The organism is Tardiphaga sp. 841_E9_N1_2, assembly GCF_051811065.1.
Classification (GTDB): domain Bacteria; phylum Pseudomonadota; class Alphaproteobacteria; order Rhizobiales; family Xanthobacteraceae; genus Tardiphaga; species Tardiphaga robiniae.
In genome coordinates this window covers 4,320,036-4,376,514 of the sequence record NZ_JBPWQC010000001.1, presented here as the reverse complement: position 1 = coordinate 4,376,514, position 56,479 = coordinate 4,320,036, and the positions used below count along the sequence as shown (strand labels likewise).

At 62.2% G+C, this 56,479-nt stretch carries 55 protein-coding genes and 1 tRNA gene (2 of these 56 only partly in view); 24 read left to right on the top strand and 32 right to left on the bottom strand.

Annotated features, from left to right (window positions below; genetic code table 11):
• On the bottom strand, positions 1-770 hold the beginning of the coding sequence (locus AB8A50_RS21020) for a heparinase II/III family protein (protein WP_439080013.1). Its footprint begins 922 nt before the window's first position; only the first 770 of its 1,692 coding nucleotides appear in the window; its start codon is at positions 768-770; its stop codon lies off the left edge, out of view.
• A gap of 183 nt (positions 771-953) precedes the next feature.
• A complete protein-coding gene (locus AB8A50_RS21015; RefSeq protein ID WP_439078799.1) occupies positions 954-2,294 on the bottom strand; it encodes an RsmB/NOP family class I SAM-dependent RNA methyltransferase in 1,341 nt (446 codons plus the stop codon).
• A gap of 195 nt (positions 2,295-2,489) precedes the next feature.
• Here AB8A50_RS21015 and AB8A50_RS21010 point away from each other — a divergent pair, with 195 nt between their 5' ends.
• Both AB8A50_RS21010 and AB8A50_RS21005 read left to right on the top strand, forming a co-directional pair.
• On the top strand, positions 2,490-2,720 hold the full coding sequence (locus AB8A50_RS21010) for a DUF1674 domain-containing protein (protein ID WP_115033144.1): 231 nt from the start codon (positions 2,490-2,492) through the stop codon (positions 2,718-2,720).
• A 111-nt stretch (positions 2,721-2,831) separates the two neighbouring features.
• Positions 2,832-3,347, top strand: a complete 516-nt coding sequence (locus AB8A50_RS21005) for a thermonuclease family protein (RefSeq protein ID WP_439078798.1) — start codon at positions 2,832-2,834, stop codon at positions 3,345-3,347.
• A gap of 63 nt (positions 3,348-3,410) precedes the next feature.
• Here AB8A50_RS21005 and AB8A50_RS21000 read toward each other — a convergent pair whose 3' ends face one another.
• The 3 genes from AB8A50_RS21000 to acs all read right to left on the bottom strand — a co-directional run bounded on the left by AB8A50_RS21000 (position 3,411) and on the right by acs (position 7,309).
• A complete protein-coding gene (locus tag AB8A50_RS21000) occupies positions 3,411-3,926 on the bottom strand; it encodes a L,D-transpeptidase (protein ID WP_089263194.1) in 516 nt (171 codons plus the stop codon).
• A gap of 273 nt (positions 3,927-4,199) precedes the next feature.
• Entirely contained in the window at positions 4,200-5,321 is a 1,122-nt protein-coding gene (locus AB8A50_RS20995) for a Kelch repeat-containing protein (RefSeq protein WP_439078797.1), read from the bottom strand.
• Positions 5,322-5,359: 38 nt separating this feature from the next.
• Entirely contained in the window at positions 5,360-7,309 is a 1,950-nt protein-coding gene (gene acs / locus AB8A50_RS20990) for an acetate--CoA ligase (protein WP_439078796.1), read from the bottom strand.
• Positions 7,310-7,660: 351 nt separating this feature from the next.
• Between acs and AB8A50_RS20985 the strand changes: the two genes are divergently transcribed.
• Positions 7,661-8,767 carry a DNA topoisomerase IB gene (locus AB8A50_RS20985; RefSeq protein ID WP_089263196.1) on the top strand — a complete coding sequence of 369 codons (1,107 nt, stop codon included), beginning with the start codon at positions 7,661-7,663 and terminating at the stop codon, positions 8,765-8,767.
• Here the strand turns inward: AB8A50_RS20985 and AB8A50_RS20980 are convergent, their stop codons facing one another.
• Genes AB8A50_RS20980 through tsaD form a run of 4 tightly spaced genes read right to left on the bottom strand, consistent with a single transcriptional unit; the run spans position 8,768 to position 11,927 of the window.
• A complete protein-coding gene (locus AB8A50_RS20980; RefSeq protein ID WP_439078795.1) occupies positions 8,768-9,445 on the bottom strand; it encodes a class I SAM-dependent methyltransferase in 678 nt (225 codons plus the stop codon). It lies immediately after the preceding gene.
• Positions 9,442-9,855 (bottom strand): EVE domain-containing protein, encoded by a 414-nt coding sequence (locus AB8A50_RS20975; protein WP_068730189.1) that lies wholly within the window; start codon positions 9,853-9,855, stop codon positions 9,442-9,444. Before AB8A50_RS20975 ends, AB8A50_RS20980 begins: the two co-directional genes overlap by 4 nt.
• Before the next feature lie 7 nt (positions 9,856-9,862).
• Complete coding sequence (locus AB8A50_RS20970) at positions 9,863-10,843, bottom strand: NAD(P)H-dependent glycerol-3-phosphate dehydrogenase (RefSeq protein WP_439078794.1); 981 nt, start codon at positions 10,841-10,843, stop codon at positions 9,863-9,865.
• Positions 10,844-10,853: 10 nt separating this feature from the next.
• Entirely contained in the window at positions 10,854-11,927 is a 1,074-nt protein-coding gene (tsaD, locus tag AB8A50_RS20965; protein ID WP_439080012.1) for a tRNA (adenosine(37)-N6)-threonylcarbamoyltransferase complex transferase subunit TsaD, read from the bottom strand.
• 145 nt (positions 11,928-12,072) lie between these two features.
• Here tsaD and AB8A50_RS20960 point away from each other — a divergent pair, with 145 nt between their 5' ends.
• The 4 genes from AB8A50_RS20960 to AB8A50_RS20945 all read left to right on the top strand — a co-directional run bounded on the left by AB8A50_RS20960 (position 12,073) and on the right by AB8A50_RS20945 (position 15,989).
• Positions 12,073-12,819: a uroporphyrinogen-III synthase gene (locus AB8A50_RS20960; RefSeq protein ID WP_309941658.1), complete on the top strand. Its 747-nt coding sequence runs from the start codon at positions 12,073-12,075 to the stop codon at positions 12,817-12,819.
• A 56-nt stretch (positions 12,820-12,875) separates the two neighbouring features.
• On the top strand, positions 12,876-14,039 hold the full coding sequence (locus AB8A50_RS20955) for a COG4223 family protein (protein ID WP_439078793.1): 1,164 nt from the start codon (positions 12,876-12,878) through the stop codon (positions 14,037-14,039).
• Between the two features lie 7 nt (positions 14,040-14,046).
• Positions 14,047-15,759 (top strand): heme biosynthesis protein HemY, encoded by a 1,713-nt coding sequence (locus AB8A50_RS20950; RefSeq protein ID WP_439078792.1) that lies wholly within the window; start codon positions 14,047-14,049, stop codon positions 15,757-15,759.
• A 154-nt stretch (positions 15,760-15,913) separates the two neighbouring features.
• Positions 15,914-15,989 (top strand) — tRNA-Thr (locus AB8A50_RS20945).
• Between the two features lie 56 nt (positions 15,990-16,045).
• On the opposite strand, the gene AB8A50_RS20940 is transcribed toward AB8A50_RS20945, so the two are convergent.
• Genes AB8A50_RS20940 through AB8A50_RS20915 form a run of 6 tightly spaced genes read right to left on the bottom strand, consistent with a single transcriptional unit; the run spans position 16,046 to position 20,618 of the window.
• A complete protein-coding gene (locus tag AB8A50_RS20940) occupies positions 16,046-16,861 on the bottom strand; it encodes an ABC transporter ATP-binding protein (protein WP_439078791.1) in 816 nt (271 codons plus the stop codon).
• On the bottom strand, positions 16,858-17,658 hold the full coding sequence (rutD, locus tag AB8A50_RS20935; protein ID WP_439078790.1) for a pyrimidine utilization protein D: 801 nt from the start codon (positions 17,656-17,658) through the stop codon (positions 16,858-16,860). Before rutD ends, AB8A50_RS20940 begins: the two co-directional genes overlap by 4 nt.
• A gap of 31 nt (positions 17,659-17,689) precedes the next feature.
• A complete protein-coding gene (locus AB8A50_RS20930) occupies positions 17,690-18,481 on the bottom strand; it encodes an ABC transporter permease (RefSeq protein ID WP_089263216.1) in 792 nt (263 codons plus the stop codon).
• Between the two features lies 1 nt (position 18,482).
• Positions 18,483-18,869 (bottom strand): pyrimidine utilization protein C, encoded by a 387-nt coding sequence (rutC, locus tag AB8A50_RS20925; protein ID WP_093757765.1) that lies wholly within the window; start codon positions 18,867-18,869, stop codon positions 18,483-18,485.
• Positions 18,870-18,876: 7 nt separating this feature from the next.
• The gene (rutB, locus tag AB8A50_RS20920; RefSeq protein ID WP_089263220.1) at positions 18,877-19,605 is read right to left on the bottom strand and encodes a pyrimidine utilization protein B; all 729 of its coding nucleotides are present in this window, start codon (positions 19,603-19,605) and stop codon (positions 18,877-18,879) included.
• Positions 19,605-20,618: an ABC transporter substrate-binding protein gene (locus AB8A50_RS20915; RefSeq protein ID WP_439078789.1), complete on the bottom strand. Its 1,014-nt coding sequence runs from the start codon at positions 20,616-20,618 to the stop codon at positions 19,605-19,607. Before AB8A50_RS20915 ends, rutB begins: the two co-directional genes overlap by 1 nt.
• A gap of 142 nt (positions 20,619-20,760) precedes the next feature.
• Between AB8A50_RS20915 and AB8A50_RS20910 the strand changes: the two genes are divergently transcribed.
• The 10 genes from AB8A50_RS20910 to AB8A50_RS20865 all read left to right on the top strand — a co-directional run bounded on the left by AB8A50_RS20910 (position 20,761) and on the right by AB8A50_RS20865 (position 30,226).
• Positions 20,761-21,675, top strand: coding sequence for a LysR family transcriptional regulator (locus AB8A50_RS20910; protein ID WP_439078788.1), 915 nt, complete (start codon positions 20,761-20,763; stop codon positions 21,673-21,675).
• 76 nt (positions 21,676-21,751) lie between these two features.
• The gene (locus AB8A50_RS20905; RefSeq protein WP_439078787.1) at positions 21,752-23,044 is read left to right on the top strand and encodes a glutamate-5-semialdehyde dehydrogenase; all 1,293 of its coding nucleotides are present in this window, start codon (positions 21,752-21,754) and stop codon (positions 23,042-23,044) included.
• Positions 23,045-23,074: 30 nt separating this feature from the next.
• Entirely contained in the window at positions 23,075-23,704 is a 630-nt protein-coding gene (locus tag AB8A50_RS20900; protein ID WP_439078786.1) for a nicotinate-nucleotide adenylyltransferase, read from the top strand.
• Positions 23,705-24,028: 324 nt separating this feature from the next.
• Entirely contained in the window at positions 24,029-24,430 is a 402-nt protein-coding gene (rsfS, locus tag AB8A50_RS20895; protein ID WP_420882365.1) for a ribosome silencing factor, read from the top strand.
• A gap of 46 nt (positions 24,431-24,476) precedes the next feature.
• Positions 24,477-24,959, top strand: a complete 483-nt coding sequence (rlmH, locus tag AB8A50_RS20890) for a 23S rRNA (pseudouridine(1915)-N(3))-methyltransferase RlmH (protein ID WP_089263230.1) — start codon at positions 24,477-24,479, stop codon at positions 24,957-24,959.
• Positions 24,960-25,085: 126 nt separating this feature from the next.
• Positions 25,086-26,390: a murein hydrolase activator EnvC family protein gene (locus tag AB8A50_RS20885; RefSeq protein WP_439078785.1), complete on the top strand. Its 1,305-nt coding sequence runs from the start codon at positions 25,086-25,088 to the stop codon at positions 26,388-26,390.
• Positions 26,387-27,763: a S41 family peptidase gene (locus AB8A50_RS20880; protein ID WP_120287632.1), complete on the top strand. Its 1,377-nt coding sequence runs from the start codon at positions 26,387-26,389 to the stop codon at positions 27,761-27,763. The genes AB8A50_RS20885 and AB8A50_RS20880 overlap by 4 nt, the downstream gene beginning before the upstream one ends.
• Positions 27,764-27,909: 146 nt before the next feature.
• On the top strand, positions 27,910-29,115 hold the full coding sequence (locus AB8A50_RS20875) for a divergent polysaccharide deacetylase family protein (RefSeq protein WP_439078784.1): 1,206 nt from the start codon (positions 27,910-27,912) through the stop codon (positions 29,113-29,115).
• A 105-nt stretch (positions 29,116-29,220) separates the two neighbouring features.
• Positions 29,221-29,724, top strand: coding sequence for an RNA pyrophosphohydrolase (locus AB8A50_RS20870; RefSeq protein ID WP_068730156.1), 504 nt, complete (start codon positions 29,221-29,223; stop codon positions 29,722-29,724).
• Positions 29,725-29,731: 7 nt separating this feature from the next.
• On the top strand, positions 29,732-30,226 hold the full coding sequence (locus AB8A50_RS20865) for an RNA pyrophosphohydrolase (RefSeq protein ID WP_439078783.1): 495 nt from the start codon (positions 29,732-29,734) through the stop codon (positions 30,224-30,226).
• A gap of 43 nt (positions 30,227-30,269) precedes the next feature.
• Here the strand turns inward: AB8A50_RS20865 and AB8A50_RS20860 are convergent, their stop codons facing one another.
• From AB8A50_RS20860 to AB8A50_RS20840, 5 genes are all read right to left on the bottom strand, one after another.
• A complete protein-coding gene (locus AB8A50_RS20860) occupies positions 30,270-30,677 on the bottom strand; it encodes a F0F1 ATP synthase subunit epsilon (protein ID WP_093757757.1) in 408 nt (135 codons plus the stop codon).
• 159 nt (positions 30,678-30,836) lie between these two features.
• Positions 30,837-32,279 carry a F0F1 ATP synthase subunit beta gene (atpD, locus tag AB8A50_RS20855; protein WP_089263243.1) on the bottom strand — a complete coding sequence of 481 codons (1,443 nt, stop codon included), beginning with the start codon at positions 32,277-32,279 and terminating at the stop codon, positions 30,837-30,839.
• A gap of 76 nt (positions 32,280-32,355) precedes the next feature.
• Complete coding sequence (locus tag AB8A50_RS20850) at positions 32,356-33,231, bottom strand: F0F1 ATP synthase subunit gamma (protein WP_068730146.1); 876 nt, start codon at positions 33,229-33,231, stop codon at positions 32,356-32,358.
• A 121-nt stretch (positions 33,232-33,352) separates the two neighbouring features.
• On the bottom strand, positions 33,353-34,888 hold the full coding sequence (gene atpA, locus AB8A50_RS20845; protein ID WP_068730144.1) for a F0F1 ATP synthase subunit alpha: 1,536 nt from the start codon (positions 34,886-34,888) through the stop codon (positions 33,353-33,355).
• Positions 34,888-35,448: a F0F1 ATP synthase subunit delta gene (locus AB8A50_RS20840; RefSeq protein WP_089263247.1), complete on the bottom strand. Its 561-nt coding sequence runs from the start codon at positions 35,446-35,448 to the stop codon at positions 34,888-34,890. The genes atpA and AB8A50_RS20840 overlap by 1 nt, the downstream gene beginning before the upstream one ends.
• A 694-nt stretch (positions 35,449-36,142) precedes the next feature.
• Between AB8A50_RS20840 and AB8A50_RS20835 the strand changes: the two genes are divergently transcribed.
• Entirely contained in the window at positions 36,143-36,634 is a 492-nt protein-coding gene (locus AB8A50_RS20835; protein ID WP_175369293.1) for a septal ring lytic transglycosylase RlpA family protein, read from the top strand.
• A 190-nt stretch (positions 36,635-36,824) separates the two neighbouring features.
• Here AB8A50_RS20835 and AB8A50_RS20830 read toward each other — a convergent pair whose 3' ends face one another.
• Positions 36,825-39,023 carry a primosomal protein N' gene (locus AB8A50_RS20830; RefSeq protein WP_439078782.1) on the bottom strand — a complete coding sequence of 733 codons (2,199 nt, stop codon included), beginning with the start codon at positions 39,021-39,023 and terminating at the stop codon, positions 36,825-36,827.
• Between the two features lie 145 nt (positions 39,024-39,168).
• Here AB8A50_RS20830 and AB8A50_RS20825 point away from each other — a divergent pair, with 145 nt between their 5' ends.
• The 3 genes from AB8A50_RS20825 (at position 39,169) to AB8A50_RS20815 (ending at position 41,578) form a co-directional block, all read left to right on the top strand.
• Positions 39,169-39,801 (top strand): carboxymuconolactone decarboxylase family protein, encoded by a 633-nt coding sequence (locus AB8A50_RS20825; RefSeq protein WP_439078781.1) that lies wholly within the window; start codon positions 39,169-39,171, stop codon positions 39,799-39,801.
• A gap of 84 nt (positions 39,802-39,885) precedes the next feature.
• Positions 39,886-40,884: a tyrosine recombinase XerC gene (locus AB8A50_RS20820; RefSeq protein WP_439078780.1), complete on the top strand. Its 999-nt coding sequence runs from the start codon at positions 39,886-39,888 to the stop codon at positions 40,882-40,884.
• Between the two features lie 103 nt (positions 40,885-40,987).
• A complete protein-coding gene (locus tag AB8A50_RS20815; RefSeq protein WP_068730131.1) occupies positions 40,988-41,578 on the top strand; it encodes a DUF4337 domain-containing protein in 591 nt (196 codons plus the stop codon).
• Between the two features lie 4 nt (positions 41,579-41,582).
• Here AB8A50_RS20815 and AB8A50_RS20810 read toward each other — a convergent pair whose 3' ends face one another.
• The 8 genes from AB8A50_RS20810 to AB8A50_RS20775 all read right to left on the bottom strand — a co-directional run bounded on the left by AB8A50_RS20810 (position 41,583) and on the right by AB8A50_RS20775 (position 50,885).
• Positions 41,583-42,476 carry an alpha/beta fold hydrolase gene (locus tag AB8A50_RS20810; RefSeq protein WP_439080011.1) on the bottom strand — a complete coding sequence of 298 codons (894 nt, stop codon included), beginning with the start codon at positions 42,474-42,476 and terminating at the stop codon, positions 41,583-41,585.
• 27 nt (positions 42,477-42,503) lie between these two features.
• Positions 42,504-43,034 carry a hypothetical protein gene (locus AB8A50_RS20805; RefSeq protein WP_089263684.1) on the bottom strand — a complete coding sequence of 177 codons (531 nt, stop codon included), beginning with the start codon at positions 43,032-43,034 and terminating at the stop codon, positions 42,504-42,506.
• Positions 43,035-43,072: 38 nt separating this feature from the next.
• A complete protein-coding gene (gene lpdA, locus AB8A50_RS20800) occupies positions 43,073-44,476 on the bottom strand; it encodes a dihydrolipoyl dehydrogenase (protein ID WP_309941714.1) in 1,404 nt (467 codons plus the stop codon).
• A gap of 45 nt (positions 44,477-44,521) precedes the next feature.
• Positions 44,522-45,268 (bottom strand): SDR family oxidoreductase, encoded by a 747-nt coding sequence (locus AB8A50_RS20795; protein ID WP_439078779.1) that lies wholly within the window; start codon positions 45,266-45,268, stop codon positions 44,522-44,524.
• Positions 45,265-45,696 carry a VOC family protein gene (locus AB8A50_RS20790; RefSeq protein ID WP_309941718.1) on the bottom strand — a complete coding sequence of 144 codons (432 nt, stop codon included), beginning with the start codon at positions 45,694-45,696 and terminating at the stop codon, positions 45,265-45,267. The genes AB8A50_RS20795 and AB8A50_RS20790 overlap by 4 nt, the downstream gene beginning before the upstream one ends.
• Positions 45,697-45,708: 12 nt before the next feature.
• Positions 45,709-46,953 (bottom strand): 2-oxoglutarate dehydrogenase complex dihydrolipoyllysine-residue succinyltransferase, encoded by a 1,245-nt coding sequence (odhB, locus tag AB8A50_RS20785; RefSeq protein ID WP_309941720.1) that lies wholly within the window; start codon positions 46,951-46,953, stop codon positions 45,709-45,711.
• 116 nt (positions 46,954-47,069) lie between these two features.
• Positions 47,070-50,027: a 2-oxoglutarate dehydrogenase E1 component gene (locus AB8A50_RS20780; RefSeq protein WP_093757752.1), complete on the bottom strand. Its 2,958-nt coding sequence runs from the start codon at positions 50,025-50,027 to the stop codon at positions 47,070-47,072.
• 174 nt (positions 50,028-50,201) lie between these two features.
• Positions 50,202-50,885, bottom strand: coding sequence for a TetR/AcrR family transcriptional regulator (locus AB8A50_RS20775; RefSeq protein ID WP_315839853.1), 684 nt, complete (start codon positions 50,883-50,885; stop codon positions 50,202-50,204).
• 237 nt (positions 50,886-51,122) lie between these two features.
• Here AB8A50_RS20775 and AB8A50_RS20770 point away from each other — a divergent pair, with 237 nt between their 5' ends.
• The 3 genes from AB8A50_RS20770 (at position 51,123) to AB8A50_RS20760 (ending at position 53,876) form a co-directional block, all read left to right on the top strand.
• Entirely contained in the window at positions 51,123-51,665 is a 543-nt protein-coding gene (locus AB8A50_RS20770) for an OsmC family protein (protein WP_184512455.1), read from the top strand.
• Between the two features lie 67 nt (positions 51,666-51,732).
• The gene (locus tag AB8A50_RS20765) at positions 51,733-52,872 is read left to right on the top strand and encodes an acyl-CoA dehydrogenase family protein (protein ID WP_439078778.1); all 1,140 of its coding nucleotides are present in this window, start codon (positions 51,733-51,735) and stop codon (positions 52,870-52,872) included.
• Between the two features lie 125 nt (positions 52,873-52,997).
• Positions 52,998-53,876, top strand: coding sequence for a sulfurtransferase (locus tag AB8A50_RS20760; protein WP_439078777.1), 879 nt, complete (start codon positions 52,998-53,000; stop codon positions 53,874-53,876).
• A 121-nt stretch (positions 53,877-53,997) separates the two neighbouring features.
• Here AB8A50_RS20760 and sucD read toward each other — a convergent pair whose 3' ends face one another.
• From sucD to mdh, 3 genes are all read right to left on the bottom strand, one after another.
• Positions 53,998-54,882: a succinate--CoA ligase subunit alpha gene (gene sucD / locus AB8A50_RS20755; RefSeq protein WP_371426037.1), complete on the bottom strand. Its 885-nt coding sequence runs from the start codon at positions 54,880-54,882 to the stop codon at positions 53,998-54,000.
• Positions 54,883-54,886: 4 nt separating this feature from the next.
• The gene (gene sucC, locus AB8A50_RS20750; protein ID WP_089263274.1) at positions 54,887-56,083 is read right to left on the bottom strand and encodes an ADP-forming succinate--CoA ligase subunit beta; all 1,197 of its coding nucleotides are present in this window, start codon (positions 56,081-56,083) and stop codon (positions 54,887-54,889) included.
• Positions 56,084-56,289: 206 nt separating this feature from the next.
• Positions 56,290-56,479 carry the end of a malate dehydrogenase gene (gene mdh / locus AB8A50_RS20745; protein ID WP_439078776.1) on the bottom strand. It continues 776 nt past the right edge of the window, so the window shows 190 of its 966 coding nt (coding positions 777-966); its start codon lies off the right edge, out of view; it ends in the stop codon at positions 56,290-56,292.

Sequence of the window (56,479 nt, the reverse complement as noted above, 5' to 3'; positions counted from 1 at the left end):
AAGAATCGCAGCATTGGCATCATGCGGTCGATGGCATTCAGTAGCGCCGGCGGTGGCGCGATGTTGCGGGCGGCAAAAGTCTGCCGCAGCGGCAGCAGATCGATCAGCAATTCGATCAACGCGCCCGGATTGCGCGAGATATGTCCGCCATCGGGCAGGATCTGGCGCTGCAATTCGTCGGAGAGTTTGCGTGTGGCGGTACGGATGTGGCGCGCCTGATTGGCGAGACATAGCGAGGCGTAGCACAGCGCGATCAGTACCTGCAGCTTCGGCACGCCGTCGGGAGCGTGAGACAGCGCGTAGCGTAGCGAGCGAATCTCGCGGCTGAGCGAGCGCAGATAGCGGCGATAGAATTTGCCGTCGGTATCGCCGAGTACCAGCGGCGCCTGCGATAGCAGCGAGATCACACGGCGGGCGATGACGTCGGCGCGGCGTCCGACCGGGCGCTTGCGCGACGTATTCGACATCCAGTCGTCGATCAGCGAGCGCGCATTGGCGCGGGTGATGGCGGTGTCGGCGGCGCGCAGATGGCGGAGCCAGCCAAAGCCGAGCAGCGAGACTTCCCAGTCCTCCGATGGCGGTTCCAGATCGAAGATCGAGCGACCGTGGCAGGTGACGATCTTGCCGGCGAAAACGAAGCGCCCGGCATAGATTTCGGCGGCGCGGGTGGCATCGGTGGTGCGCAGATCATGCGGCGCGATGATCAGGCGATCAGTGCGTCCAGGCCACAGCCGGGCCAGCGCCGCCGATCCGCCGGACGCGCGCGACATCGCGCTCCGCGCGAAGCGGCCGAGGATCAGCCCCGAGATACGTCTGCGATGTGCGACCACGCGCGCCTTGAACTGGAAGAGAAAGGGTTGTTGCGAATCCTTTTAGCCGGAAACGCGATCCGCACACAGTACAAGGAAGCTCCCTGTGGAAGCCTCGCGAATCGGGAGATTACTCTGTGAATATCAGGATTTAATGAGTCGCGCCGCATAGAAGCCGTCGAGCCCGCCGAGCCGAGGATCGGCATGGGGCAGATGGCTCGGCAAAGTGCGCAGATCGCCCTCGGGGGTGACGATCTCGGCCAGGCCGGCAACTTCACTGGCGTCGGCGGGGGCGCGGCGCATGCTGGAATCCTTGGCCAGCAGGTCGGCGATGGCCTGTTCGCCTTCTTCGGGCTCCAGCGAACAGGTGCAATAGACCAGGGTTCCGCCGGGCTTCAGGATGGAAGCCGCCTTCTGCAGCAGGCGCCGCTGCAGCGCCGTCAGCATGACGATATCGGAGTCCTGTTTCAGCCAGGCGACGTCGGGATGCCGCCGGATCGTGCCGGTGGAGGAGCAGGGCGCATCCAGCAACACGCCGTCAAAACCCTCGCCGGGATATTCGGTGCCGTCGACGACGACGGTTTCGGCCTCGAGCGACAGACGCGCCAGATTTTCGCGCAATCGCGCGACGCGGTTTGGCGAGCGGTCTACGGCCGTCACCTGAGCGCCGCCGTGAACCAGTTGTGCTGTCTTGCCGCCCGGCGCGGCGCAGAGATCGACGATGCGCTTACCTTTGAGGTCGCCGAACAGCCGCGCCGGCAAGGCCGCCGCGGCGTCCTGCACCCACCACTGGCCGTCATCGAAGCCGGGCAGCATGGTCACCGAGCCCTGCAGCAAGGTTCGGACGGAACCGGTTGGAAGCACTTCGCCGTGCAGGCGCGTGGCCCAGGCATCGGCTTCGGATTTGACGGTGAGATCGAGCGACGGCTCATGGCTCAGCGCCACGGCCATTTCCTTGGCGGCCGTCCCGCCGTAATGGGCCGTCCAGCGCGCCATCAGCCAGGGCGGGATGTCGAGAGTCTGGGCGGCAACTTCGTCGATCAGCGGCTGGCCTTCACGGGCGCAGCGTCGCAACACGGCATTGACCAGTCCGGCATATTTCGCGGCGCGGCGGTCGGATTGCACCATGCGGACCGAGAGGTCGACGGCGGCGTGATCCGGCACATCCATCCAGAGGATCTGGGCAGCACCAATCAGGAGCGCGCTCTGCGCACGCGGGGCATCGGTGGGGACACCGCGGTCGAGCAGGCGGGAGAGAATATGCCCGAGCGTACCGAGCCGGCGTAGGATCGTCGCAACCAGACGTCGCATCAGCGCGCGGTCGCGGTCGGATAGCGTTTTCAGGCCGGGATGGGCCGCGGCGCCTTCGAGCTGGTCGTCGAGGGTCCGATGCTTGTGCAATACGCCGTCGAGAATATCCGCCGCAATCCGTCGCGCGGCGAGGCCGGGGACCTCGGTTGGCGGTGCGTATCTTACTTGCGACATGCGAAAACATCACGACGGAGGGCGGGCAATGGCGCGGGCAAGCTCAGCATGCGGCCACTGGATGGGAGCGATTCTGTCGCATGCGAATATGCCAAATGTAAGAATCGCCCTTATATGCTCACAGTCGAACGGCAACTGTTCGACATTGATTTATGTAACGCGTGCCGCCCTTGCCGGTTCAGCAGGAAACCTGAGATGAACGACATTCCTTCCGAGTCCGCAACGTCTTTGCCGGAGCCTGAGCCGGCACCGAAGAAAGTTTTGACGCCCGCCGCGCAGCGCGCGCTGGCCGAGGCAGAAGAACGTCGGGCTGCAGCTGCAGCAGCACATACTGCGGCGAAAGCGAAAGAGTTCCAGGGACCTGAAGGCCCGGAGCCCACGCGCTTTGGCGACTGGGAGCGTAAGGGCATTGCGTCCGACTTCTAACTCTTCGGATCACTGAGCCAGATTCTTCTGGCTGGTTGTTTCGACTCACATTATCGCAGGACGATGACCCCAGCATCGCGCATTCACCGTGCGTCGCCGTGGCGATCCCGCATGTCCGCGGCGATGCCGTGGGTATTCGTGCTTGGCCTGGCCGCCGGCACCATGCTGCCGGTAAAGCGTTGGCTGCCGTTCCTGCCCGGCGCGGATCAGACCGAGGCCGCCCGCGATTCCGAGGCGATCGTCAGGCGCGCCGGCAATGCTGAGGCGCGCTACCCGATCGAGATGCGCTATGCCATCGACGGCGATACTTTTGGCGCGCGCGTGCATCTTGGGTCGGGTGAAGACGTCAGCGTGCGCATTCGTTTGCGTGGCATCGATGCGCCAGAGCTGAAGGGGCAATGCGCGCGCGAGATTCAGAAAGCAGAAATCGCGACGGCTACACTGATCAAGTTGCTCCGCGAGGGAAGTCTCACGATCTACAATATCGGGCCTGACAAATATCCCGGCCGCGTGGTCGCCGATGTCGCGACCAGGCAAACGCCCAACGTGTCTGCAGCAATGCTCAACGCAGGGCACGCGCGCGCGTATGGCGGCGGCCATCGCAACGGCTGGTGCGATAACCGCTGAGATCAGCAAAACAAAAAGCCGCGCATCATGCGCGGCTTTTCAGAATAGCGAAGCTGCCAGCGATCAGCGCTGGGTGACGATCACCGGCGTGCCGACCGAGACGCGTGAATAGAGGTCGGTGATGTCTTCGTTGTACATGCGGACGCAACCGTAAGAGACATAGCCGCCGATCGAATTGGGGCGGTTGGTGCCGTGGATGGCATATTCGCCGCCGGCGAGGGTCATCGCAGCAACGCCCATCGGATTAGCTGGCGAACCGCCCGCAATCACATCGGGGATATTCGGATTGTCACGCTTGACGTCGGCTGGCGGAGCCCAGGCCGGCTGGCGGTACTTGCCGTCGATCTTGGTGGCGCCGGCCCACTGTTTGCCGGGCTTGCCGACACCGACGGGATAGCGCACGGCCTGACCCTGTTCGAGCACGAGATACAGCTTACGCTCATTGGTCTTCACGACGATGGTGCCGGGGGCATAGTCGCCGTGGAAGCCGACCACATTGGGCGCTGCCTGCGCGGTGGGGGACATCAGGGCGCCAACGACAACGGTGGCTGCCAGCGCACTAGCAATCTTAAAGGACATCGATCTCTCCAGTTCGGCCCGGCCGGTAGCGGCCGACGAGGTCGTGCCGCCTCTCAAGGCGACGAAAACAATTGCACACGGGAAATTCTCAACCAGTCGCGTAAACAACCGGTCTCTGCCAGCGCGGGGGAGTGCGCCAACGAGCGCCTAAAGAGGAAATCCGCTGAACAAAGTAAATGCCCGGAAAACAACACTCGCTCTAAATTGGCCGGGGGTGGCCATCCGGCCCTGACAATCGCGTGAGGCCAGCCAGATGCAATGCGTTGGAGGTCACTAGGCCAGCGTAAAGGCCTCATGGACGGCGGATTGTACCGCGCCGCCGAGGACAGCGCCGCCACCGGCCACATAGATCCAGTCACCAATAACTGTGGCGCCGACCGCATGGCGCGGGGTCAGCATCGGCGCGTGGCTCTGCCAGGTGTCGGAGGCCGGATCGTAGCTTTCCATCTGTCCGTACACCTTGCCCTGGGTGAGCTGGCCGTTCTGCACCACGCCGGATTCTCCGCCCATGGCAAACAGCCGGTCGCGATACACCACAAGGCCATGGCCCGAACGGGTCGTCGGCAGTGCGGCGCGCAGCTCCCATGTGTCGCGCTCGGGCAGATACACATGGTGCAGATCGGTATTGTACTCGAACGTATTGAAACGCCCGCCGATCACATGGATCACGCCGCGCGTGGCGACGCAGCCGACATGGTCGCGCGCACCGGGCAGTGCCTTGCGGGTCTCCCATTTGTCGGTCTTGGGATCATAGACTTCGTGCCAACTGACACTGGCGCGCTCAACCGCCGGTTCCGACGCGCCGCCGATCAGATGGATCTTGCCGTTCAGCGCAACGGCAGCGCCGGCACCGCGTGGTCGCGGCAAGGGCGCGATCGCATCCCAGCGATTGGCAGCGACATCATAGGTATAGGCGTTCTGGTCCGAGCCGCGGTTCTGCTGCATGAAGCCGCCAAGCGCATAGACCCGTCCGGCATCGGCGGCGACCGAGACGTGATTGGCCCCGCGCGGCAGCGGCGCGGCGTCGAGCCACTGATCTGACGCGGGGTCGTACACATGGTGATAGGGGCGGTCGACACGGCCTTCGCCGTAGCCGCCGACGATATGCATGCGATCGGCCCATGATGTCGCCCAGGCCATCTCGCTTCGCGGCAATGGCAGCGCAGCGCGCGATATCCACTTTCCTTGCAGCCCTTTCGGCGCCGGACTCTCCGTGACGCGCTGCGCTTCCTGCTCGGGCGTCATGTGATGCGGTACGCCGCCTTGCAATTTGGCGTAGGGCTCTTTCGACGATGGTGCCGCAGGCAATGCGGGATGACCGGCATGTTGCGCACGGGCGGAGGCTCCGCCCGCAACAACTGCAGCACTTCCCAACACGAATGACCGACGATCCACCACATCACTCCGTGTTTGCCGACAGATTGGGCGAGCGGTTACGCCCCCGGCTTCTTGTTCTGCCGGTGCTCGACGAGGTCGGTGACCACGGCGGGATCGGCCAGTGTCGATGTATCACCCAGAGATGACGGTTCGTCTTCGGCGATCTTGCGCAGGATGCGACGCATGATCTTGCCGGAACGGGTCTTTGGTAGACCCGGTGCGAACTGGATCAGGTCCGGCGAGGCGATCGGGCCGATGTCCTTGCGAACCCAGGCCACGAGCTCCTTGCGCAGCTCTTCAGTCGGCTCGACGCCGTTCATCAGCGTGACGTAAGCGTAGATGCCCTGGCCCTTGATGTCGTGCGGATAGCCGACCACGGCGGCTTCCGACACTTTCTCATGTGCGACCAGCGACGATTCCACTTCCGCGGTGCCCATGCGGTGGCCGGAGACATTGATGACGTCGTCGACGCGGCCGGTGATCCAGTAATAACCGTCGGCATCGCGGCGGCAGCCGTCGCCGGTGAAGTACTTGTTCTTGTAGGTCGAGAAATAGGTCTGTTCGAAACGGGCGTGATCGCCATAGACCGTCCGCATCTGGCCAGGCCATGACTTGGCGATGCAGAGATTGCCCGAGGTCTCGCCGTCGAGCACCTTGCCGTCGGCATCGACGATCTCGGGCACGACACCAAAGAACGGCCGCGTCGCCGAGCCGGGCTTGAGTTTCGTCGCGCCGGGCAGCGGCGTGATGAGAATGCCGCCGGTCTCGGTCTGCCACCAGGTATCGACGATCGGCGCACGCGCCTCGCCGACGACGTGATAGTACCACTCCCAGGCTTCCGGATTGATCGGCTCGCCGACCGATCCCAGCAATCGCAGGCTCTTGCGCGAGGTTTTCTTCACCGGCTCGTCGCCGGCCTGCATCAGCGCGCGGATCGCGGTTGGCGCGGTGTAGAAGATGTTGACCTGATGCTTGTCGATGACTTCCCAGAAGCGCGACATCGACGGATAGTTCGGCACGCCTTCGAACATCAGCGTGGTCGCGCCGTTGGCCAGCGGCCCATAGAGAATGTAGCTGTGACCGGTCACCCAGCCGACGTCGGCGGTGCACCAGTAGACATCACCCTCGTGATAGTCGAACACATATTGATGCGTCATCGAGGCGAACAGCAGATAGCCGCCAGTGGTGTGCAGCACGCCCTTGGGCTGGCCGGTGGAGCCCGACGTGTAGAGGATGAACAGCGGATCTTCCGCATTCATCGGCTCGCAGGGGCATTCGGTGGTCACGACTTCGGCGGCCTCGCGATACCAGAAGTCACGGGCGGGATCCATATTCACCGGCGTGCCGGTGTGCTTGACCACGACGACCCAGTCGACGCCGCCGGCTTTCGCGACGGCCGCATCGACATTGTTCTTTAGCGGCACTTTCTTGCCGCCGCGCAGGCCTTCATCGGCGGTGATGATGATCTTAGACTGGCAGTCAGTGATGCGCTGCGCCAGCGAGTCCGGCGAGAAGCCGGCGAAGACCACTGAATGGACCGCGCCGATGCGCGCGCAGGCCAGCATCGCGTAAGCGGCTTCCGGAATCATCGGCAGATAAATCGTGACGCGGTCGCCTTTGCCGACATTGCGGTTGCGCAACACGTTGGCCATCTTGCAAACTTCGTCGTGCAGTTCCTGATAGCTGATGTGCTTCGACTGCGAGGGGTCGTCGCCTTCCCAGATGATCGCGGTCTGGTTGGCGCGCTTCGGTAGATGGCGGTCGATGCAATTATAGGCGGCGTTCAATACGCCATCCTCGAACCACTTGATCGAGATCTTGCCTGGGGCAAAGGACGTGTTCTCGATCTTGGTGGGGGCGTGGGTCCAGTTGAGGCGCTTGGCCTGCTCGGCCCAGAAGCCGTTGGAATCGCTGATCGAGCGCGCATACATCTCATTGTATTTCGCGTCATCGACGAAGGCGCGCGTCGTCCACTCAGCCGGTACGTCGTAAATTTTGTCGGACATCGTCCCCTCCACCACCGTGCGACCGCTGCGCGAATTCGCCGCCAGCCGGTTCTCGTTGCGCGCAATATGCGCCGGGGCGAGATAGCCGGACAAGCGGGGACGGACTAGGCCTTTGGTCGGTCCGCAAGGTCGCAGCCCCGATCACGTTCGCGTTTTGACGGCTCGGAAACTTCATCATAAAGCCAATTCGGGCGCTAAACGGTAACCAGTAACCGAAATTGCGTACCTGTGGACTCGCAATAGTTGCGGGAAGCCCCTAAATCGCCCTCGCAGGGACGGCCAAGAGGCCCGGAACCAAAAATCAATAAACGGCATTAGCAGAGACACAGGGCCGACGAGGCAGATAACACTATGATGGAACAGCAGAATTTCGCGCCTTCCCGGGCCGTTTCCGCCCGTTCCGTCGCGCGGCCAGCCCGTATGGCCAAGCCAAGCCCCGCGAGCGTGGAGGTTTTGGCCCGTGAAATGGGTCTGAAGCTTGGAGATCAGTCTGAGCTGACGATCCGCCGGCTCAAGCGCGGAAAATCCTATTCCTTCGTCAGGGCCAACGGCACCCCGATCAAGCATATCGGCACGATCAAGCGGCTGAACTCCATGGCGGTGCCCCCGGCCTATGCCGAGGTCCGCTATGCCGCTGATCCTACGTCACATTTGCAGGCCGTAGGCCGCGACGCAGCCGGCCGCCTGCAATACCGCTATCACTCGGATTGGGAGAAGGTCCGCGAGCAGCGCAAGGCGCATCGGCTGGCGAAGCTGGTGGCGGCACTGCCGAAGATCCGCCGCAACGTCTCGGCGCTTCTGGCTGGCGACGAGCCGACGCGTGAGTTCGCGCTCGCCGCTGTCATCGAACTGGTCACGCGGACCGCGATCCGTGCCGGCAATGAGAGCTACATGAAGCTGTCGGGCACCCGCGGCGCTACTACGCTGATGAAGTCGAACGTGCAGCTCGAAGACGATTGCATCGTGCTCACCTTCAAGGCCAAGGGCGGCAAGGCAGTGCGCAAGGAGTCCAATGCGTCGAAGCTCGTCCGCGCGATTGGTATCCTGCACGACGTGCCGGGCAAACGCCTGTTCCAGTATCGCGACAATGCTGGCCGCATTCACAAGGTCAACACGGCAGCAGTGAACGCCTTCCTGCGCGATATCGCCGGTATCAAGATTTCACTGAAGGATTTCCGCACGTTGATGGCGTCGGCGACGGTGGCTGAAACCCTGTCACGGATAGAGCCGGCAGCCAGTGAGCGCGGGCGCAGGAAGCAGGTGCTCGAAGCCGTGCGGTCGGCGGCGGACGAATTGCAGAACACGGCGGCGATCTGCCGCAAGAGCTATGTGCACGACACCATCGTCACCGCCTTCGAGGACGGCGTCCTCGCGCGCATCGCCGCGACGCAAACGGGCTATCGCTCGCAATCGAAGCGCGAGCAGCTTCTGGCGCAGGTGGTGGCTGAGGCGGGGTAGTTAGGCCAGCGTCCACACCGCCGTGTTCTTGATCTCTGCATCTTCAAGATCGCGCGTCACGGGCACTCTGTATTCCGCGAGCTTGCGCAACTTGTCTTTCGGCAGATAGCTGCGGCCGGGGTCGCCGATCAGGACCGTTGCACCGCACGCCGCTTGCTCTGAAAGAAATGCAAAGGCGCGCTCTGCGGTGTCGCGTTCATAGAAAATATCGCCTGCCAGAATCGTTTGTGCGGTCGGGACAGATGAGCCGCCGAGCAGATCGTCACCGCGAGCATTGATCGTAACGCCATTTTCAGCCGCGTTCAGTGCGATGGCCGTGCGTGCAAAGGCGTCGATGTCATAGGCGAAGACGCTGCTTGCCCCGGCTTTCATCGCGGCGATAGCCACCAGCCCCGATCCTGTTGCGAAATCGATGATGGTCTTTTCAGCAACATGCCCGGGATGATCGATAACAAAGCGCGCCAGTGCCTGTCCGCCGGCCCAGGCGAAGGCCCAGAACGGTGGCGGCAGTCCGGCTTCGCCGAGTTCTTCCTCAGTCTTGCTCCACAGCGGTACGGCCTCGTCGGCTGTGTGCAGCACAATGTTCGGCACCAGTGGCACCGGTCGCAGGCGCGTATTGGCGCGGATGAAAGCTACGGGATCAGTGATTGCAAGATTAGCCGCGCCGTCGGCGCTCACAATCCGCCCATTTTGCAGACGAGCTTCCACTCCTCCGCGGTCACCGGCTGCACCGAGAGCCGCGACAGTTTCAGCAGCGCCATCTCGGCGAGTTTCTTCTCGGCCTTCACGGCAACGAGCGTCACCGGTGTCTTCAAAGGCTTGTCGGCGGCGATATCGACGCAGACGAACTTGCCGGATTCATCGGTCGGATCGGGATAGTGCTCTTTCACGATCTCGACGATTCCAACGACTTCCTTGCCTTCGTTGGAATGGTAGAAGAAGGCGCGGTCGCCTTTCTTCATGGCCATCATGTTGAGCTTGGCGCTATGGTTGCGCACGCCGGTCCAGGCTTCGCCCTTTTTGCCCTTCGCGACCTGCTGGTCCCACGACCACACCGAAGGCTCCGATTTCACCAGCCAGTATTTCATCACGTCTCTAACCTTCTGCCTTGAACGGCCGCGTCAGCAGGCCATCGATTGCCTGATCGATGGTTGCCTGTCCGGCCAGAATTGCCGCGACCGCATTTGCGACCGGCATGTCGACGCCCTTCGATGCGGCAAGCTCGATCAGCACAGGTGCGGTGAATTCGCCTTCGGCAAGTTTGTCGCGCGCAGGCTGTTCGCCGCGGCCCAATGCAACGCCGAGCGAAAAATTGCGCGACTGCGCGCTCGAACAACTCAGGATCAGATCGCCAAGACCTGATAATCCCGATAGCGTCTCGGCTCGTGCGCCGCAAGCGAGACCAAGCCGCAGCAGTTCACTGAAGCCCCGTGTTGTCAGCGCCGCAAGCGCGGAGGCGCCGAGCTGTTTGCCCGCGACAATGCCGGCAGCAATAGCCAATACGTTCTTCGCCGCGCCGCCGATCTCGACGCCGCGCACATCGGTGGAGTGATAGGGACGGAACGTCGCCGAACCCAAGGCCTGCACGAGTGCGACAGCGACATCCTCGTCGGCGCAAGCGAGCGTCACGGCCGTGGGCAAGCCAGCCGCGACATCGTCAGCGAAATTCGGTCCCGACAGAATGGCAGGGATCGCCTGCGGTGCGACGTCGGCGATGACTTCCGTCATGAATTTGTGGCTGCCGCGCTCGATGCCCTTCGCGCAGGCGACCACCGGAACGCCTGCCGGCAATAGCGGCGCGAACGCCGTCAATGCCTCGCGCAACTGTTGCGACGGGACGGCGAGCAGAATGATATCGGCGCGCGCTGCCAGCGAAAGATCGGCGGTGACGAAGACAGAGTCATCGATGGCAGCGCCGGGCAGTCGCGGATTGGCGCGCGACGACTGCATCAGTTCGGCGGCTGCAGTCGAGCGTGCATAAAGCACGGTTTCGCGGCCGGCGCGCGCCGCGACATCGGCCAGCGCCGTGCCGTAAGCACCAGCGCCAATCACCGCCACTGAATTGAAGTCGGCCATAGTGATCTCTTCAGTAAGCCGCGCGGGATTTGGAATGGCCCGCCGGCGCCTTGGCGTCAGCATCGAGCAGCCAGCGCGCGCGGGGCGGCGCTTCCATCGTGTCGGTGAGTCCCAGCGCAAGGCGCTCTGCGCCGGCCCAGGCGATCATCGCGCCGTTGTCGGTGCATAGTGCCGGCGGCGGGATGATCAGCGTGGTCTGCGCTTTTGCGGCGACGGCCTGCAGCGCACCGCGGATCGCCTGGTTGGAGGCGACACCGCCGGCTGCGACCAGCGCATGCGGCGGGCCGAATTGGTCTTCGAACAGTTTGAGGCCGACGCTCAACCGATCCGCCGTCGATTCCAGCGCCGCCGCCTGGAAGCTGGCGCAGAGATCCGCGATGTCCTGCTCTTCCAGCGGGATCAGCCGACTGGCCTCGTTGCGCACGGCGGTCTTGAGACCTGACAGCGAAAAATTCGCATCGGGCCGGCCAAGCATCGGCCGCGGAAAGGCAAAGCGCTTGGGATCGCCACCGGCAGCGGCCCGCTCCACTTGCGGACCGCCGGGATAAGGCAGGCCGAGCATCTTGGCGACCTTGTCGAAGGCTTCGCCCATGGCGTCATCGACGGTGGTGCCAAGCCGGACATAGTGGCCGACGCCAAGCACTGCGACGATCTGGGTATGACCGCCGGACACGAGAAACAGGCAATACGGAAACGCCAAGGAAGTGGTCAGCCGCGGCGTCAGCGCATGGGCTTCGAGATGGTTCACGGCCACCAGCGGGGTGTCATGCACCATGGCTATGGCTTTTGCGGTGGTGAGACCAACAATGACGCCGCCAATCAGGCCGGGTCCGGCGGCTGCGGCCACGCCGCTTAGCTGCGCAAAATTGACGTCGGCGTCCTTCATGGCGCGGCCGACGATGCCGTCGAGCAGGTCGATATGGGCGCGCGCGGCGATCTCGGGCACCACGCCGCCATAGGGCGCGTGGTCGCCGATCTGCGAATGGACGATATTGGACAGGATCTTGCCGCTGCCGTCGGGCTGGCGTTCGATAACGGCGGCCGCGGTCTCATCGCAGGTCGTCTCGATTCCCAGCACCAGCATCGGTTGGTCGGTGGTCACTATCGGTCCTTGCTAAATCAGCCAAATCCGGGCTTTTCCTGTCCCCGGCGTAGCATTGCGGGGTTGCAAGGTGCAATCACTCGATGCCCTGCGTGGCATGCGAGACCCCCGAAACCGGACCTCAGATATGGCTATTCTCGTCACTCGCCCGCAGCCGGACACTACCAGCACCGCCGCCGCCTTGCGCGCGCGGGGCTTCGAGGTGCTGGCGGCGCCGATGCTGCGCTTCGAAAAGGTGATGCTGTCCATCGATTCGGATGCGGATTTCGGCGCGGTGATTGTGACGTCGTCCAATGCGCTGCGCGCACTCGCCGATCAGCCGGTGCAAGCAACCCTGCTTCACCTGCCGCTGTTCGCGGTCGGTGACCGGACCGCAGAGGCCGCGCGCGATCTCGGCTTTGCCAAGGTCGTGTCCGCCGAAGGTGATGCTGCGGCGCTGCGGGACCTATTGACGGAGAGCAGCAAGAGCAAGCTGCTGAACAAAACCCGCCCGCTCCTTTATCTGGCCGGCGCTGATCTTGCGCGGGATCTCGCTGGCGAACTCGGTGCGCGTGGTTTCACGGTGGTGACACAAACCACCTACCGGATGATGCCGGTGGCCGATCTGCCGGATGATGTTGCTGCGGCCTTCGTGGCCGGCAGAATCGAGGCTGTGCTGCATTATTCGCGGCGGAGCGCGCGGGCATTCTTCCAGGCGGTGGGCTTATCGGGCGTCGAGATCGCTGCCCTCGCAGTTCCACACTATTGCCTTTCAGCTGCGGTCGGTACGATTGCGCATGATGCCGGAGCCAGCCAGGTCGTGGTGGCGCAGACCCCGGACGAAAATGCCCTGTTCGCGGCACTGGACCGTGCCATCGCGCCATTATCGCGTTAAGACTGCTGTGACCAAATCCCGGTAGGGATCGGGCATGTCACGAGGGAACCGACGCCATGGCCGACGATAATGAGACGGGATCGTCTCCGGATGCCGGCCGGCCCAAGCGGCCGCCGCCAACCATCGAATTGACGGCCGCCGAGGTCACCGAGCGTCCGGCTGCAGCGGAGCCTGTAGTACCGGAAACAGCATCGGAGTCCGTCGATACCGCACCGTCGGACATGCCGCCGTCCGAGCCCGCCGCGGAGGCTGCGGTTGAAAAGCAGGCGCCCGTCTCGCCTGCGCGTGCACCTGTCCTGGTTCCCGCCGCCGTTGGCGCGGTTGCCGGTGCGCTTGTCGCCGGAATTGCATGGTTCGGCCTGAGCGGCATTGCATCGAGCGATAAGGCAGATGTCGATGCGCTGACCTCTCGCATTGCGCAGATCGAAGCGCGCCCGGTCGCTGCGCCGGATACGGGGCTGGCAACGCGGATCGATACGCTCGAGAAATCCATCGCGGGATTGCGCGGCGATCTCACTGCCGCGAAGACGCAATCGGATCGTGTCGTCGCCGACATCAATCAACTCAAATCCGCGCCGCGCACCGCGACTGGCGTGGTCGATCTCGGGCCGATCAACGAGCGGCTTGGGCAGATCGAACGTGCCGCCAGCGAGCTGAAGTCTTCGGCCGCGCAACAGAATGCCAAGCCCGTCGATGATGTCGCCTTGCGCCGTGTCGTTGCGGCGTCGTTGCTCGATACGTCGGTGCGTCAAGGTGAGCCCTTTGCGACGGCGCTTGCGGCGGTCAAACCGCTTGCCGGCAATGCCAATCAGCTGAAGCCGCTCGATGCGTTTGCAACGACGGGCGTACCAAACACAGTCGCGCTCAGCCGTGAACTGCTTGCAGTGTTACCGAAGCTCACACCCGCTCCGGCGGACACGCCTGCGGTAGGCGCAGGTTTCATGGATCGTCTGCAGGCCGGCGCGGCCAAGCTGGTGCGCATCGAGCGCACCGATGCTGTCGGCGCAGGTAGCAACAGCGGCGCTGTGTCACGCGCGTCTGCGGCTGCGCGCAGCAACGATATCGCCACGGCCAGGCGTGAGTTGCTGACGCTGTCGCCAGCGGATCGTGCCGTGGTTCAGCCCTGGCTCGATAGAGTCGATATGCGCGATGCAGCGCTGGCGGCTTCACGTCAATTCGCAGCCGACGCGATGGCGGCGCTTTCCAAACCGGCGCCATAGGAATCCGATGTTTCGCATTATTCTGTTTCTTGTGTTGATAGCACTTGCGGCCGCTGGCGCCGCCTGGGTCGCCGATCAGCCCGGCGATGTCGTGATATCCTGGGGCGTCTGGCGCGCTTCGCCTTCGGTGCCGGTGTTTGTGCTGGTGCTCGGCCTGACAATCGTCGCAGTGGTGTTCGCCTGGTCGCTCCTGCGTGGTTTGTGGGGCGCGCCGAAGCGAATGCGCCGTCGCCGACATGAAAAGCGTCAGGCGCGCGGGCGTCAGGCCATCACCCATGGTCTGCTGGCGATCGGGCAGGGCGATGGCCACGCCGCGCGGCGTCATGCCGATATCGCCAAACGTTTGACGACTGACGATCCGCTCGCTCTGTTGCTGCATGCCCAGTCCGCCCAGCTCGATGGCGATCGTGCCGGTGCGCATCGTGCGTTTCAGGCGATGGCTGAGCGTAGCGATACGCGGCTGCTGGGTCTGCGCGGTCTGTTCATCGAGGCGCAGCGCAGCGACGATCCCGTTGCCGCCGTGACGATTGCCGAAGAAGCGCTGAAATTATCGCCGGCATCGACATGGGCGTCGCAAGCCGTTCTTGGCTTCCGCTGCGCGCAGAGCGATTGGACCGGCGCGCTGAAAATCCTCGATAACAATTTTGCCTCTGGTCTGATCGATCGCGCGGCGTTTCGTCGGCAGCGCGGCGTGCTGCTCACCGCGCGTGCGCTGGAGCTTGAGACACAAGATCGCGATCTGTCCCACGACAGCGTGACCGAGGCGATCAAGCTTGCGCCAACTTTGGTGCCAGCCGCCGTTCTCGCCAGCCGATTCCAGAGCGAGGCGCATCAGACTCGTCGGGCGATGAAGATCATCGAGACGGCGTGGCTGGCGCAGCCGCATCCGGATCTCGCCGACGCCTATGCCCATGTGAAGCTCGGCGATTCCGCGCGGCAGCGGCTGGTGCGTGTCGAGACGCTGGCGTCCAAAGCGCCAGGCCATATCGAAGGCGCGCTGGCGATCGCCCGTGCGGCCATCGATGCCGCCGAATTCACGCGCGCCCGCGAAACACTGGCGCCGTTCACGACCGACTCCACCCAGCGCGTTGCGATGCTGATGGCGGAAATCGAACGTACCGAACATGGCGACAGCGGCCGCGCCCGCGCCTGGACATTGCGTGCCGTGCGCGCGTTGCATGATCCAGTCTGGACGGCGGACGGCTATGTGTCCGATCGCTGGCGGCCGGTATCGCCGGTCACCGGCCGAATTGATGCGTTCCAGTGGCAGACGCCGTTGGCCGCGCTGCCGTCGGACAGGGCCTCTACGATTGAGACCGAGATTTTGCGCGAGACCGTCCTGGCCCCGCCGCCGGCGGTGCCCAAACCCGTGGTGCCCGTACCGACCGAGGTCACACCCTCCGCGCCGGCTCAGGATCTGGCGGCGGAACCTGAAGTATCAGCACAGCCCGAACCGGTGGCCGATGCCGCGCCCGAGCCCGCCGAGGCGCCGCCGCTCCCGAAACCGGCCCCCGCGCCGCCACCGCTGTTCCGCGACCGCAGCGATATCGCCAGCGCCGTGAAGCCCGCGGTGGCCATTCCGGCCGTCATTCCTATCGTCAGGCCCCCGGACGATCCCGGCGTGGACGAGGCGGACGATTATCGCGATGAATTCGCTGAACTGAATGCTGGCCAGCAACAGGGCGGTTGGCGCGGGTTTCTACGGCGCTGGGGCGGATAACAGCCCCGATTCAGGCCCAAATAGCCGGTTTCAGTGGGTGGTTCGTTGCGCTTTTCGGTCGCGAGATTCGCCGCCGCTTCTTGCAAAGCAACGCCCCGGGCGATATCAGATGCCCCAGCGTTTTCGGCCGTAAAGCCGAATCGCCGCTTGGTTCGCCGCAATAGCTCAGTTGGTAGAGCACGTCATTCGTAATGACGGGGTCACAGGTTCGAGTCCTGTTTGCGGCACCATTTGCGCTCCGGCGCTATCCGTTTCTGTCGCAACAGTCAGTCGCAGCCTTGGCGCGTCAGGCGGCCGTGGCCGGCATTTCCAGGTCGGCCCAGATCTTGGCGAAATAGGCCTGGAAGGCAGCATCGGTGCGCAGCGCCACGGGATCGCGGCCTGCCTTGGGCAAATCGATGACATGAAGCGCCCGCACGGTCGCCGGACGTGCGCTGAGTACCAGAACGCGGTCGGCCATGGCGATGGCTTCGCCGATGTCATGGGTGACCAGAATGGCACTCTTGCCGTTTTCGGCGATGATGCGTGACACGTCGGCCTGTAGCAGCAGCCGGGTCTGGAAATCCAGCGCCGAGAACGGCTCATCCAGCAGGATCACCTGCGGATCGAATGCCAGCGTGCGCATGATGGCTACGCGCTGGCGCATGCCGCCTGACAAGGTTGCGGGCTTGGCGTTCTCGAAACCGGCCAGGCCGTAGGCACGGATCAATTTCATGGCGATGTCGCGCGAGGTCTGTCGCGGCGCGCCGCGCACTTCCAAACCGAGCATCACATTGTCGATGACGGAACGCCACGGCAGGAGCAGATCCTTCTGAAGCATGTAGCCGACGTGCCCTGCGGCGTCATCGACGCGGATGCCTGCGACCTCGACATGGCCGCGCGTCGGTTTCAGCAAACCGGCGATGACATTGAACAATGTGGACTTGCCACAGCCGGACGGGCCGACGATGGCCAGGGTTTCGCCTTGTCGCAGTTCAAAGCTGACGTCGCGGATGGCTTCGACATATTGCTTGCCGCTTCCAAACGATGCGCCGACCTGTTCCGCCCTGAGCACCGTAGATATAGTTGACGACGACGAGGCGATTGGTGTCATGGCGTTCATGCGTCCACCTCGCTGCAGAAGCCGAGCAGCATGTTATTGAAAACATCGGGTATCACGGCGGTGAAGGCATGGGCGCCCCATTCCACTTCGTGAACGCGCGCGCCGGGAATGGCGGCAGCCAGTTGTTGCGAGAGATAGGCCGGCACCAGGCTGTCGTCCCGCGATGAGGCCAGCAGTGTCGGCGTTGCAATGGTCGCGAGAGCGTCGCCGGGGTCGAAGGCGAGAAACATGTCGATCCGTGCGTTCATCGTCGCCGCTGTCGGGAAGTGTGCGAGGATGCGCTCTTCTTCCGCGTCAAGCTGCGCGGCATTGTCGGAAATCCATCGTGGTGGATAGAGAAACAGCGGCTGCGCCCGCACATAGGCTTTCGGCCCCGATTGATTCAGGATCTGCTTACGAACTTCAAAGCAACGCCGCAGGAACGGATCGGCGCGACCCCAGCCATTCACCACCACCAGACTGCGCAAGCGTGCGGGATGACGCAGGGCAAGTTCAATTCCGACGATGCCGCCGATGGCATGGCCCACCACATGTGCATTGCTGACACCGGCATGGTCGAGCACATGCGCGATGTCGTCGGCCATGCCCGAGATTGATCGTGGCGGCGCGGTGTTATCAGCGCTGCGGCCGGTGCCAACGTGGTCGTAGAGGATGACCTGGTGGCGCTGCGCGAGTGCTGCGACCTGCGGCGCCCAGAACGATCCGCTGCCGCCCATGCCGGCCGACATGAGGATCGCCGTTCCGTGTCCATGAGTTTCGTAATAGATGTCGGCGTCACCGCCGCTTGCATAGGGCATGGCTGGTCTTGCGGGTTCGAGCGATGGAAAGTCAGAAGCGCAGGCGGCGTTCGAGAATGTCGATCGCGCCGTACATCAGTAGCGCCACGGCCATGAGCGCGGCGATGCCGACCCAGACGGCGTTCAAATCGTAGAGCACGCCGGCATAATAGATCATGTAGCCGAGGCCCTCTTTCGAGGCGATGTATTCGCCGACGACTGCGCCGATCAGCGCGAAGCCGACATTGAGACGGAAGGCGGACACGATCCACGGCATGGCGCCCGGAATGACGACAGTACGCCAGGTCTTCCATCGGCTGGCACCGAGCGAGCGCATCAACTTGATCAGGTCGCTATCGACTTCCTTGGCGCCCTGTTGCGCGGTGATCACCGCGACGATGAAGGTGATGATGGCGGCGATGGCGATCTTCGACGAGATGCCGATTCCGAACCACACGATAATCAAGGGTGCGAGTGCGATCTTCGGCAAGCCGTTGAGCGCGATGAGATAGGGGCGCAGCACCGCCGCGCTGGTGGGAAACAGCCAGAGCAGCAGCCCGACGGCGCTGCCGGCAATAGTGCCGATCAGGAATCCGGCGATGGCTTCCCAGGCAGTCAGCGCAGCATCGCGCAGGAGTTCTCCGTTGGCGATCAGAATAGAGGCCTTGGCGAAGATGCCGCTTGGCCGTCCGTAGAGATAGACCGCGATCCATTTGAAGCTGATCGCAATTTCCCAGGCAGCAAGTAACAGAGCTAGCAGTGCCACTTGCAGCAGCGCGATCCGCAGGACCGGCGGCATCAGCCGCCGCGCGACATTGGCTTGGGTGGCTTCGATGGTCGTCACATCAAGCTCGCTTGTGTGCGATCGACGCGATCTCGACGAGGCAATCCGGTTTCACCAGTCCACACTGGATGCAGTAGCGAGCCGGCTTCTCGCCGGGGAAGTATTCGGCATAGACCTTATTGACGGCGCCGTAATTGGCCCAGTCGGTCACAAAGATGGAGTTGAAGGTGACATCGGCCATCGTGGCGCCGGCGGCAGTCAGCACGCTCTTGATGGTCTCCAGGATATGCCGGGTCTGCGCCGCCGCATCGCCGACGTGAACGACGTCGTTGTTCTTGTCAAAGGCCAGCGTGCCGGACACATAGATCACGCCGTCGGCCATCATGCCGGGCGAGTAAGGTGCGAGCGGCGGATGAGTGCCGGGCGGAATAATCGCGCGATCTGTCATGGGATCCTCAGGCTTTCGTGGAGGTTTCAGTCTGCGCGAATGCGCGGCGGAAATCGGCCGTGCTGGAAACCCAGCCGAAGAAGGTTTCGATGTTGAAGACGGCCGCCTTCTGGACGTAGTCGGGGCCGGCCTGATGCGTCGCGTCTTCGAGCATCACGCCGAAATATTCGAGATGGAAGCCGTCGCGCAGAGTCGATTCCACGCAAACATTGGTGGCAACTCCGCAGAAGACGAGATTGCGGATGCCGCGCGCGCGCAGGATGCTGTCGAACTGGCTGTTGAAGAAGCCGCTGTAGCGCGGCTTCGGTACCACGATGTCGCCGGGCTGCGGCTGGAGTTCATCGACGAGCGCATAGTCCCAGCCACCCTTGGCGAGCAAGCTGCCTTGCAATTCCGGGCGCGCGCGCATGGTCTTGAGTGCGTTCGATTTGTGCCAGTTCGGGGATCCCGGACCGCCGGCCTCGACATAGTCGGCGTCCCAGCCGTTCTGGAAATAGATCACAGTGACGCCGGCCTCGCGCGCGACCTCCAGCGTCTCCTTGACGGCCACGATCGCTGCCTTGGCGCCGGTCACGTCGAAGCCCGCGAGATCCAGATAGCCGTTCGGCGACGCGTAGGCGTTCTGCATGTCGACCACGATGACTGCGGTCTCCTCGACCGCGAGCCGCAACGGCTCGGGGCGTGCGGGCAAGGTGACGTAGCGCCGTTCAGGCGGAAAGCTGGTTGAGACCGACATCACGCCAATCCGAATTCTTTGGTCGCTTTCTCGGCGAAGCGATTGTCGACCATTTGTGCATAGGGAAGCGTCGTTGAGACTGCGCCGCCGCCTTGTTCCAGCAACATCGCGCGATCCCATTCCTCGGCGGAGATGGTGGGGTTTTTCGGGATAGCCGTCTTGCTGCCAAAGAAGTTCTTCGTCGCCTTTCCGACCACCGACGGCGAGACTTTCGGAAAGTACTTCTCTGCGACCTCGGTGAAGACAGCATTGTTCTCGTGCATCATCTTCTGCGCCTCGGCGATGGCGTTACAGAAGCCTTGCACCGCCTCCGGGTTGGAGGCGATCACGTCTTCGGTGGCCATGGCCGTCGTGAAACACAGCGGACCAAGCAGATCGGCGAATGATAGCGACGGTACGAGGCCAAACTGTTCGGCGCCGATGCTGATATCCCATTCGAATGCGGTGGCGATGTCGGCACGGCCATCCTTGACGGCTGCGGCCTGGGCGCCCGGTGGCAATTCCAAGAAGGTGACGCCCGCTTCCTTGGGGTCGAACTTGCCGACCGTCTTCATCGCGTAAGTCGGGACCTGGATCGTCGAGGACGGAAATTTCAGCGTCGCGATGGTCTTGCCGCGGAGATCATCGATGGTGGTGATCTTGGTGTCCGGGCGGGTCATTCCCCACATCGATACGCCGCCGACGATCTTGGCGATATTCTTGAGCTTGCCGCCTTCACGCGTGGCGTTGACCGACATGCCAGGGCTGGTGACGCCGATCTGGCCGCGGCCGGACAGCAGGATCGGCACCGGCAGGGCGATGCCGCCCGCGGTCGACAGGTCGGTGTCGAGGCCATGTTTGGCGAACAGGCCCTTATCGGCGGCGACATAGAGCGAGGCATACATGCCGAGCCGGATGGCCTCGGACACGAGAACCTTGCGGCCGGCGGCAAAGGCCGGGCCTCCCAGGCCTGCGAACGGTGCCGTTGCGGCGCCGATGAGCGAATATTTGAGTAGGTTGCGCCTGTCGATCATGCCTCTGTCCCTCGCCGCCATTGCCGATGTCAGATGGTGCGCTGCATAGTTTTTAGCCGCAGCGCGTTTTCGCATAAAATTCTTGCACCCGTTAATTTCATTAACAAGTCGGGAAAAACAGATATATTTATCTGTAATGCTTATGAATATTGACCTCCGGCAACTCCGTGCCTTCGCCGAGGTGGTTCAGGCTGGGAGCTTCAGCCGGGCTGCGCGGAAACTTGGCGTTTCCCAGTCCGCCCTCAGCCAGGCCGTTCGCCAGCTCGAGGACGAGCTGCAGGTCCGGCTGTTGGACCGGACGACGCGCAGCGTTCAACTCAGCAAGGTCGGTGCCGAATTCCTGCCGGGGATCCAACGCCTGCTGGCGGATCTCGATCACCAAATTCAGGATTTACGCGATCTGCGCGAGCATCGCCGCGGCCATGTTACGGTGGCCTGCGTGCCGTCGGTGGCGTTGCGTCTGATGCCGGTGGTGTTGGCGAACTTCCAGCGCGAATATCCCATGGTGAGCGTGACGCTCAAGGAAGTGTCACGGCATCAGATCATTGCCGGGCTGCGCAGCGGCGACGCCGAGCTCGGCATCGCCAATGTGCCGGGTGAGGATGCGGATCTTGACGCGACGAAGCTGCTGACGGATCGTTTTGCGCTGGTGATGCGGCGGGATCATCAGCTGGCGTCACAAAGCACCGTGAACTGGATGGACGGCGTCGCTGCAGGCATGATCGCAATGGCGACCGGCACCGGGATCCGGTTGGAAATGGAACGCGGTCTGCAGGAACTGGGGCGTAGCAGCCCGCTGCATGAGGCCGAACACCCGGCGACCCTGCTCGCCATGGTCGAGGCCGGCGTCGGCGTGGCGCCGTTGCCCGGTTTGGCGTTGCCCGCGACCGACCATCCGGTACTGACCTTCCGCAGGCTGCTTGATCCGGTCATCGAGCGCGACCTGTATCTGATCCGTCGCGTCGGGCGTGACCTGTCGCCGGCCGGTCGCGCGCTTTACCGCGGCATCCAGCTCGTGGCGCAATCGATCCGCGAGCGCACCGCCGCCGGGTGGTAGCGAACACGCTTTGACCTTGCTCTCATGAGTCCCTATTTTGGGATGAACAGTTCTATTCCGCTAATTTGAGCCCCTTATGACCGCCTCGCTGAAAGCCATCGACGGATCGGCAGATTTGCCTGTCCTGATGAACGACCTCGCCCGGAGCGCCCGTGCGGCTGCGCGTGCGTTGGCGGTGGCTCCAACGGAGCAAAAGAACCGGGCGCTTGCGGCCATGGAGCGCGCGATACGCGCCGGTGCGCCGGCGATCCTGGCGGCCAATGCCGAGGATGTCGCCGAGGTGCGCGCCAATGGCGCCACATCGGCCTTTATTGACCGACTGACCCTGACCGAAGCCCGCGTGCATGCGATGGCCGATGGCATTCGTGTGATTCATGACATCGCTGATCCCGTCGGCGCCGTCACCGAGAGCTGGCAGCGGCCGAATGGCATGACCATCGAGCGCGTGCGCGTACCGCTCGGCGTCGTTGCGGTGATTTTCGAGAGCCGTCCGAATGTTGCGGCGGATGCCGGCGTGCTGTGCCTGAAGTCCGGCAATGCCGTGATCTTGCGCGGCGGCTCGGACAGTTTCCGCTCCTGCCGTGCAATTCATGAATGTCTGGTGCAGGGCCTGCGTGAAGCCGGTCTGCCGGAAGCCGCGATTACGCTCGTGCCGACGCGCGATCGTGCGGCGGTTGGCTTGCTGCTCACCGGCCTCAATGGCGGCGTCGATGTGATCGTGCCGCGCGGCGGCAAGAGCTTGGTCGCGCGTGTGGAGGCCGAAGCGCGGGTCCCGGTATTCGCACATCTCGAAGGCGTCAATCACACCTATGTCGATCGTACCGCCAAGCTCGATATGGCGAAATCGATCGTGCTGAATGCGAAGATGCGCCGTCCCGGTGTCTGCGGCGCGACGGAAACGCTGCTGATCGACCGCGCGGTGGCAGGTACGCATCTCAAGCCGCTGGTGGAAATGCTGATTGATGCCGGCTGCGAGGTGCGCGGTGACGCCGCCGTGCAGCAGGCCGATGTGCGCGTCAAGCCTGCAACGGACGAGGACTGGGACACCGAATACGAAGATGCGATCATCTCGGCCAGGGTCGTCGATGGTGTCGATGATGCGCTCGCGCATATTCGCGATCACGGCTCGCATCACACCGATGCGATCGTCACCGAGGACGTCGCGGTGGCCACGAAGTTTCTCAACGAAGTGGATTCCGCGATCGTGCTGCATAACGCCTCGACGCAGTTTGCCGACGGCGGTGAATTCGGCTTCGGTGCAGAAATCGGAATCGCCACCGGCAAATTCCATGCGCGCGGCCCGGTCGGTGCCGAGCAACTCACCAGTTTCAAATATCGCATTCACGGCACCGGACAGACCAGGCCGTGATGATGTGCGTCTCGGCGCGTGGAGACTGAATTGGATTTGCATTCAGTCCCGCCGGCGCAGGGTATACCGCCACATAGTCCCGGCATGCGTATCGGTCTGCTTGGCGGATCGTTCAATCCGCCGCATGCCGCGCATCGGGCTATCAGCCTGTTCGCGATGAAACGGCTGCAGCTAGATCGCGTCTGGTGGCTGGTGTCGCCGGGCAATCCGCTGAAGGATCAACGCAATCTGCACGATCTCGCCGAGCGCGCGGCGGCTGCGAAGGCGATGGCCGATCACCCGCGCATCGATATCACCTGTCTCGAGAGTGTCATCGGTACGCGCTATACCGTCGACACCATCAGCTACCTCCGACGTCGATGTTCGCAAGCACGATTTGTCTGGATCATGGGTGCCGACAATCTCGCCCAGTTTCATCGCTGGGAGAGCTGGCAGGTGATTGCCGGAGAGGTTCCCTTTGCGGTCATCGACCGGCCCCCGCAGAGCTTCCAGGGACTGGCGTCGACCGCTGCCCAGGCCCTCGGCCGTTACCGGATACCGGAGCAGGCCGCTGGGTCATTGGCCGACCTGAAGCCCCCCGCATGGGTATTTTTGACCGGTTTGAAGCTGAATCTGTCCTCCACCCGGCTGCGGAACCCGGATGGCAGCTGGAAGACGTAATTCCACAACACTCGCCCGATAAGTGCTATAGGGCGGGCGCTGGAATATTGAATCCGGCATTCCCACATGCATACTTGATCTCACCGGGCGTCGGATTCGGCGTCCCAATACAGTGAAAGGAATGGTCCTCTGGCCACTTCTGTATTGTCCAAGACGGGTGCCAAGAAAGCCTCGTCCAAGGTTGTCCCACCCAAGAAGTCCGCTTCGGTAAAGAAGGCTGCCGCGCCTAAAAAGGCTGCCGCAACCAAAACCGCAAAGCCGAAGGCTGCAGCCAAGACACCCGCTGCTGCAAAAGCTGCACCGAAGGCTATCATTCCGAAGAAGATTGCTTCGCCCAAGGCGAAGAAATCAGCTGCGGCGGTGCGCGATAGCGCGACCGAAACGCTCAATCTCGTTCTCGCCCGCCTTGACGACATGAAGGCCGAGGAAACGGTGACCATTGACCTGCGTGGCAAGTCGGCTTTCTCCGATTACATGGTCGTGACCACCGGCCGGTCGAACCGCCATGTCGGCGCGGTGGCCGAAAATGTTGCCAAAGGTCTCAAGGAAGCCGGTCAGAAGAAGCTGCATGTCGAAGGCCTGTCCAATTGCGATTGGGTGCTGATCGATACCGGCGAAGTCATCCTGCATGTCTTCCGGCCTGAAGTTCGCGAATTCTACAATCTGGAACGTCTGTGGACGCAGAGTCCGTCGGATGAACCGCGGATCGACCTGAAGGCTGTTTGAGCCAGCGGGCATTCGGCAACGGCGCGACGCGTGCTAGTCTGTGCTGATGCATCTTCTTGTGATCTCCATCGGCAAGCTCAAGCAGGGTCCGGAACGCGAGCTCGCGGAACGGTACCGTGATCGCTTCGACGATATCGGCCGCAAGCTCGGCTTTCGGGGCCTTGCGATTCATGAAATTTCGGAAAGCCGCGCGCGCGATGCGGCGACCCGGATCAATGAGGAAGCAGCGGCGATTTCGGCGCTGATTCCGGAAAAGGCTGTATTAGTAGCGCTCGACGAGCGTGGCAGCAGCGTCGACAGCGCCAGTTTCGCTCGCCATATCGGGAAGTGGCGGGACGAATCGGTGCCACATAATGTTTTTGTCATCGGCGGGGCGGACGGACTTTCGCCCGAATTGCGGCGCAAAGCCAAACTGAGCATTGCATTCGGCTCGGCGACCTGGCCGCATCAAATGGTTCGCGTCATGCTTCTGGAACAGATTTACCGGGCCGCTACAATTTTAGCTGGCCACCCGTATCACCGCGTTTAGCTCGCTATATTGAGCGTATCGCGTTTGAAAGAAGGCGCTGTCGAAACCACGATGCTGTCACCGCGGTCCATTCCATCTGAACACGACGCCGTTCGCCGCGGGATGTCGAACGCATCGTCGTTATCCATGATGCTGGTATCAGCGACTCTTGCAGGTTTGATGACGACGTCAGTCCGTGCGCAAACCGCTGCGCCGATCCAGCAAGCGAATGCGCCGTCACCCGATATCATTCGTCAACGCGAGCAGGAGCTTGAAGCGGTCCGCGCGCAGCAGAAGAGCGCTGCGGAGCTGCAGGCGAAATTGAAAGCCGATATCGCGGCGATCGGACAGGATCGCGGCAAGCTCAGTCAGCAGCTCATCGATATTGCCGCCCGCGTCCGCAGCGTCGAAACCCGGATCGACGATGCCGAAGTACGATTGCGGCCGCTGGATGCGCGCGAGCAGAAGATCCGCGGTACGCTGGAATCGCGCCGCGGCGAAATCGTCGAAGTGTTGTCCGCCTTGCAGCGCGCCGGCCGCCGTGCGCCGCCGGCTTTGCTGGTGCGTCCCGAAGACGCGCTGAAGTCGCTGCGCACCGCGATGCTGCTCGGCTCCGTTGTGCCCGAGATGCGCGCGCGCGCCGAGCAACTGGTGGCTGACCTCAGCGAACTCGTGAATTTGCGCAAGGCGATCTCGACGGAGCGCGATCAGCTTGCCGGCGATCGCGACAAGCTGAAGGAAGAACAGACACGCCTCGCATCCTTTACCGAGGAGCGCCAGAAGCAGCAGTCGGCTGCGGAAAAGGACATGGAAGCGGAAGCCGCGCGTGCGCTGACGTTGTCCCGTCAGGTTGACAGTCTGCAGGGCCTGATCGCGAAGATGGAGCAGGACTCCAAGGCGGCGGCGAAGGCAGCAGCCACAGCCAGTCTGCAGGGCACGCCGGCGGCGCTCAGTAACGGCAAGCCGAATATCGGCGCCTTCAAGGATCCCGGCCGGCTCAGTCCGGCGATCGCCTTTGCGTCGGCAAAGGGCATGCTCGCACTTCCGGTCAACGGGGTTAAAATTCGCAATTTCGGCAGTTCCGACGGTGTCGGTGGCGCCGAAAAGGGCATGTCACTGGCCGCACGGGCGGGTGCGCAGGTCACAACACCGTGTGACGGCTGGGTTGTTTATTCCGGTCCGTTCCGTAGCTATGGACAACTCTTGATCCTCAATGCCGGGGGCGGGTATCATGTCTTGATCGCCGGGATGGAGCGTATTTCGGTGAACATTGGTCAGTTCGTCCTTACCGGGGAACCGATCGCTGTCATGGGATCAACATCCCGGGTAGCATCCGTCCTTGCGGCCAATGCCAGCCAGCCTGTGCTTTATATCGAGTTCCGGAAAGACGGGACTCCCATTGATCCAGGCCCATGGTGGGCCGCTAACGAAGGCGAAAAGGTTCGCGGATGATGCGCAAGACTTCCATAATTCTGCTGAGTGCTGCCACTGGCGCCGCCTTGACGCTCTTCGTGACCCAGCCACGCGCCGTGTTCATGGGCACCAGTGCCCGCGCAGCGACCTCGGATACCTACCGCCAGCTCAACCTGTTCGGCGACGTGTTTGAGCGCGTCCGCAGCGACTATGTCGAGAAGCCCGACGACAGCAAGCTGGTCGAGTCGGCGATCTCCGGCATGCTCACCGGCCTCGATCCGCATTCCAGCTACATGGACGCCAAGAGCTTCCGCGACATGCAGGTGCAGACCCGCGGTGAGTTCGGCGGTCTCGGCATCGAAGTCACCATGGAAGACGGCTTGATCAAGGTGGTGTCACCGATCGACGATACCCCGGCATCGAAGGCCGGTATCATGGCCAACGACATCATCACCAGCCTCGACGAGGAAGCCGTGCAGGGTCTCACCCTGAACCAGGCCGTCGAGAAGATGCGTGGCCCGGTCAACACCAAGATCAAGCTGAAGATCATCCGCAAGGGTCAGGACAATCCGCTCGACGTCACCCTCGTGCGCGACAACATCCGTGTTCGCTCGGTGCGTGCTCGCGTTGAAAGCGACGATATCGCTTACATCCGCATCACGACCTTCAACGAGCAGACCACCGAAGGCCTGAAGCGCGAGATCGCGGCCCAGACCGCGGCGATCGGTGCTGACAAGGTCAAGGGTTACATCATCGACCTCCGCAACAATCCCGGCGGTCTGCTTGAAGAAGCCGTCACCGTTTCCGACGCGTTCCTCGAGCGTGGCGAGATCGTCTCGACCCGCGGTCGTAACGCTGAAGAAACCCAGCGCCGCACGGCGCATGCTGGCGATCTGACCAAGGGCAAGCCGGTGGTCGTGCTGATCAATGGCGGTTCGGCTTCGGCATCGGAAATCGTCGCTGGCGCGCTGCAGGATCACAAGCGTGCGACCACGATCGGTACGCGCTCGTTTGGTAAGGGCTCGGTGCAGACCATCATCCCGCTGGGCTCCGGCAACGGTGCGCTGCGTCTGACCACGGCGCGTTACTTCACGCCGTCGGGTAAGTCGATCCAGGCCAAGGGTATCGTCCCGGACATCGAGATCGTACAGGATGTGCCGGATGAGCTGAAGTCCCGCGACATCAAGGGCGAGGCTTCGCTCCGTGGCCATCTGAAGAACGATGGCGACGAGAAGACCGGTTCGCAGTCCTATGTGCCGCCGGATGCCAAGAATGACAAGGCGCTGAAGGCCGCTGCCGATTTGCTCCATGGCATCAAGGTGACGTCGAACGCAATCATCACGCCGCCGCCGGGAGCCGCTGCTGCTGCGGACAAGCCAGCAGACGATAAGGCGGCCGCCAAGCCGAACTGATCGGCGAATACGCATCAATTCTGCGGAAAGGGCGGCCTTCGGGGCGCCCTTTTTGTTGGTATCCTCCCAAAGGTATCCGATGTCCTTCCGGCTGCCGTGGCCACGACCGGGCGTGTTATTGTCCGGTCGGCTGATTCGGGAGATCCATGGCAGTGTCGGCGGACGATCTAAGCGCCCCGCTTGGACAAAAATCGACGCGTAAGCGGCGGTTCCGGCTGCCTTTTTCCGGAACACAGGCGCTTGCCACGATCCTTGCCCTGCTGCTGCTCGGTTTTGGCGGCGTTGCCATCCTCAACAATAACCCGATGGGCGGCGAGCCGGTTGCGCGTGTCGCGATCAAGGCGCCCGCCGCGACCGAGGACAAGGCTGCTGCGAAGCCTCCGGTCGAGGTCAAGCACGGTACGCCCGAGACGGCCAAGGCGCCTGAGGCTCCCGGCCAGAAGACCATCACCATCATTGATGGCTCCAGCGGCGCTCGTAAGGACGTCGTGGTGTCCAGCGAGGGCTCGGACAGCGCTGCGGTCGATGCACCGCCGCCGGTTATGACGGGTATTGATCAGAAACTATTGGAGAAATCCCGCCACGGCATGGTGCCGATCGCCATCGGCGCGCTGAAGCCGGTGACGGCCTATGCCGCCGGTTCCGAGGCCGAGCGCGCCAGGGCGATGAAGATGCCGAGCATTTCCATCGTCATTGGGGGCCTCGGCGTTGGTGCAGCCAAGACCACCGATGCCATCATGAAGCTGCCGCCGGCCGTGACGCTGGGCTTCACGCCCTATGGCTCGGATCCCGGCAAACTGGTCGAGCGCGCCCGTGCGCAGCGCCACGAGGTGCTGCTGCAGCTGCCGATGGAGCCGTTCGACTATCCTGACAACGATCCCGGCCCGCAGACGCTGTTGTCCTCGGCTACGGCCGAGCAGAACCTCGATCGCATGATGTGGCATATGAGCCGCTTCCAGGGCTATGTCGGCGTGGCCAATTTCATGGGCGCGCGCTTCATCGCCACGGATACGGCCATGCAGCCGATTGCACGCGAGGCCAGCAAGCGCGGGCTTGCATTGTTCGACGATGGCTCGACGCCGCGCAGCGTTGCCGCCGCAGCCGCCGAAGGGCAGGGCATGCCCTTCGCACGCTCCGATGTCGCCATCGACGCGGTCCCGACCTCCGCAGACATCGACAAGGCGCTGGCGCGGCTCGAGGGGCTGGCCAAGGAGCGGGGTGTGGCTGTCGGCGTCGCTTCGGCGCTGCCGATCTCGATCGAACGTATCAGCGCCTGGGCAAAAACCCTTGAAAGCCGCGGGGTCATGCTGGTGCCATTGACAACCGCGATGCTGAAATCAAAATCAAGCTAGCGTCTTTGGGCTAGGGTGAATTCGGCACGGCCGAATCGCTGCGATTCAGCAAGGTCGAATCGCTGCGTAAAGAGTGCTCGAACGGACGCGAGAGGCATTGACGGAATGGCGCGCTACGAAGACCTGCCCTATCGAACTTGTGTCGGAATGATGCTGATCAACCCGCAAGGGCTCGTCTTTATCGGTCGACGTGCCGGCGGTATCGAGCACGTCGATGACATGCATGTCTGGCAGATGCCGCAGGGCGGCGTCGATCCCGGTGAGGACACCTGGGAGGCAGCCAAGCGCGAGCTCTATGAAGAAACCAGTGTCCAATCGGTCGAGAAGCTCGGCGAAGTGCCGGACTGGTTGATCTACGACATTCCCCGCACGGTGGCCGGGCGGGCCTGGAAGGGTCGCTATCGCGGCCAGCGGCAGAAATGGTTCGCCGTACGCTTCACCGGCGATGACAAGGAAATCAACGTCACGCATCCCCCGGGTGGCCACAAGGCCGAGTTCATCAATTGGCGCTGGGAGCCGATGAAGAACCTTCCGGAGCTGATCGTGCCGTTCAAGCGCCCCGTCTATGAGCGGGTGGTGAAGGAATTTGCCGGTCTGGCGGACGGCTAGTACTGGAATGACGGACAACCGGCCCTATCGCCCCAATGTGGGCGTCGCACTGTTCAATGCCGACGGCAAAGTTCTGATCGGCCGCCGTTTCAAGGATGACGGGCCAGAGATCATCCTGCCGGGCCTGGAATGGCAGATGCCTCAGGGTGGTATCGATCCCGACGAAGATCCTCGCGTCGCCGTGATGCGCGAATTATGGGAAGAGACTGGCGTCAGCCATGCCGACTATCTCGGCGAGACCGGCTGGATGACCTACGACTTCATCCCGTTCGAGAACCCCAGCCATCGCTTTGCGCAGTTCCGCGGGCAACGGCAGAAGTGGTTTGCACTGAAATTCACCGGGGATGATGCCGAAGTCGATCCGCTCACGCCGCGCAACGGTCAACCGCCTGAATTCGACGCCTGGCGTTGGGAGCGGCTGGATCGCGTCGCGGATCTCGTGGTGCCGTTCCGGCGGGAGGTCTATCGCGCCGTGGCCGAGAGTTTCGCGAAATTTGTCTGAAGCCAAGCCCTGACGAAACGAAGCGCTACCCGGGCTATAGCGCTTAGTGCATCGCCGTTGAGGTGATGTGCTGCTGGATGACCTTGAAGTGGTCGAGGCGCTCGATGGCGCGGTCCAGAGCGGAGCCTTCCTTCTCGGCCAGCTTCTCTTCCATCTCGGCGATGTCCTTGGCGAAAGCTTCGCGGTCCAGCTCGGCGATCGACGTCGCGACGTCAGCAAGAACCGTCAAGCCCTTGTCCGAGACTTCGGCAAGGCCGCCGAGCACAATGATCTTCTCATGCTTGCCACCGTTGGTGACAGTCATGATGCCCGGACGCAACGCAATCACCACAGGTGCGTGGCCGGCCATCACGCCGACATCACCCTCAGCGCCCGGGATATCGACTTGCTCGACTTCGCCTGTGAAAGCGAGCTTTTCCGGTGAGACGAGATCGAAGTGGAACGTGGCCATGTCGTTATCCGCTGACTGCTCCCTCCCCCCTTGCGGGGGAGGGTTGGGGAGGGGGGTAACCAAGGGCGAAGGCGCTTGTGGCACACTCACCCCGGCGCAAATGCGCCGACCCTCCCCGCCTAGCGAAGCTTTGCTTCGCGCGGGGGGAGGGTAAGAACTTTATGCCGCTTCAGCAGCCAGCTTCTTGCCCTTCTCGACGGCTTCTTCGATCGCACCGACCATGTAGAAGGCGGCTTCCGGCAGATGATCGTACTTGCCTTCGCAGATCGCGCGGAAACCCTTGATGGTGTCGGCGAGCTCGACGAACTTGCCCGGCGAACCCGTGAAGATTTCAGCGACGAAGAACGGCTGCGACAGGAAGCGCTCGATCTTGCGGGCGCGGGCCACGGCCAGCTTGTCCTCTTCCGACAGTTCGTCCATGCCGAGAATGGCGATGATGTCCTGCAGCGACTTGTACTTCTGCAGCACCTGCTGAACCATACGCGCGGTCTCGTAGTGCTCCTGGCCGACGATCAGCGGGGACAGCATGCGCGAGGTGGAGTCGAGCGGATCCACTGCGGGGTAGATGCCCTTTTCCGAAATCGCACGGTTGAGCACGGTCGTCGCGTCCAAATGGGCGAACGAGGTCGCGGGCGCCGGATCGGTCAAGTCGTCGGCCGGAACGTAGATGGCCTGCACCGAGGTGATCGAGCCCTTATGCGTGGTGGTGATACGCTCCTGCAGCGCGCCCATGTCGGTCGCGAGAGTTGGCTGGTAACCCACCGCCGAAGGAATGCGGCCGAGCAGCGCCGACACTTCCGAACCTGCCTGGGTGAAGCGGAAGATATTGTCGATAAAGAACAGCACGTCCTGGCCCTGATCGCGGAAGTGCTCGGCGACGGTCAGACCGGACAGAGCAACGCGCATGCGGGCGCCCGGAGGCTCGTTCATCTGGCCGAACACGAGAGCGCACTTCGACTTCACGGCCGGATCCGGATTGTGCGGATCGGCGTTCACCTTGGACTCGATGAACTCGTGATAGAGATCGTTACCTTCGCGGGTACGCTCGCCGACGCCGGCGAACACCGAGTTGCCGCCGTGCGCCTTCGCGACGTTGTTGATCAGTTCCTGAATGAGAACCGTCTTGCCGACGCCGGCGCCGCCGAACAGGCCGATCTTGCCGCCCTTGGCGTAAGGCGCAAGCAGATCGACGACCTTGATGCCGGTGACGAGAATTTCAGCCTCGGTGGACTGCTCGGTATACATCGGCGCTTCCTGATGGATAGCGCGGTTGCCTTCCGAAGCGATCGGACCGCCTTCATCGATCGGCTCGCCGATCACGTTCATGATACGGCCAAGGGTGCCGACGCCAACTGGAACCTGGATCGGCGAGCCAGTGTCGGTGACTTCCTGACCGCGGACCAGACCTTCAGTGGTGTCCATCGCGATGGTGCGGACGGTCGATTCGCCGAGATGCTGGGCGACTTCGAGAACCAGGCGGTTGCCACCGTTCTTGGTTTCGATCGCGTTCAGAATTGCGGGCAGGTAGCCTTCGAACTGCACGTCGACGACGGCGCCGATGACCTGGGTGATACGTCCGGTCTGGTTGGCGGATGCGGCCATGAAAACTTCTCCATAAACTTCAAGGACTCGGAAGTCCGAAACTTGAACGGCGGCCCATGAGGCCGGAAGGTTGTTGTTAGATCGCCTCGGCGCCGGAGATGATTTCGATCAGCTCCTTCGTAATCATCGCCTGGCGGGTGCGGTTGTAGATCAATGTCTGCTTGCGGATCATGTCGCCGGCGTTGCGCGTAGCGTTGTCCATCGAGCTCATCTGCGCGCCGTAGAACGAAGCGTTGTTCTCCAGCAGAGCGCGGAAGATCTGCACCGCAAGATTGCGCGGCAGCAGGCCGTCGAGGATCTCATCCTCGGCGGGCTCGTAGTCGTAGCTCGGCGTTGGGCCGGCATCGGCCTTAGGCGCCTCGACCACCAAAGGAATGATCTGCTGGGCAGTCGGGATTTGCGCGATCACCGACTTGAAGCGCGAATAGAACAGCGTGCAGACGTCGAATTCGCCAGTATTGAAGAGTTCGAGAACCTTCTTGGCGATGTCGTTGGCATTGACGAAGCCAAGCTGACGCACCGAACGCAATTCGAGATGACCGACGATCTGCTTGTCGAAATTACGGCGCAGTTGCTCGTAGCCCTTGCGACCAACGCAGAAGAATTTGACCGTCTTGCCCTGGTTCATCAGCGCCAGTGCGCGTTCGCGCGCCAGACGGACGATCGAGGAATTGAAAGCACCGCACAGGCCACGCTCGCCGGTGCAGACCAGCAGCAGATGAACTTGATCCTTGCCGGTGCCGACGAGCAGCGCCGGGCCGGAGCCTGCCGTTGTAGCGCCGGCAATGCTGGCGATCACGGTATCCATCTTCTCGGCGTAAGGACGTGCAGCTTCGGCAGCGGTCTGCGCACGACGCAGCTTCGACGCTGCGACCATCTGCATCGCCTTGGTGATCTTCTGCGTCGCCTTGGTCGAGGCGATGCGGACGCGCATGTCTTTAAGTGAGGCCATTCTCAGTCCACCCCGGCGATCTGGCCGTTTGGCCGATCGCGAACCTCTCGTTCGAAACGCCCGACCTCGTGCCGGACATCAACGCGAATGGCCGGCGGGAGCCGGCCATTCATTGACAGTATTAAGCAGCGTAGGTCTTCGCGAAGCCTTCGACGACGGCCTTGAGCTGGGCGGCGACGTCATCCTTGAGATCGCGGCTGTCGCGGATCGCGTTGAGGATCTCAACGTTCTTGCCGCGCAGCAGCGACAGAAGACCGTCTTCGAAGCCCCGAACCTTGGCGATCGGCAGAGTGTCGAGATAGCCGTTGGTGCCGGCCCAGATCACGCAAACCTGCTCTTCCATCTTCAGCGGCGAGAACTGCGGCTGCTTCAGGAGTTCGGTCAGACGCGCGCCGCGGTTCAGCAGGCGCTGGGTCGACGCGTCGAGGTCCGAGCCGAACTGCGCAAAGGCCGCCATTTCGCGGTACTGCGCGAGCTCACCCTTGATCTTGCCGGCGACCTTCTTCATCGCCTTGGTCTGCGCGGCGGAGCCGACGCGCGACACGGACAGACCGACGTTCACGGCAGGACGGATGCCCTGGAAGAACAGGTCGGTTTCAAGGAAGATCTGACCGTCGGTGATCGAAATCACGTTGGTCGGAATGTAGGCGGACACGTCGTTGGCCTGGGTTTCGATGACCGGCAGCGCCGTCAGCGAACCATTGCCCTGGGAATCATTGAGCTTCGCAGCGCGTTCGAGCAGACGCGAGTGAAGATAGAACACGTCGCCCGGATAGGCTTCGCGGCCTGGCGGACGGCGCAGCAGCAGCGACATCTGGCGGTAAGCAACGGCCTGCTTCGAAAGATCGTCATAGATGATGACGGCGTGCATGCCGTTGTCGCGGAAGAATTCGCCGATCGTGCAGCCGGTGAACGGCGCGATGTACTGCATCGGAGCCGGATCTGAAGCGGTCGCGGCGACGACGACGGAGTATTCCATCGCGCCCTGCTCTTCGAGCACCTTCACGAATTGGGCGACGGTCGAACGCTTCTGACCAACGGCGACGTACACGCAGTACAGCTTCTGGCTCTCGGGAGCGCCAGCAACGTTCAGCGACTTCTGGTTAAGAATGGTGTCGAGCGCGATTGCGGTCTTGCCGGTCTGACGGTCACCGATGATCAGCTCGCGCTGGCCACGGCCGACCGGGATCAAAGCGTCGACCGACTTCAGGCCGGTTGCCATCGGCTCGTTGACCGACTTGCGCGGAATGATGCCCGGTGCCTTGACGTCGACGCGCATACGCTTGTCGGCCTGGATCGGACCCTTGCCATCGATCGGATTGCCGAGCGCGTCGACCACGCGGCCGAGGAGACCCTTGCCAACCGGCGCGTCCACGATCGAACGGGTGCGCTTAACAGTCTGGCCTTCCTTAATTTCGCGGTCAGCGCCGAAAATAACGACGCCGACGTTGTCGGTTTCGAGGTTCAGCGCCATACCGCGCGTGCCGTTCTCGAATTCGACCATTTCACCAGCCTGAACATTGTCGAGGCCGTAGACGCGGGCAATGCCGTCGCCGACGGACAACACCTGTCCAACTTCGGAAACTTCAGCTTCCTGGCCGAAATTCTTGATCTGGTCTTTGAGGATCGCGGAAATTTCTGCGGCGCGGATGTCCATCAGCCTGCCTCTTTCATCGAGTGCTTGATCGAGTTGAGTTTGGTGCGAAGCGAGCTGTCCACCATGCGGCTGCCGAGCTTGACGACAAGCCCGCCGATGATGGACGGATCGACTTTCACGTTGAGCGCGACGTCCTTGCCCGTCACTGACTTCAGCGCGGTCTTGAGAGCGTCGAGATTCTTGTCACTGAGCGGCTCGGCGACGGTGACGTCAGCCGTAGCTTCGCCCTTAAACTTGGCGACCAGCGCATTGAAGCCGCGCGCCACGTCACCAATGGCGAACAGGCGGCGGTTGGCGGTGAGGACCTTGAGGAAGTTGGCGGTGATGCCGGTAATTCCGGCTTTCTCCAGAACCGAAGCGAGGGCCTTGCCCTGAATCTCGGCAGAGAACACCGGGCTGCGAACCAGTCGCGCCAAGTCGGCGCTGTCGGCCAGCATCGCTGCGAATTTGTCGAGATCGGCCTTCACCGCATCGACGGACTTTTCGTCACGCGCCAGCTCAAACAGAGCCGTTGCATAACGACCGGACATTCCCGAAACCGACGGATCTTGTGTTGCCACGAATTGCGCTCTTCAGGCTGTCAAACTCGCAAGGGAATAACTATCGCCTGAATGTGGCGCCTAGCGATCCAAGTCCTTGGAATTCAAGCGGGACTTCGATTTTTAGGTCACAACAAAATGTCGTGACCCGTTCAAATCGCGGCTTTGCTAACATAGCCCGCGCGCTGGTGCAACGCGACGAAAGCGTTTGATGATGCCTTGTCGCAGGCCCTCGCAAAGAATCATTTCAGGGAGATGTGACGCGCCAATCGAGTCGCTGACGGAGTGTTTCATCGTCCATCTCCGAGGCGGAATTTCTTATTCCGCATGACGGTACACGGTGCCGATTCTTTTGAATCACGCAACGTCGAGTGCCGTGAGTCGGCAATTGAAATCGCGGCGGGCAGCGCGGCGTGCGCGTTTCATGTCACCGTTTCGGACTGCTTAACATTTACTTACCGAATGCTATCCATGCACGGCGATCACTTAGCTATTCAGTATAATTATGTAATATGCAGTATATTTAATAGTTAAAAATTCATTAAAACGGCTCATTAGGCATGTTCTGTTCCATCACAAGATATTTCATCTGGTCATGGAACGATTGCGTTGCCTATTTTACGCCTCATTACGTCGTCAAACGCTCAGCCAATGAAATTGGGACGGGGGTCCACTTGCCACATTTGTGGCAATACTGTCTGAGGGACAACAACTTATGCTGCGTTACGGAAAATCGACGCTGGGCGCTATCGCCCGGCCGCGTACGGCAATCGCTGTCATGACTGCCGCTCTTGTTCTCGGGGGAACGGTTTCTGAGGCTTCGGCCAAATCCCGCCACCATCGCCATCACCACAAGCACCATCACGTCGCCAAGGCTTCGCCGTCGCTGTTCGATGCCAATGCGTCGATCGCGCCGACCACCGGCGGCCGCAGCTTCTCTGGCGTTGCGTCCTATTACGGCAATGAGTCCGGCAGCCGCACCGCGTCGGGTCAGCGCTTCAATCAGAATGCGATGACCGCCGCGCATCGTTCGCTGCCGTTCGGCACCAAGCTGCGCGTGACCCATGGCGGTCGCAGCGTTGTCGTCACCGTCAATGATCGCGGACCATTCATCCGTGGCCGCGTACTCGACCTGTCGAAAGGCGCAGCGAGCGCGATCGGTTTGACTGGGCGTGGCGTCGGCCGCGTCGTTGCGGAAGTCATGTAAGCAAGACAAACGCGTCGCGTCCCTGATCTTCCAAGTTCAGTAGCGTTGTGTGTGTATTGAGTAGAGTAAGCGTTGAGTAAAAGAGCCTGCTGTCATCAAAAGACAGCAGGCTTTTTCTGTTTTTGCGTTGTCAATTCACACCGTCATTCCAGGTTCGCTCACAAGAGTGAGCCTTCCGGAATGACGAAGCTCAAAGAAAGCTCTGCGGATCGACATCGACTTCGAGCTTTAGGTTGCCTGTAGGCTTTGGGCCGTGCGCCAGCCAGTCGCGGAGATAGTGCGACAGGTCGACATTGCGCGCCGACTTCACCAGCAGTCGGAAGCGATAGCGACCTTTGATCACGGCGAGCGGTGCTTCGGCGGGGCCGAGCACCATGATGCGCTCGTCGATCGGCGCCACGGCGGCGAGCTTGCGCGCGTAGCCCTCCGTGGTTGGCCGGTCGCCGCCTGAGATGATCAGGCTCGCCAGCCGTCCGAAGGGCGGATAGCCCGCGCGCTCGCGCGCCTCGATCTCGCTGGCATAAAACGCTTCGCGATCGTTTGCGATCAACGCCTTCATCACCGGATGTTCCGGCTGATGGGTCTGCAGATAGCCGACGCCGCGGCCCTGTTCACGTCCGGCGCGGCCGATGACCTGATTGAGCATCTGATAGGTGCGCTCCGCGGCGCGCGGATCGCCATTACCGAGGCCCAGATCGGCGTCGATGACGCCGACCAGATTGAGCCGCGGGAAGTTATGACCCTTGGCCACGAGTTGCGTGCCGATGATGACATCGACACGGCCTTCGGCGATTTCGGCCAGTTCCGTGCGCATCGCATCGATCGACGTAATAAGGTCGCTCGACAGCACCATGGTGCGTGCATCCGGAAACAGGCTCGCCGCTTCCTCCTGCAAGCGCTCGACGCCCGGGCCGACGGCGACCAGCGATTCTTCGGCCTGGCAATGCGGGCATTGATGCGGGCGATGCATCGAGAAACCGCAGTGGTGACAGACAAGCCGCTGGCGAAAGCGATGATCGACCAGCCAGGCATCGCAGATGGTGCAGGCAAACCGGTGTCCGCAGCCGCGGCATAACGTCAGCGGCGCATAGCCGCGGCGATTGAGGAACAGCAGCGCCTGTTCCTTGCGCTCGATGGCGATCTGGATTTTCTCGGCGAGGCGCGGCGCGATGAAGCGGCCGCGCATCGGGCCTTCGCGGCGCAGGTCGATGGCTTCGATATGCGGCATGTGCTGGCCGCCGAAGCGCGATGGCAGAGCGATGCGCTGATAGCGCCCCTTGCGCGCGTTGACCTCGGACTCGACCGATGGCGTGGCAGAAGCGAGCACGATGGGGATCTTCGCAATCGATGCGCGCACCACCGCCATATCGCGGGCGTGGTAATGCGCGCCTTCGTCCTGCTTGTAGGCTTGGTCATGTTCCTCATCGACGATGATCAGGCCGAGTTTCGCGTAAGGCAGAAACAGCGCCGAACGCGCACCGACGATGACATGGGCCTCGCCATTGGCGATCGACGCCCAGTTGCGCGCGCGGGTGCGCGGTGTCAGTTCGGAATGCCACTCCAGCGGCCGCACGCCGAAGCGTTTTGAGAAGCGCTCGAGGAATTGCCCCGTCAGCGCTATTTCGGGCATCAGGATCAGCACCTGTTCGCCGCGCTTGATCACCTCGGCAACCGCCTCGAAATACACCTCGGTCTTGCCGGAGCCGGTGACACCGTCGAGCAGGGCGGCGTGAAAATCTCCCTTGGCGGCGAAGGTCCGCATCGCTTCGGCCGCGACGGCCTGGTCATCTGAAAAGTCCGGTTCGGCGAAGGTGGGATCAGGCGCTGGCGGCGGCAGCGCGCGGGGCATGGCTTCAATAGCAAGCGTGCCTTCGTCGACGAGGCCGTCGATTACGCCAGCGCTGACGCCGGCCTCCTTGGCTGCCTCAGACTTCGCATGCAGCAGGCCGTCCGACAGGATCTCGATCAGCCGTGCGCGTGCCGAGGTCATGCGCTTGGGCACTTCGCCGACCAGGCGGACGCCCATGCGCGCCCGCTCCGGGCCGAGATGCTCGCCCATCCGCAGCGTCATCTTCATGACCATGCCGCGTGCGGACAAAGTGTAATTCGCCACCCAGTCGACCAGGCTGCGCAATTCCTGCTTCAGCGGGGGGACATCGAATTTTTCGCCAACCTCTTTCAGGCGGTTGTGCAGGCGGGGGTCGGGATTGGCATTTTCTGCCCAGACCACGCCGATCACCTCGCGGGCGCCGAGTGGCACGCTGACGACATCGCCGGGCTGCAGATCGAGGCCACGAGGCACGCGATATGAATAAGCCTGGTTCAGCGCGACCGGCACCAGCACGTCAACGACGCCAGACGATGTTTTGGTGCGCGCAGCTTCGTCCATCGGCGGAATCAGACTCGAAATGGGGTATCCGCTAACCTAAGCTCGCGGTGCGGGCCGGACCAGTGCCGGCCGTGTGGCCCGGTCTTATGACCGATGGGCCGCCACGACAATGAAACAAAAACAATAAGCCAAAGGGAGACCCTTCATGGGCCACAGGCTCGCCGGGGCAATCGCCTCATTCGTCATGTTTTCCGCCGTCGTGATACCCGCGCTGGCGCAGGACCGGATGCCGCCGATCCCGGCCGACAAATACACCGACGCGCAGAAGAAAGCTGCCGAGGAGTTCTCCGGCGGCCGGGGCTATGAAGTCCGAGGCCCCTTCGTGCCGCTAATTCGCAGCCCGGAAGTGATGCTCCGCGCCAAGGCGATGGGCGATCATCTCAGGTTCAAAAGCGTACTGGCGCCGCGGCTCAGCGAAATGATCATCCTGATCACCGCACGCGAATGGACCCAGCAATATGAGTGGGTTGCGCATCATGACATCGCGATCAAAGCCGGCCTGCGCAACGACATCGCCGATGCGATTGCCGATGGCCGGCGTCCTGTTGGCATGGCCGAGGACGAAGAGGCCGCCTACGACATGTCGATCGAGATCCAGCGCACCAAACGCGTGAGTGATCCGACCTGGAACAAGGCCGTCGCCAAATTCGGCGAGCAGGGCGTCATCGATCTGCTCGGGATCAATGGCTATTACACCTTCCTGGCCGTGGCCATGAATGCAGCGCGAACAGGCCTCCCTGCCGGTGTCGCGGAGCCCCTGAAGCGGTTCCCGGATTGACGATGCCGGCGGTTCACCAAAGTGAAACGAGCAGGGTGTGATAATCTCCGCCCGTTCGCGTACCGCGAACTGCAAGGCATCCCGATGGCCAAGCTTTCCGACAAGAAACCAGCCGAAGCCAAATCAGGTGGGCCGGCGCCGATCGACCTCATCTGTGCGGATGCCGACGTCTCGCTGCAGATGACGCGGTGGCTGTCACATCTCCGCGCCGAGCGGCGGCTATCGCCGAAGACGCTCGAAGCCTATGCGCGCGACGTCCGGCAGTTTCTGACATTTCTCGCCGAACACTGGGGCGCGCTCGTCTCGCTGCCGCGTTTCGCCAAGCTGGAGACCAGCGATGTCCGTGCCTTCATGGCGGCGCGGCGCGGCGATGATATCGGCGGCCGCTCGCTGATGCGCGCGCTGGCCGGTCTACGGTCATTCGGTCGTTTTCTGGAGCGCGAAGGCAAGGGCAATGTCGGTGCGTTGTCCGCGATTCGCGCGCCGAAAATCGGCAAGAGCCTGCCGAAACCGTTGCAGATGGTCTCGGCCAAGCGCCTCGCCGATGCGGATGAGCGCGCGGGCGAAAATCGCGATCCGTGGATCTGGGCGCGCGACGCCGCAGTCATGGCATTGCTGTATGGTTCGGGCTTGCGTATCTCCGAAGCCCTTGGTCTGTCGCGCCGCGATGTGCCGGCACCCGGTGCCGGTGACGTACTGATCGTCAATGGCAAAGGCAACAAGACCCGCATGGTACCGGTGTTGCATAATGTGCTGGAGCTCATCGCCGACTACGCGGCGCAGTGTCCGCACCCGCTGCCTGCCGAAGGACCGATGTTTGTTGGCGCGCGGGGCGGCCCGCTCAGCCCTCGGATCATCCAGTTGACCATAGAGCGGATGCGCGGCGCGCTCGGCCTGCCCGACAGCGCCACGCCGCACGCGCTGCGCCATTCCTTTGCCACCCATCTGCTGACCCGCGGTGGTGACCTGCGCGCGATCCAGGAATTGCTCGGTCATGCCTCGCTGTCGACCACACAGATCTATACCGGCATCGACACCGAGCGGTTGTTCGAGGTCTACAAGACCGCACACCCGCGAGCGTAGGGCCAGGCAAACCCCAGCTGTAGTAGAAGTGTCATGAGCTGCCCCTTGCGAAGTCGCCGCGGTTCGGTCAAATCGACACATCGACCAACCGGAGGGGATTACGATGGGTGCGCACGAAAGTATGGAGCACGCGGAGCATGCCGAGCATGCGTCCGGCTCGAACAAGAATATTGCACTGCTGATTGCCGTGATCGCGCTGTTTCTGGCGTTCTCGGAAACCCTCGGCAAGGGCGCGCAAACCGAATCCATCAGCAAGAACGTCGAGGCATCCAACCTCTGGGCGTTCTTCCAGGCCAAAAGCATCCGCCGCACCGTCGTTCAGGCGACATCGGACCAGGCCAGGCTCAGCCTCGGCCTGATGGGTGACGATGCCGCCAAGGCCGCACTGTCCAAGCAGATCGACGACTGGAAGAAGACCGCGGATCGTTACCGCTCCGAGCCGGAGACTGGCGAAGGCTCCGAACAACTCGCCGCCCGTGCCAAGGAAGCCGAGCACGCGCGCGACCTCGCAATGGCGCGTTATCATCACTATGAAGTGGCCTCCGCCGCATTCCAGATCGGCATCGTGCTGGCGTCGGCCACGATCATCACCGGCATGATCGCGCTGGCCTGGGTATCAGGTGCACTGGCGATTGCCGGCGTCGCCTTTACCGCGATCGGCCTGTTCGCGCCGCATGCGGTTCATCTCATGTAATGACTTAAGCCGAAGCGGTCCGGCATAGCTGCAGGACCGCTTCGGCAAAGGCCTTGGGCGCTTCCTGCGGTACATTGTGGCCAACGCCCGCGATGACGCGGCGCTCATAAGGGCCCGTAAAATACTGGCCGTGATTCTCGGAATTCTTTACGGGTCCAACGCCGTCGTCAGCGCCGTGCAGAACGATAGTCGGGACATCGATCTTCGGCTGCGTCGCAAGCTGGGTCTCCAGAAAAGCATAATTCGGATCGCCAGCGATGCTGCCGGTACGGTGCATATAAGAGTGCACGACCACATCGACGAAGTCATCGTTGTCGAAGGCCGAGGCCGAGCGCTCGAATGTGGCGTCGTCGAACGCCCAGCTGGGCGACCACATCTTCCAGAGCAATTTGGCTAGTGCGTCGCGGTTCTGGATCAGGCCGTTGCGGCCGCGTTCGGTATGGAAATAATACTGATACCACTGTCGCGCTTCCTGCTCGGGAGCGGATGGTCGCGCCGCATTCGTCAGGTCCTGGATGTTGTAGCCGGTGCAACTGACGAGGCCGTGCACGCGTTCGGGCCATAGCGCAGAGACGACGCAGGCCGCGCGGCCGCCCCAGTCATAGCCGGCAACCAGGGCCTTGCCGATACGCAGCGCGTCCATCAGCTCCAGCAGATCCTGTCCGAGCGCAGCCTGTTGCCCCGAGCGGATGGTCGCGCTGGAAAGAAACCGCGTTGGCCCATAGCCACGCAGATAGGGCACGATGGTGCGGAAGCCAGCGGCGTTGATGATGTCGACCGCGTCGTCATAGCCTCTGATGTCATAGGGAAAACCATGCATCAGCAGAACGGGCAAGCCACCATCCGGTCCGCTATGTTCATAAGCAATATCGAGAAGGGGAGTTTGGATGCGTGCCAGTTCAGCCAAGTTGCTCTCCCGTTCGATCTACCGCGCCGAATGCGCCCGATGACGCAGCCGCTGTACCAGCCGCATCCAACGCGACGATGAATTGGAGCGGAACATCGCCATCGTCGCCTTGATTCTTGCAGTCACAGGCGCGACCAATTCGCCGGCCCGGCGGCGGATGTCGAGAACGAATTCGTAGAGCTTCCGAAACCAGTTCATCTGCAACAGCTTCGGCCGTGTCACATCGAAGATGAACGCAGCGACGCCGACGCCGAGAAACTTGCTGAACACGATGAGCGCGAAAGCGCTGATCCAATACTGATGCATAAGCAGCCAGGCGCCGGCCAATTTCAATGGAAATAGCAGGATCGCCGGAATAACAAACACGGCCAGCGTCAACATCGGCGACAGCCGCGCGATCCGCGCGGCCAGCCATTCCTTGAATGCGCGCAGCGGAATCGCTGCGACGATGCGCGCGACGACCGGTTCGAGATGATCCCACAGCCACGCTTCGATCAGGAAGATCAAAGCGAGGAAGAACCATAGCGGCTGCAGCACGCGTCGCATCATGGCGTTCGTCTCCCAGCCGGCGTCGCGCCGGCCGTGACTCACATATGGATAGCGCGCTTGGCTACTGCAAATGCAGCTTCCTTCACCGCCTCGGAGCGGGTCGGATGGGCATGGCAGGTGCGGGCCAGATCTTCGGCGGAACCGCCAAATTCCATCAGCACGCAGGCCTCGTGGATCATTTCGCCGACTTCGCGGCCGATCATATGTACGCCGAGCACGCGATCGGTCTTCGCATCTGCGAGAATCTTCACGAAACCATCGGTGGTCTGGTTGACCTTGGAGCGGCCATTGGCCGTGAACGGGAACTTGCCGACATTGTAAGCGATACCGGCAGCCTTGAGCTCTTCCTCGGTCTTGCCGACGGCGGCGACTTCCGGCGTGGTGTAGACGACGCCCGGGATGACGTCATAGTTCACATGACCGGCCTGGCCGGCGAGAAGCTCGGCGCAGGCAACGCCTTCGTCTTCCGCTTTGTGCGCCAGCATCGGGCCCGCGACGACGTCGCCGATAGCGTAGACGCCCTTCACGTTGCTCGAGAAGTGATGGTCGATCTTGACGCGACCGCGTTCATCGAGCTCGACACCTGCTTCCTTGAGGCCAAGCGCTTCGGTATAAGCGACGCGGCCGATCGCCACGAGAATCACGTCGGCTTCGATGGACTCGGCAGCGCCGCCCGCGGCTGGCTCGATCTGCGCCTTCAGTTTCTTACCGGACGTATCGACGCCGGTGACCTTGGCGCCGAGCTTGAAGGTCATGCCCTGCTTCTCGAGCATGCGCTGGAACTGCTTAGCGACTTCGCCATCCATGCCGGGCAGGATACGGTCGAGGAATTCCACGACGGTGACTTCGGCGCCGAGGCGGCGCCACACCGAGCCGAGTTCGAGGCCGATCACGCCGGCGCCGACCACGATCATCTTCTCCGGCACCTTGTCGAGGGACAGTGCGCCGGTCGACGACACGATGCGCTTCTCGTCGATCTCGATGCCCTTCAGCTTGGCGACGTCAGAGCCGGTAGCGATGACAATGTTCTTTGTCTCCAGCGTCTGGGCCTTGCCGTCGGCGCCGCTGACTTCGACCTTGCCGGTGCCGAGCACACGGCCGGTGCCCATCACGACGTCGATCTTGTTCTTCTTCATCAGGAATTCGACACCCTTGACGTTGCCGTCGATGCCTTGCTGCTTGAAGTTCATCAGCGCCGGAAGATCGAGCGTCGGGGCGGACACCTTGATGCCCATCTTGGCGAAGGAGTGGCCGGCTTCCTCAAAAAGTTCTGACGAATAGAGCAAAGCCTTCGAGGGCATGCAGCCGATGTTCAGGCAGGTGCCGCCCAGCGTGCTGTTCTTCTCGACGACGGCGACCTTCATGCCGAGCTGCGCCGCGCGAATCGCGCAGACATAACCGCCGGGTCCGGTGCCGATAACAACGAGGTCGTAAGAAGCCATGATGCAGTCCTGTATTGTCTTCAGATGATATGGGGCGTCAGGGCCTCAGCGGCCACCGGACACGTCGAGAATGGTGGATGTGACGTAGGAAGCCTCGTCCGACAGCAACCAGACGATAGCATTGGCAACTTCATCCGCAGTACCGACGCGCTTCATCGGGACGTTGACGGAAAGACGATGCGCGCGATCCGGCTCGCCGCCTGATGCGTGGATATCAGTATCGATCAAACCGGGCCGAATGCCGGCAACGCGAATCCCTTCGGCTGCGACTTCGTGTCCCAATCCGATGGTGAAGGAGTCGATCGCGCCTTTCGACGCGGCATAGTCGACATAGGTGTTCGGCGCGCCCAGTTTGGCGGCTACCGATGACAGATTGACGATGACGCCACCCTTGCCGCCATGCTTGGTCGACATGCGCTTCACGGCCTCGCGGGCGCAAAGAATGCTGCCGGTGACATTCACCGTCATCATGTTGGCGACGCGTTCGGCAGTCATCTGATCGACGCGGATGGAAGGGCCGACAATGCCGGCATTGTTGACCAGGGCGCCGAGAGGACCAAAGGCGTCCGCTGCCTTGAACAGCGCAAGAATGTCAGCCTCGGAGCCGACATCGCATTTCACCGCGATGGCCTTGCCGTTGGTCGCTTCGATCTTCGAAACGACCTCGTTGGCGGCGGCTTCGTTGCTGGCATAGCCGACGACGACCTTGAAGCCACGTGAGGCCGCCAGCAGCGCGGTGGAACGACCGATGCCGCGGCTTCCGCCGGTAATGATCACGACGTTGTCGCTCATGCGTCGCTCCCGGTGAGTGCGGCGTTGAAGGACCAGATGTGTCCGAACGGATCGCGAATGGTGCCGTAGCGGGCCCCCCAGAAAACATCCTGCGGCGCCATCACGACTTCTGCTCCCGATGTTTCCGCGCGGGCGATCGCGGCGTCGACATCTTCAGGCTTGGGCAGATTGATATTGATCGTCATGCCGGCGCCGCCGCGGGTCTGCGGCGACAGGATGTGGCCACCAAACTCGGGAAATTCGTCATGCAGCATAACTTCGCTGCCGAACATTTCGAGATTGGCGTGCATGACCCGCTTGCCGTCGTCGGCCATTGCGTGGAACGAACACTTCGCGCCAAGCGCCTTCTCATAGAAGGCAATGGCTTCAATCCCACCCTTGACGCAAAGGTGGGCCTGAATTGGCGGAGGGTTCGGTCCGAACGCCATGGCGACCTCGGGTTAGAGATCCAGAACGAGACGGGCCGGATCTTCCAGGCTTTCCTTGACGCGAACGAGGAATGTCACGGCTTCCTTGCCGTCGATGACGCGGTGATCGTAGGACACCGCCAGATACATCATCGGGCGGATCTCGATCTTACCGCCGACCACGACCGGACGTTCCTGGATCTTGTGCATGCCGAGGATGGCCGACTGCGGTGCGTTCAGGATCGGCGTCGACATCAGCGAACCGTAGATGCCGCCATTGGTGATGGTGAATGTGCCACCCTGCATTTCGTCGATCTTGAGCTGGCCGTCACGGGCGCGCTTGCCGAAATCCGCGATGGTTTTTTCGATGTCGGAGATCGACTTGGTATCGCAGTCGCGCACCACGGGAACGACGAGGCCCTTGTCAGTGCCGACGGCAACGCCGACGTGATAATAGTTCTTGTAGATCAGGTCGGAGCCATCGATCTCTGCGTTCACGGCCGGAATATCCTTCAACGCCTGCACGCAGGCCTTGGTGAAGAAGCCCATGAAGCCGAGCTTGGTGCCGTGCTTCTTCTCGAACACATCCTTGTACTGCGAGCGCAGCGCCATCACGTTGGTCATGTCGACCTCGTTGAAGGTCGTCAGCATCGCGGCGGTGTTCTGCACGTCCTTGAGGCGACGCGCGATGGTCTGACGCAGGCGCGTCATTTTTACGCGCTCTTCGCGGGCAGCATCGTCAGCGGGTGACGGTGCACGTACCTGCACGGCGGCGGCAGACTGATTGATCGGTGTCGGTGCCGACGCAGCCTTCTCGATCGCGGCGAGCATGTCGCCCTTGGTCACGCGGCCATCCTTGCCCGAGCCGGGGACGGTGGCGGCATCGATGCCGCTCTCGACCGAGATCTTGCGGACTGACGGCGCCAGCGGCGCATCGACGGGGGCGGACTTCTGAGCGGGAGCAGGCGCAGCAGCGGCAGGTGCAGCGGCCGGAGCCGGGGCAGCGGGCTTCGCGGGAGCTGCGGCTGGCTTGGCGCCGCCGGCACCATCGGTGATCTGGCCGAGCAGTGCGCCGACGGCAACGGTCTCGCCGTCCTTGGCAACGATCTCGCCGAGGACGCCGGCGGAGGGCGCCGGGACTTCGATGGTGACCTTGTCGGTCTCGAGTTCGACCAACGGCTCGTCAACGGCGACGGCATCGCCGGCCTTCTTGAACCAGCGGCCGATGGTGGCTTCCGTCACGGATTCGCCGAGCGTGGGAACGCGAATTTCAGTCATTGTCTATTTCCTCTTGTGGCGTGGCGACCCGCTCGGTCATTCCTGCCTGAACTTGAAATCAATGGGGATATGCGAACGCCCCGCGGGTGCGGGGCATTCGCCAACAGAATGGAGGCTTAGCCGAGCGCTTCGTCGAGGAAGGCCTTGAGCTGGGCGAGATGCTTGGACATCAGGCCGGTGGCGGTCGCTGCCGAAGCAGCGCGGCCGGCATAACGCGGACGCTTGTGGGTGGCGTTGATCTGGTTGAGCACCCATTCAAGATACGGTTCGATGAAGTGCCAGCCGCCCATGTTGCGCGGCTCTTCCTGACACCAGACGAATTCCGCACCCTTGAAGCGGGTCAACTCCTGCACCAGCGTCTTCAGCGGCACCGGATAGAGCTGCTCGATGCGCATCAGGTAGACGTCGTCGATGCCGCGCTTCTCGCGCTCCTCGTAGAGGTCATAATAGACCTTGCCGGAGCACAGCACGACGCGACGGATCTTGTTGTCGGCGGTGAGCTTGATCTTCTCGTCCGGCAGCTTCTCCGCATCGTCGAACAACACGCGATGGAACGATGTGTCGGCACCGAGTTCGCTCAGCTTCGACACCGCACGCTTGTGGCGCAGCAGCGACTTCGGCGTCATGACGATCAGCGGCTTGCGAATCTCACGCTTCAACTGACGACGCAGCATGTGGAAGTAGTTGGCCGGAGTAGTCGGATAGACCACCTGCATGTTGTCTTCGGCGCACATCTGGAGGAAACGCTCAAGGCGTGCGGAGGAATGCTCCGGGCCCTGGCCTTCATAGCCATGCGGCAGCAGGCAGACGAGGCCCGACATACGCAGCCACTTGCGTTCACCCGAGGAGATGAACTGGTCGAACAGCACCTGTGCGCCGTTGGCGAAGTCGCCGAACTGCGCTTCCCAGATGGTCAGCGCCTTCGGCTCGGCCAGCGAGTAGCCGTATTCGAATCCGAGCACGGCTTCTTCGGACAGCAGCGAGTTGATGACCTCGTAGTGACCCTGGTCGGGCTTGAGGTGGTTGAACGGCGTGTAGCGGCTTTCGTCTTCCTGGTCGAACAGCACCGAATGGCGCTGCGAGAAGGTGCCGCGCTCCGAGTCCTGGCCGGACAGCCGGACATGGTGGCCTTCTTCCATCAGGGTACAGAATGCCAGCGCCTCGCCCGTCGCCCAGTCGATGCCTTCGCCACTATCGATCGCCTTGGCGCGGGTATCGAGGAAACGTTGCACCGTGCGATGAACGCGGAAACCATCGGGCACCTTGGTGATCTTGGCGCCGATCTCTTTCAGCGTCTTGACGTCGACGCCGGTCACGCCGCGACGGGGATCTTCCTCCTGGTCGGCATATTTGAAGCCGGCCCACTTGCCGTCGAGCCAGTCAGCCTTGTTCGGCTTGTAGCCGGCGCCGGCTTCGAGTTCGGCATCGAGACGGGCGCGCCAGTCGGCCTTCGCCTTATCGACTTCGCCCTCGGTCATCACGCCATCGGCGATGATGCGCTTGGCATAGATATCCAGCGTCGACTGATGCGCGCCGATCTTCTTGTACATCACCGGCTGGGTGAACGCCGGCTCATCGCCTTCGTTATGGCCGTGGCGGCGATAGCAGAACATGTCGATGACGACAGGCTTGTGGAACTTCTGCCGGAACTCGATCGCGATCTTGGCGGCGAACACCACCGCTTCCGGATCGTCGCCGTTCACATGGAAGATCGGAGCATCGATCATCTTCGCGACGTCGGACGGATAGGGCGACGAACGGGAGTAACGCGGATAGGTGGTGAAGCCGATCTGGTTGTTGACGATGAAGTGGATCGAACCGCCGGTGCGATAGCCCTTCAGGTCCGACAGCGCGAAGCATTCCGCGACCACGCCCTGACCTGCGAAGGCCGCATCGCCATGCATCAGCAGAGGCAGCACGGAAATGCGCTGGTCTGGCGGATCACCATTCTGGTCCTGCTTGGCGCGGACCTTTCCGAGCACCACGGGATCGACGATTTCAAGATGCGACGGATTCGCCGTCAGCGACAGATGGATATTGTTGTTGTCGAACTCGCGATCCGACGAGGCGCCGAGGTGATACTTGACGTCACCCGAGCCTTCGACCTCGTCCGGATTGGCCGAGCCGCCCTTGAATTCATGGAACAGCGCGCGGTGCGGCTTACCCATCACCTGGGTCAACACATTCAGGCGACCGCGATGTGGCATGCCGACGACGATGTCACGGACACCGAGGCTGCCGCCGCGCTTGATGATCTGTTCCAGCGCCGGGATCAGTGATTCGCCACCGTCGAGGCCGAAGCGCTTGGTACCAGTGAACTTGACGTCGCAAAACTTCTCGAAGCCGTCGGCTTCGACCAGCTTCTGGAGGATGGCGCGGCGGCCTTCCGGCGTGAAGCTGATTTCCTTGTCCGGGCCTTCGATACGTTCCTGGATCCACGCCTTCTGCGCGCGGTTAGAAATGTGCATGAATTCGACGCCGAGGGTCTGGCAGTAGGTGCGCTGCAGGATCGCAACGATCTCGCGCAGCGTGCCGTATTCGAGGCCGATGACGTTATCGAGGAAGATCTTGCGGTCGTAGTCGGCATCGGTGAAGCCGTAGGAGCGCGGATCGAGCTCCTCGTGATCCTTCTGGCCTTCGATGCCCAGCGGATCGAGATTGGCGTGGAAATGGCCGCGCATGCGGAAGGCGCGGATCAGCATCAAGGCGCGTACCGAATCGCGGGTCGCCTGATTGATGTCGCCGGTCGGGGCGGCTGCACCGGGCTGCGCGGTCTTGGCGGCGAGCTTGGCACCCATCACCTTCTCGACCTGGGCCCAGTTGCCGTCCATGGCGGAGGTCAGGTCGTCCTTGGGCGTCAGCGGCCAGTTGGCCTTCTCCCAGGACGGGCCTTCGGCGTTCTTCTGAACGTCGGCGGGCGAGTCCTTCAGGCTCTTGAAGAACTCCTGCCACTCGGCATCGACCGAGGAGGGGTCCTTTTCGTAACGGGCATAGAGTTCGTCGATGTAAGTGGCGTTTGCGCCTTGCAGAAATGAGGAGAGTGCAAAGGCGGCGTTCGCGTCCTGGCGAGACATGATGGCGTCCTGATTTGGTATCGCGCGGAAATTTTAACGAGGGCTGATCCGGTTGCCGGACCATCCTAAAGTCGAGCGAGCTTCTACCCTATTTAATCCGAATGTGCGCCCTGAAAAGCACGAAGAACTGAATATTTCGTCAATTCTTTGTGCGCGAGATTTTGGCCGCTGATTTCAGTCGACGACACTGAGGTCTTCCTTGGCCAAAGCGGCAGCGCCGCCTTGCAGTCCGGCGCGCCGGGTGCGGCGGATTTTGGGCGGTCCGCAGGCCTCGTCGAGCAGGGCATTGGCGGCCATACCGGCGGCGTCCGCGACGGTCGGATCGCGGGTCACCATGGCGGCGACGATGGCGCCGTCCATCAAGAGGCCGATCTGGTGCGCGAGAAAGTCCGGCTTCTTGGCGCCGGCGGCCTCAGCCAGTCCGGAGATGTGCTTGAGAATGAACGATTTGTGCCGGATCGTGATGTCGCGCAGCCGGGTCTCGTCCTTGGAGTGCTCGCCGACTGCATTGATGAAAACACAGCCATAATAGGTCTCTTCGGCAAACCAGCTCTTCAGCGCGGGGAAGATCGAATCCAGCTTTTCACGCGGGGTTTTGGCGCGTTCCACGGCTGCAATGAACCAGCCGCGCCAAGCCTCGCTTTCCGCCTTGAGCACGGCGTCGACGAGATCGTCCTTCGATTTGAAGTTCTTGTAGAGCGTGGTTTTGGCCGTGCCAGCCTCACTGACGATGGCGTCGATGCCGGTGGCATTGATGCCATTCTTGCAGAACAGCCTTGTTGCCGCGTCCATCAGCCGCTCCCGCGGCGTTACCTGCGGAACATTGCTTTCGACAGCCTGCGGCATCGCATCAGTCATGCCCTGTCATATGTCATGGCGCGCGCGCGGCGCAAGCGATCATCGGTTCCTGACCAATATTCGAGCGGGTAAATACGTATTTGCCGCGCTAAGCGGCAGTTCAGCCTCTGCCCCATTTCGAGTCAATTGCGTAACTCGCTGATCCCGCGTTGATTTTCGCATCGATCGACGCTGGCACGGTTTCTGCAAAGCTACAGAACGTTCTGTATCTAGCCATTTTTCCAAGGGAGAAACCCAATGACTGCTGTTGCCGCCAAAACCGCCCTGACCGGCTGCCTCGCGCCGATCGACAAAGGCGGACTCGAACAGCTGATCGCCAACGGCAAAGCCAATCCCAATGTCATCAAGACGCTGAAGTGCAAAACGGTGGCCGAGGGCAAGTTCCGCCACGCCAACTACATCCGCAACCTGCCGCCCTACATCGTCGATGAGCCGCCGGCGCTGCTCGGCGACGACACTGCGCCGAATCCGTCAGAGGCGTCATTGGCGGCGCTTGGCTCCTGCATCGCCGTCGGTCTGCACGCAAATGCCGTGCATCGTGGTTGGACCGTCAACAAACTTGAACTGCAGCTCGAAGGCGATCTCAACATCACTGCCGTCTGGGGCACCGGCGACATCAGCGAGAAGCCGGTCGGTTTCACCGATGTGCGCATCAAGGTCGATATGGAATGCGAAGGCATCGCACAGGCCGAGATCGATGCGCTGATCACCCACGTCAAGAAGTGGTCGCCCGTCGCCAACACGTTTACGCGCCCGGTCAATCTCGAAGTCTCTGCCTGAATGTGAGTTAGCGCGGCCGCAGCGATGCGGCCGCGGTCTCTCTTCCTTGCGCGTGACGGAGATCGACATGACCACGACGGCAGTGCTGCGGAAATCTGACGATATTGAAGGGGCCGGCGACACACCGTCGCTCGTCGAACGAATAGCTGCCGTCGCGCGCACCGATCTTTCACCGATCGCTTTGGAGATAGATGAAGGCACGATCTATCCGGATCGGGCGCTACGTCATCTCGGCGGTGTTGGTGCCTGGTCGGCACACGCGGATCTCGGCGAGACGATCGCGGGCATCACCACCATCGGCGAGACCTGCGGCTCCACGGCCTTCATGGCGTGGTGCCAGAACACGCTGGTCTGGTACATCCTCAACTCCGACAACGCCGCACTGAAGGCGAAGTATCTGAGCGATGCCGCGAGCGGCAAGCTGCTCGGCGGCACCGGCCTGTCCAATCCGATGAAGAGCTTCTTTGGCATCGAGAAGCTCAAGCTGAAAGGTCGCCGCACCAACGGCGGCTACATCGTGCGCGGTGCTCTGCCATGGGTATCGAATCTTGGCCCCGACCATATGTTCGGCACCATCTTTGAACTCGATGACGGCTCCGGCGAGAAGGTGATGTTCCTCGCCGACTGCGCCGACGAGAATCTCTCGCTGACGCCGTGCAAGCCGTTCCTCGCGATGGATGGCACCGGCACCTACGCCGTGCAATTTCGCGACGTCTTCATTCCAGACGATCAGGTGCTCGCGGCGCCGGCGATGCCTTTCGTGAAGAGAATTCGCGCCGGGTTCATCCTGATGCAGATGGGCATGGGCCTCGGGCTGGTGCGCGATTGCGTTGCTATCATGCATAGCGTCAAGCCGTCGCTCGCCCACGTCAATTGCTTCCTGCCGCAGCAGCCCGAGGATTTCGCCGGGCTTCTCGCGAAAATGGAGGCCGAGACGATGATGCTCGCCGCCACACCCTTTGACACGAGCAATGCCTATTGGCGCAGCGTCGTCGAACTGCGTCTGCGCGCCGGCGACGCCGCCATCGCCGCAGCCCATGCAGCGATGCTGCATTGTGGCGCGCGCGGCTATCTCAAATCGCACCGCGCCCAGCGCCGACTGCGCGAAGCCTATTTCGTGGCGATCGTCACCCCCGCCACCAAGCAGCTCAGAAAAATGCTCGCAGACAATGCGCGCGAATATCAGGGAGACCAGGGCGGGGCGTGATCCCGATCATGCAAATGATCCCGATCACGCGAACGGAAAGCGAATTGACTTAAGTCACGGCGAAACGACAGGCGATCCAGCACAAACGACTCAACAACGACGGTTCAACACAGTGGAGGCTTTCAATGGCTGAAGTTCTCATTTCCGCAGACGACCTCGTCACGTTCATGAAGTCAGAACCTTGTGTCATCATCGACACGCGCAATCCCAACGCCTATGCGGCCGGGCATATCCCCGGCGCCGTCAATCTCCATGAGATATTCACGTTCCTCGCCACCTCGACGCCGGAAGGCATGGATGAGCTGAAAAAGAAATTCGCTGCGGCCTTCGGCGGTGCCGGCCTCTCGGGCAGCGAGACTGCGGTGATCTATGAGCAGTCGATGAATTCAGGCTTCGGCCAATCCTGCCGCGGCTACTTCCTGCTGGAATTCCTCGGCTATCCCAAAATCAAGGTGCTGCATGGCGGCTTTGAAGCCTGGACCATGAAGGGCCTGCCGACCACCACGGATGTTCCGACACCCACGGCAGCGTCCTTCGCCATCAAGCCGGAAGCTGGCTCGATCCTGATCGACGCCGCGACCATGCAGGCCGCACTCGGCAATCCGTCGATCGCGATCCTTGACGTGCGCGATGTCGACGAATGGATCGGCGAGAGCTCGTCGCCCTATGGCCGGGATTTCTGCCCGCGCATGGGCCGCATTCCCGGCGCCGTCTGGATCGAGTGGTACCGCATGATGAAGCCGACACCGGAAGGCCCGCGCTTCAAGTCGAAGAACGAGATCCTTGCCGAATGCGCCACCGTTGGCATCACACCGTCGACGACAGTCTATCTCTATTGCTTCAAGGGCGCCCGGGCCTCCAACACCTTCCTCGCGCTGAAGAATGCCGGCGTCGCCGACGTCCGGATGTATTTCGGTTCGTGGAACGAATGGTCGCGCGATACGAAGTATCCAATCGAGGAAGGTTTGCCGCTGGTTGGCGAGAAGCAGGCGCAGGCGGCGTAGAACTCCAGTGTCCTCGCCCGGCCGGGCGCGCACTTGGACCGGGCGATCCAGTCAGAGTGTCAAAACAAAAGGCCCGCTCTCGCGAGCGGGCCTTTCTTTTCTCAACTCTGCCGAGCTCAGCTTAGCCCTTCAGCACATCAACCAGCGTGGTGCCGAGGCGGGCCGGAGACGGCGAGACGCGGATGCCAGCGGCTTCCATGGCTGCGATCTTCGACTGGGCATCGCCCTTGCCGCCCGAGACGATGGCGCCGGCATGGCCCATGCGGCGGCCGGGAGGGGCGGTGACGCCGCCGATGAAACCGACCATCGGCTTCTTGCGGCCGCGCTTGGCTTCGTCGCGGATGAATTGCGCCGCGTCTTCTTCTGCCGAGCCGCCGATTTCGCCGATCATGATGATCGAGGTGGTCTTGGGGTCGGCCAGGAACATCTCGAGCACGTCGATGAACTCGGTGCCCTTGACCGGGTCGCCGCCGATGCCGACTGCCGAGCTCTGGCCGAGGCCGGCCTGGGTGGTCTGGAACACGGCTTCATAGGTCAGTGTGCCGGAGCGCGACAGGATGCCGACGCTGCCGGGCTTGAAGATGTTGGCCGGCATGATGCCGATCTTCGATTCACCGGCGGTGACGACGCCCGGGCAGTTCGGCCCGATCAGGCGCGACTTGGAGCCCGACAGCGAGCGCTTCACGCGCACCATGTCGAGCACCGGAATGCCTTCGGTGATGCAGACGATCAGCGGAATCTCCGCGTCGATGGCTTCGCAGATCGCGTCTGCTGCGCCCGGCGGCGGCACATAGATCACCGACGCATCGGCGCCGGTCTTGTCGCGGGCTTCAGCCACGGTGTCGAACACCGGCAGGCCGATATGCGTCGAGCCGCCTTTGCCCGGCGAGGTGCCGCCGACCATCTTGGTGCCGTAGGCAATCGCCTGTTCGGAGTGGAAGGTGCCGTTCTTGCCGGTAAAGCCCTGGCAGATGACCTTGGTGTTCTTGTCGATCAGGACGGACATCGGCTTACTTTCCCTTCACGGCGTTGACGATCTTCTGAGCGGCGTCGTCGAGATCGTCGGCGGGCAGAACGTTGAGACCGGATTCACGGATGATCTTCTTGCCTTCCTCGACATTGGTACCTTCGAGGCGGACAACCAGTGGCACCTGAAGGCCGACAGCCTTCACTGCGGCGACAACGCCGGCAGCGATGACGTCGCATTTCATAATGCCACCGAAGATGTTGACCAGGATGCCCTTCACGTTCGGATCGGCAGTGATGATCTTGAACGCTGCGGTCACCTTCTCCTCGGAAGCGCCGCCACCGACGTCGAGGAAGTTGGCCGGGCTTTCGCCATAGAGCTTGATGATGTCGAGCGTAGCCATTGCGAGGCCGGCGCCGTTGACCATGCAGCCGATGGTGCCGTCGAGCGCGATGTAAGCGAGGTCATACTTCGATGCCTCGATTTCCTTGGCGTCTTCTTCGGTGGTGTCGCGCAGCGCGACGATTTCCGGGTGACGATACAGCGCGTTCGAGTCGAACGACATCTTGGCATCGAGGCACTTCAGCTCGCCCTGCTTGGAGATGATCAGCGGATTGATCTCCAGCATGTCCATGTCCTTGGCGATGAATGCGGTGTAGAGCTGCGACACCAGCTTCTCGGCCTGCTTGGCGAGATCGCCCTTGAGGCCCAGCGCCTGAGCCACGGTGCGGCCGTGGTGGCCCATCACGCCGGTGGCCGGATCGACCGAAAAGGTCACGATCTTGTCCGGGGTGTTGTGCGCGACTTCCTCGATGTTCATGCCGCCTTCGGTGGAAACCACGAAAGCAACGCGCGAGGTCTCACGGTCGACGAGGAGGGAGAGATAGAACTCCTTCTCGATGTCCGAGCCGTCTTCCAGATAGATCCGGTTGACCTGCTTGCCGGCCGGGCCGGTCTGTTCGGTGACGAGGGTCGCGCCGAGCATTTCCTTGACGAATTGCTTGGTCTCGTCGATCGACTTGGCGAGGCGGACGCCGCCCTTGTCGCCGGCCGATGCTTCCTTGAACTTGCCCTTGCCGCGGCCGCCGGCGTGGATCTGGCTCTTCACCACCCACAACGGACCGCCGAGCTGCTTGGCGGCAGCCTCCGCTTCCTCGGCCTTGAGGATGGGCACGCCTTTAGAAACGGGCACGCCGAATTCCTTCAGCACGGCCTTCGCCTGATATTCATGGATATTCATAAGTTGCTCCCGAACCCCGGATGGTGAACTTGGAATTCACGTCGTTTTCTTTGAACTGGCATACCGTATACCAAGCATGCTGCAAGTCAAAGCCGACGATAATTCTGCGTGACGGACGAATTGGCTGAGGGGTTCGTTGCAGTGTTTGCCAACGTCGTCAAATGCAAAACCGGCACCCAGAGGGTGCCGGTGAAGTGAGCTTGATCTTAGCTGAGCAGATCGGGTGCGATCTTCTTGCAGGCGTCCATCAGGCCGACCACCGAAGCCACCGACTTGTCGAAGCCTTCCTTGTCCTTGCCGAGGAGTTCGATCTCGACGATGCGCTCGACACCCTTCGCGCCGATGACAACGGGAACGCCGACATACATGTCCTTGACGCCGTATTCGCCGTTCAGG

Coding starts and splice junctions, on each gene's coding strand:
- AB8A50_RS20880 (WP_120287632.1), top strand. CDS start 26,387: ATGATGCGCAAGACTTCCATAATTCTGCTGAGTGCTGCCACTGGCGCC.
- AB8A50_RS20795 (WP_439078779.1), bottom strand. CDS start 45,268: ATGAGCGACAACGTCGTGATCATTACCGGCGGAAGCCGCGGCATCGGT.
- AB8A50_RS20875 (WP_439078784.1), top strand. CDS start 27,910: ATGGCAGTGTCGGCGGACGATCTAAGCGCCCCGCTTGGACAAAAATCG.
- AB8A50_RS20915 (WP_439078789.1), bottom strand. CDS start 20,618: ATGATCGACAGGCGCAACCTACTCAAATATTCGCTCATCGGCGCCGCA.
- AB8A50_RS20955 (WP_439078793.1), top strand. CDS start 12,876: ATGGCCGACGATAATGAGACGGGATCGTCTCCGGATGCCGGCCGGCCC.
- AB8A50_RS20835 (WP_175369293.1), top strand. CDS start 36,143: ATGCTGCGTTACGGAAAATCGACGCTGGGCGCTATCGCCCGGCCGCGT.
- sucD (WP_371426037.1), bottom strand. CDS start 54,882: ATGTCCGTCCTGATCGACAAGAACACCAAGGTCATCTGCCAGGGCTTT.
- AB8A50_RS20970 (WP_439078794.1), bottom strand. CDS start 10,843: ATGGCCGACTTCAATTCAGTGGCGGTGATTGGCGCTGGTGCTTACGGC.
- AB8A50_RS20815 (WP_068730131.1), top strand. CDS start 40,988: ATGGGTGCGCACGAAAGTATGGAGCACGCGGAGCATGCCGAGCATGCG.
- atpA (WP_068730144.1), bottom strand. CDS start 34,888: ATGGACATCCGCGCCGCAGAAATTTCCGCGATCCTCAAAGACCAGATC.
- AB8A50_RS20770 (WP_184512455.1), top strand. CDS start 51,123: ATGACTGCTGTTGCCGCCAAAACCGCCCTGACCGGCTGCCTCGCGCCG.
- acs (WP_439078796.1), bottom strand. CDS start 7,309: ATGTCCGACAAAATTTACGACGTACCGGCTGAGTGGACGACGCGCGCC.
- AB8A50_RS21000 (WP_089263194.1), bottom strand. CDS start 3,926: ATGTCCTTTAAGATTGCTAGTGCGCTGGCAGCCACCGTTGTCGTTGGC.
- AB8A50_RS20825 (WP_439078781.1), top strand. CDS start 39,169: ATGGGCCACAGGCTCGCCGGGGCAATCGCCTCATTCGTCATGTTTTCC.
- sucC (WP_089263274.1), bottom strand. CDS start 56,083: ATGAATATCCATGAATATCAGGCGAAGGCCGTGCTGAAGGAATTCGGC.
- AB8A50_RS20850 (WP_068730146.1), bottom strand. CDS start 33,231: ATGGCCTCACTTAAAGACATGCGCGTCCGCATCGCCTCGACCAAGGCG.
- rutD (WP_439078790.1), bottom strand. CDS start 17,658: ATGCCCTATGCAAGCGGCGGTGACGCCGACATCTATTACGAAACTCAT.
- AB8A50_RS20805 (WP_089263684.1), bottom strand. CDS start 43,034: ATGATGCGACGCGTGCTGCAGCCGCTATGGTTCTTCCTCGCTTTGATC.
- AB8A50_RS21010 (WP_115033144.1), top strand. CDS start 2,490: ATGAACGACATTCCTTCCGAGTCCGCAACGTCTTTGCCGGAGCCTGAG.
- AB8A50_RS20775 (WP_315839853.1), bottom strand. CDS start 50,885: ATGACTGATGCGATGCCGCAGGCTGTCGAAAGCAATGTTCCGCAGGTA.
- rlmH (WP_089263230.1), top strand. CDS start 24,477: ATGCATCTTCTTGTGATCTCCATCGGCAAGCTCAAGCAGGGTCCGGAA.
- AB8A50_RS20790 (WP_309941718.1), bottom strand. CDS start 45,696: ATGGCGTTCGGACCGAACCCTCCGCCAATTCAGGCCCACCTTTGCGTC.
- AB8A50_RS20975 (WP_068730189.1), bottom strand. CDS start 9,855: ATGAAATACTGGCTGGTGAAATCGGAGCCTTCGGTGTGGTCGTGGGAC.
- AB8A50_RS21015 (WP_439078799.1), bottom strand. CDS start 2,294: ATGTCGCAAGTAAGATACGCACCGCCAACCGAGGTCCCCGGCCTCGCC.
- atpD (WP_089263243.1), bottom strand. CDS start 32,279: ATGGCCGCATCCGCCAACCAGACCGGACGTATCACCCAGGTCATCGGC.
- AB8A50_RS20940 (WP_439078791.1), bottom strand. CDS start 16,861: ATGAACGCCATGACACCAATCGCCTCGTCGTCGTCAACTATATCTACG.
- odhB (WP_309941720.1), bottom strand. CDS start 46,953: ATGACTGAAATTCGCGTTCCCACGCTCGGCGAATCCGTGACGGAAGCC.
- rutC (WP_093757765.1), bottom strand. CDS start 18,869: ATGACAGATCGCGCGATTATTCCGCCCGGCACTCATCCGCCGCTCGCA.
- AB8A50_RS20985 (WP_089263196.1), top strand. CDS start 7,661: ATGATGGAACAGCAGAATTTCGCGCCTTCCCGGGCCGTTTCCGCCCGT.
- AB8A50_RS20760 (WP_439078777.1), top strand. CDS start 52,998: ATGGCTGAAGTTCTCATTTCCGCAGACGACCTCGTCACGTTCATGAAG.
- AB8A50_RS20860 (WP_093757757.1), bottom strand. CDS start 30,677: ATGGCCACGTTCCACTTCGATCTCGTCTCACCGGAAAAGCTCGCTTTC.
- AB8A50_RS20765 (WP_439078778.1), top strand. CDS start 51,733: ATGACCACGACGGCAGTGCTGCGGAAATCTGACGATATTGAAGGGGCC.
- AB8A50_RS20905 (WP_439078787.1), top strand. CDS start 21,752: ATGACCGCCTCGCTGAAAGCCATCGACGGATCGGCAGATTTGCCTGTC.
- AB8A50_RS20780 (WP_093757752.1), bottom strand. CDS start 50,027: ATGTCTCGCCAGGACGCGAACGCCGCCTTTGCACTCTCCTCATTTCTG.
- AB8A50_RS20865 (WP_439078783.1), top strand. CDS start 29,732: ATGACGGACAACCGGCCCTATCGCCCCAATGTGGGCGTCGCACTGTTC.
- AB8A50_RS20830 (WP_439078782.1), bottom strand. CDS start 39,023: ATGGACGAAGCTGCGCGCACCAAAACATCGTCTGGCGTCGTTGACGTG.
- AB8A50_RS20910 (WP_439078788.1), top strand. CDS start 20,761: ATGAATATTGACCTCCGGCAACTCCGTGCCTTCGCCGAGGTGGTTCAG.
- AB8A50_RS20820 (WP_439078780.1), top strand. CDS start 39,886: ATGGCCAAGCTTTCCGACAAGAAACCAGCCGAAGCCAAATCAGGTGGG.
- rutB (WP_089263220.1), bottom strand. CDS start 19,605: ATGTCGGTCTCAACCAGCTTTCCGCCTGAACGGCGCTACGTCACCTTG.
- tsaD (WP_439080012.1), bottom strand. CDS start 11,927: ATGCTGGTGCTGGGAATCGAGACGACCTGCGATGAGACCGCGGCCGCC.
- AB8A50_RS20950 (WP_439078792.1), top strand. CDS start 14,047: ATGTTTCGCATTATTCTGTTTCTTGTGTTGATAGCACTTGCGGCCGCT.
- lpdA (WP_309941714.1), bottom strand. CDS start 44,476: ATGGCTTCTTACGACCTCGTTGTTATCGGCACCGGACCCGGCGGTTAT.
- AB8A50_RS20870 (WP_068730156.1), top strand. CDS start 29,221: ATGGCGCGCTACGAAGACCTGCCCTATCGAACTTGTGTCGGAATGATG.
- AB8A50_RS20960 (WP_309941658.1), top strand. CDS start 12,073: ATGGCTATTCTCGTCACTCGCCCGCAGCCGGACACTACCAGCACCGCC.
- AB8A50_RS20885 (WP_439078785.1), top strand. CDS start 25,086: ATGATGCTGGTATCAGCGACTCTTGCAGGTTTGATGACGACGTCAGTC.
- AB8A50_RS21005 (WP_439078798.1), top strand. CDS start 2,832: ATGTCCGCGGCGATGCCGTGGGTATTCGTGCTTGGCCTGGCCGCCGGC.